General features: G+C 29.6%; 48 protein-coding genes and 2 riboswitches. Of the genes, 9 read left to right on the top strand and 39 right to left on the bottom strand.

Annotated elements, in window-relative coordinates; genetic code table 11:
* Positions 1 to 196: 196 nt before the first annotated feature.
* From K292_RS0106440 to K292_RS16225, 10 genes are all read right to left on the bottom strand, one after another.
* Entirely contained in the window at positions 197 to 1687 is a 1491-nt protein-coding gene (locus tag K292_RS0106440) for a sodium:solute symporter family transporter (RefSeq protein WP_027399151.1), read from the bottom strand.
* 538 nt (positions 1688 to 2225) lie between these two features.
* Positions 2226 to 3602, bottom strand: a complete 1377-nt coding sequence (locus K292_RS0106435; protein WP_027399150.1) for an APC family permease — start codon at positions 3600 to 3602, stop codon at positions 2226 to 2228.
* Between the two features lie 22 nt (positions 3603 to 3624).
* Entirely contained in the window at positions 3625 to 4515 is an 891-nt protein-coding gene (locus K292_RS0106430) for a carbon-nitrogen hydrolase family protein (protein WP_027399149.1), read from the bottom strand.
* A 407-nt stretch (positions 4516 to 4922) separates the two neighbouring features.
* Positions 4923 to 5186, bottom strand: a complete 264-nt coding sequence (locus K292_RS0106425) for a hypothetical protein (protein ID WP_027399148.1) — start codon at positions 5184 to 5186, stop codon at positions 4923 to 4925.
* Positions 5183 to 6436, bottom strand: coding sequence for a DNA polymerase Y family protein (locus K292_RS0106420; RefSeq protein ID WP_027399147.1), 1254 nt, complete (start codon positions 6434 to 6436; stop codon positions 5183 to 5185). The genes K292_RS0106425 and K292_RS0106420 overlap by 4 nt, the downstream gene beginning before the upstream one ends.
* Positions 6437 to 6577: 141 nt before the next feature.
* On the bottom strand, positions 6578 to 7843 hold the full coding sequence (locus K292_RS0106415) for a PDDEXK-like family protein (RefSeq protein WP_027399146.1): 1266 nt from the start codon (positions 7841 to 7843) through the stop codon (positions 6578 to 6580).
* Between the two features lie 236 nt (positions 7844 to 8079).
* Positions 8080 to 10644, bottom strand: coding sequence for an HD domain-containing phosphohydrolase (locus K292_RS0106410; RefSeq protein ID WP_051280438.1), 2565 nt, complete (start codon positions 10642 to 10644; stop codon positions 8080 to 8082).
* A gap of 464 nt (positions 10645 to 11108) precedes the next feature.
* The gene (locus K292_RS0106405; protein ID WP_027399144.1) at positions 11109 to 11789 is read right to left on the bottom strand and encodes a DUF4064 domain-containing protein; all 681 of its coding nucleotides are present in this window, start codon (positions 11787 to 11789) and stop codon (positions 11109 to 11111) included.
* Entirely contained in the window at positions 11782 to 12756 is a 975-nt protein-coding gene (locus K292_RS0106400; protein ID WP_027399143.1) for a hypothetical protein, read from the bottom strand. The genes K292_RS0106405 and K292_RS0106400 overlap by 8 nt, the downstream gene beginning before the upstream one ends.
* Positions 12753 to 13274: an RNA polymerase sigma factor gene (locus K292_RS16225; RefSeq protein WP_051280436.1), complete on the bottom strand. Its 522-nt coding sequence runs from the start codon at positions 13272 to 13274 to the stop codon at positions 12753 to 12755. Before K292_RS16225 ends, K292_RS0106400 begins: the two co-directional genes overlap by 4 nt.
* 248 nt (positions 13275 to 13522) lie before the next feature.
* Here K292_RS16225 and K292_RS0106390 point away from each other — a divergent pair, with 248 nt between their 5' ends.
* Positions 13523 to 14719, top strand: a complete 1197-nt coding sequence (locus K292_RS0106390; protein WP_037372697.1) for a transglutaminase-like domain-containing protein — start codon at positions 13523 to 13525, stop codon at positions 14717 to 14719.
* Positions 14720 to 14929: 210 nt separating this feature from the next.
* On the opposite strand, the gene K292_RS0106385 is transcribed toward K292_RS0106390, so the two are convergent.
* The 6 genes from K292_RS0106385 to K292_RS0106360 form a co-directional block, all read right to left on the bottom strand.
* Complete coding sequence (locus K292_RS0106385; RefSeq protein ID WP_169515437.1) at positions 14930 to 17032, bottom strand: M56 family metallopeptidase; 2103 nt, start codon at positions 17030 to 17032, stop codon at positions 14930 to 14932.
* Position 17033: 1 nt separating this feature from the next.
* Complete coding sequence (locus tag K292_RS0106380; RefSeq protein WP_027399140.1) at positions 17034 to 17411, bottom strand: BlaI/MecI/CopY family transcriptional regulator; 378 nt, start codon at positions 17409 to 17411, stop codon at positions 17034 to 17036.
* A 306-nt stretch (positions 17412 to 17717) separates the two neighbouring features.
* Positions 17718 to 18035, bottom strand: coding sequence for a TfoX/Sxy family protein (locus K292_RS0106375; protein ID WP_027399139.1), 318 nt, complete (start codon positions 18033 to 18035; stop codon positions 17718 to 17720).
* A 13-nt stretch (positions 18036 to 18048) separates the two neighbouring features.
* The gene (locus K292_RS0106370; protein WP_027399138.1) at positions 18049 to 18513 is read right to left on the bottom strand and encodes a VOC family protein; all 465 of its coding nucleotides are present in this window, start codon (positions 18511 to 18513) and stop codon (positions 18049 to 18051) included.
* An 85-nt stretch (positions 18514 to 18598) separates the two neighbouring features.
* Complete coding sequence (locus tag K292_RS0106365) at positions 18599 to 19039, bottom strand: GyrI-like domain-containing protein (protein WP_027399137.1); 441 nt, start codon at positions 19037 to 19039, stop codon at positions 18599 to 18601.
* A 53-nt stretch (positions 19040 to 19092) separates the two neighbouring features.
* Positions 19093 to 20001: a helix-turn-helix transcriptional regulator gene (locus K292_RS0106360; protein WP_027399136.1), complete on the bottom strand. Its 909-nt coding sequence runs from the start codon at positions 19999 to 20001 to the stop codon at positions 19093 to 19095.
* A 185-nt stretch (positions 20002 to 20186) separates the two neighbouring features.
* Here K292_RS0106360 and K292_RS0106355 point away from each other — a divergent pair, with 185 nt between their 5' ends.
* A complete protein-coding gene (locus K292_RS0106355) occupies positions 20187 to 21194 on the top strand; it encodes a C45 family autoproteolytic acyltransferase/hydolase (protein ID WP_027399135.1) in 1008 nt (335 codons plus the stop codon).
* Positions 21195 to 21268: 74 nt separating this feature from the next.
* Here the strand turns inward: K292_RS0106355 and K292_RS0106350 are convergent, their stop codons facing one another.
* From K292_RS0106350 to K292_RS0106285, 14 genes are all read right to left on the bottom strand, one after another.
* Entirely contained in the window at positions 21269 to 21967 is a 699-nt protein-coding gene (locus K292_RS0106350; RefSeq protein ID WP_027399134.1) for a DUF3307 domain-containing protein, read from the bottom strand.
* A gap of 40 nt (positions 21968 to 22007) precedes the next feature.
* The gene (locus K292_RS0106345; RefSeq protein ID WP_027399133.1) at positions 22008 to 23468 is read right to left on the bottom strand and encodes a stalk domain-containing protein; all 1461 of its coding nucleotides are present in this window, start codon (positions 23466 to 23468) and stop codon (positions 22008 to 22010) included.
* A gap of 17 nt (positions 23469 to 23485) precedes the next feature.
* Positions 23486 to 26416, bottom strand: a complete 2931-nt coding sequence (locus K292_RS0106340) for a FecR domain-containing protein (protein ID WP_027399132.1) — start codon at positions 26414 to 26416, stop codon at positions 23486 to 23488.
* 47 nt (positions 26417 to 26463) lie between these two features.
* Positions 26464 to 28224 carry an adenylate/guanylate cyclase domain-containing protein gene (locus K292_RS0106335; protein WP_027399131.1) on the bottom strand — a complete coding sequence of 587 codons (1761 nt, stop codon included), beginning with the start codon at positions 28222 to 28224 and terminating at the stop codon, positions 26464 to 26466.
* Between the two features lie 28 nt (positions 28225 to 28252).
* Positions 28253 to 29755, bottom strand: coding sequence for an HD family phosphohydrolase (locus K292_RS0106330; RefSeq protein WP_027399130.1), 1503 nt, complete (start codon positions 29753 to 29755; stop codon positions 28253 to 28255).
* A 351-nt stretch (positions 29756 to 30106) separates the two neighbouring features.
* Positions 30107 to 31750, bottom strand: coding sequence for a hydroxylamine reductase (gene hcp / locus K292_RS0106325; protein WP_027399129.1), 1644 nt, complete (start codon positions 31748 to 31750; stop codon positions 30107 to 30109).
* 168 nt (positions 31751 to 31918) lie between these two features.
* Positions 31919 to 32440, bottom strand: coding sequence for a metal-dependent hydrolase (locus K292_RS0106320; RefSeq protein ID WP_051280434.1), 522 nt, complete (start codon positions 32438 to 32440; stop codon positions 31919 to 31921).
* A 260-nt stretch (positions 32441 to 32700) separates the two neighbouring features.
* On the bottom strand, positions 32701 to 32958 hold the full coding sequence (locus K292_RS0106315; RefSeq protein ID WP_245570836.1) for a hypothetical protein: 258 nt from the start codon (positions 32956 to 32958) through the stop codon (positions 32701 to 32703).
* Between the two features lie 319 nt (positions 32959 to 33277).
* Entirely contained in the window at positions 33278 to 33919 is a 642-nt protein-coding gene (locus tag K292_RS16220; RefSeq protein ID WP_037372689.1) for a peroxiredoxin, read from the bottom strand.
* A 340-nt stretch (positions 33920 to 34259) separates the two neighbouring features.
* Positions 34260 to 35825 (bottom strand): xanthine/uracil/vitamin C permease, encoded by a 1566-nt coding sequence (locus K292_RS0106305; protein WP_027399126.1) that lies wholly within the window; start codon positions 35823 to 35825, stop codon positions 34260 to 34262.
* Positions 35826 to 35856: 31 nt separating this feature from the next.
* Positions 35857 to 37587: an adenine deaminase gene (gene ade, locus K292_RS0106300; protein WP_027399125.1), complete on the bottom strand. Its 1731-nt coding sequence runs from the start codon at positions 37585 to 37587 to the stop codon at positions 35857 to 35859.
* 18 nt (positions 37588 to 37605) lie between these two features.
* Positions 37606 to 39390 carry an adenine deaminase gene (locus K292_RS0106295; protein ID WP_027399124.1) on the bottom strand — a complete coding sequence of 595 codons (1785 nt, stop codon included), beginning with the start codon at positions 39388 to 39390 and terminating at the stop codon, positions 37606 to 37608.
* A 486-nt stretch (positions 39391 to 39876) separates the two neighbouring features.
* On the bottom strand, positions 39877 to 41571 hold the full coding sequence (locus K292_RS0106290) for a glycosyl hydrolase family 18 protein (protein WP_027399123.1): 1695 nt from the start codon (positions 41569 to 41571) through the stop codon (positions 39877 to 39879).
* A gap of 88 nt (positions 41572 to 41659) precedes the next feature.
* Complete coding sequence (locus K292_RS0106285; RefSeq protein WP_027399122.1) at positions 41660 to 41893, bottom strand: hypothetical protein; 234 nt, start codon at positions 41891 to 41893, stop codon at positions 41660 to 41662.
* Positions 41894 to 42597: 704 nt separating this feature from the next.
* On the opposite strand from K292_RS0106285, the gene K292_RS0106280 reads away from it, so the two are divergent.
* The 4 genes from K292_RS0106280 to K292_RS0106265 all read left to right on the top strand — a co-directional run bounded on the left by K292_RS0106280 (position 42598) and on the right by K292_RS0106265 (position 47758).
* Entirely contained in the window at positions 42598 to 44004 is a 1407-nt protein-coding gene (locus K292_RS0106280) for a peptidoglycan-binding domain-containing protein (protein ID WP_051280432.1), read from the top strand.
* 130 nt (positions 44005 to 44134) lie between these two features.
* On the top strand, positions 44135 to 45598 hold the full coding sequence (locus tag K292_RS16215) for a spore germination protein (RefSeq protein ID WP_051280430.1): 1464 nt from the start codon (positions 44135 to 44137) through the stop codon (positions 45596 to 45598).
* Between the two features lie 5 nt (positions 45599 to 45603).
* Positions 45604 to 46683, top strand: coding sequence for a GerAB/ArcD/ProY family transporter (locus K292_RS0106270; RefSeq protein ID WP_027399120.1), 1080 nt, complete (start codon positions 45604 to 45606; stop codon positions 46681 to 46683).
* Positions 46670 to 47758, top strand: coding sequence for a Ger(x)C family spore germination protein (locus tag K292_RS0106265; RefSeq protein ID WP_027399119.1), 1089 nt, complete (start codon positions 46670 to 46672; stop codon positions 47756 to 47758). Before K292_RS0106270 ends, K292_RS0106265 begins: the two co-directional genes overlap by 14 nt.
* A 30-nt stretch (positions 47759 to 47788) precedes the next feature.
* On the opposite strand, the gene K292_RS18540 is transcribed toward K292_RS0106265, so the two are convergent.
* Entirely contained in the window at positions 47789 to 47983 is a 195-nt protein-coding gene (locus K292_RS18540; RefSeq protein ID WP_156900488.1) for a hypothetical protein, read from the bottom strand.
* Positions 47984 to 48080: 97 nt separating this feature from the next.
* On the opposite strand from K292_RS18540, the gene K292_RS16210 reads away from it, so the two are divergent.
* On the top strand, positions 48081 to 48302 hold the full coding sequence (locus tag K292_RS16210) for a DUF6774 domain-containing protein (RefSeq protein ID WP_037372687.1): 222 nt from the start codon (positions 48081 to 48083) through the stop codon (positions 48300 to 48302).
* 59 nt (positions 48303 to 48361) lie between these two features.
* Here the strand turns inward: K292_RS16210 and K292_RS0106255 are convergent, their stop codons facing one another.
* The 6 genes from K292_RS0106255 to K292_RS0106230 form a co-directional block, all read right to left on the bottom strand.
* A complete protein-coding gene (locus tag K292_RS0106255; protein WP_037372685.1) occupies positions 48362 to 49402 on the bottom strand; it encodes an ABC transporter substrate-binding protein in 1041 nt (346 codons plus the stop codon).
* 17 nt (positions 49403 to 49419) lie between these two features.
* Complete coding sequence (locus tag K292_RS0106250; protein WP_037372683.1) at positions 49420 to 50262, bottom strand: Rossmann-like domain-containing protein; 843 nt, start codon at positions 50260 to 50262, stop codon at positions 49420 to 49422.
* On the bottom strand, positions 50262 to 51080 hold the full coding sequence (locus tag K292_RS0106245) for an ABC transporter ATP-binding protein (protein WP_027399116.1): 819 nt from the start codon (positions 51078 to 51080) through the stop codon (positions 50262 to 50264). Before K292_RS0106245 ends, K292_RS0106250 begins: the two co-directional genes overlap by 1 nt.
* Positions 51077 to 52108: a FecCD family ABC transporter permease gene (locus K292_RS0106240; RefSeq protein ID WP_084145916.1), complete on the bottom strand. Its 1032-nt coding sequence runs from the start codon at positions 52106 to 52108 to the stop codon at positions 51077 to 51079. The genes K292_RS0106245 and K292_RS0106240 overlap by 4 nt, the downstream gene beginning before the upstream one ends.
* Before the next feature lie 64 nt (positions 52109 to 52172).
* Positions 52173 to 53009 (bottom strand): DUF364 domain-containing protein, encoded by an 837-nt coding sequence (locus K292_RS0106235; protein WP_027399114.1) that lies wholly within the window; start codon positions 53007 to 53009, stop codon positions 52173 to 52175.
* Positions 53009 to 54217, bottom strand: coding sequence for a molybdopterin molybdotransferase MoeA (locus tag K292_RS0106230; protein ID WP_027399113.1), 1209 nt, complete (start codon positions 54215 to 54217; stop codon positions 53009 to 53011). The genes K292_RS0106235 and K292_RS0106230 overlap by 1 nt, the downstream gene beginning before the upstream one ends.
* Before the next feature lie 658 nt (positions 54218 to 54875).
* Between K292_RS0106230 and K292_RS18535 the strand changes: the two genes are divergently transcribed.
* Positions 54876 to 55127 (top strand): hypothetical protein, encoded by a 252-nt coding sequence (locus tag K292_RS18535; RefSeq protein WP_156900487.1) that lies wholly within the window; start codon positions 54876 to 54878, stop codon positions 55125 to 55127.
* A 55-nt stretch (positions 55128 to 55182) separates the two neighbouring features.
* On the opposite strand, the gene msrB is transcribed toward K292_RS18535, so the two are convergent.
* The gene (msrB, locus tag K292_RS0106220) at positions 55183 to 56139 is read right to left on the bottom strand and encodes a peptide-methionine (R)-S-oxide reductase MsrB (RefSeq protein ID WP_027399112.1); all 957 of its coding nucleotides are present in this window, start codon (positions 56137 to 56139) and stop codon (positions 55183 to 55185) included.
* Between the two features lie 137 nt (positions 56140 to 56276).
* A riboswitch (cyclic di-GMP riboswitch) is annotated at positions 56277 to 56364 on the top strand.
* A 138-nt stretch (positions 56365 to 56502) separates the two neighbouring features.
* A riboswitch (cyclic di-GMP riboswitch) is annotated at positions 56503 to 56590 on the top strand.
* Positions 56591 to 56707: 117 nt separating this feature from the next.
* Here msrB and K292_RS0106215 point away from each other — a divergent pair.
* Complete coding sequence (locus K292_RS0106215; RefSeq protein ID WP_027399111.1) at positions 56708 to 57298, top strand: prepilin peptidase; 591 nt, start codon at positions 56708 to 56710, stop codon at positions 57296 to 57298.
* A 38-nt stretch (positions 57299 to 57336) separates the two neighbouring features.
* On the opposite strand, the gene K292_RS0106210 is transcribed toward K292_RS0106215, so the two are convergent.
* Positions 57337 to 57671, bottom strand: a 335-nt coding sequence (locus tag K292_RS0106210; protein ID WP_027399110.1) for an IS66 family transposase, incomplete at its 5' end; no start/stop codon positions are given.

Genomic DNA, 57671 nt, shown 5'->3' with positions numbered 1-57671 from the left:
ATCTTTTTAAAAATTTATTAAACTATCATCTTTAAAAAAAGTCAACTTGAACTAATAACACAAATACAGGAATTTAACTTGTATGCATCCGAGTCAACTACTACTTATATTTGTTTCACTCTCATTTTTATACCCTATGAACTTTATCATTTTAATTCGTTTATATCTTATAAGGTTACTTTCTTTAATATAGAGATTATGGCTTCCAAAATCTTAACTTTACAAAATTAAAATTTGTTTTAACAAAAAGGGAGCAAAGTGCTAAAAATAAAATTGGTACTAAAAAAGAAGTCATAGTACCAAAAAACCATGCCCAATCATTCTCTTCAATTAAGAACACCCAGACATAAAATCCTGTAATTAGACCCAGAACAATTGAAATAATTGGATAATTTTTAAGATCTTTTTTACAAAGAATACCAGCAAATATAGCTCCACATGGAGACGCAAAAAATACACCACAAAACATATCTATAGTAAGTAAAGAAATATTTTCTAATGAAATTGCAATAAGTCCACAAAATATACCAACTAATATTATAACAACTTTGCCAAACAATAGTTTTTCCTTATCGTTTGCATCTTTTTTGATTTTATTTTTATAAAAGTCAATGGTAAAAATAGACTGGATTCCAATGAGATAATGTGTAATAGTAGTAAAACCTATACAAATAATAAGAAACGAAAATAGAAGTATCATTGAATTTCCACTATACATTGTAATTAATTTTGTTGGAATATCTGCACTTACATTTAGTGAATCAGAAAAATCTATTTTCACTGATATAGAAATAAATCCTAACATAATAGCACTTATCAATCCTATAGGGCTCCAAATTATGATACCTCCGATAAAGAAAGCCTTTTTCGCAGCACTAAGGCTTTTGGCTAAAGATGCTTTCAAATAATATGCTGGATCAAATAATATTTGCCCAAAAGCAATTACAACAGCCATTATGGTATATCTAATACCAGTTAGTGAAGCAATGTTTAATATGTTTGGATTATAATTCACGTTATTTGGGTTATTTTTCACATCTAATAAGCCTTGCTTTATTTCCATCATATTAAATCCTTGTAACAAAATATAGATAAATATGCTAAACCCAATTAAGATCATGAAAAAATTCAAAAATTCATTATATAATACCCCTTTCATACCAGCTAACACAACAAAAATAACGGCTATGAAAACAGAAAGAAAGGCGATTTTTTTATATGAGGTATCAAAAAAGCTATGGAATACAAAGCTGACACCTGCTGCTTGCTCAATTGCAACATAAACAGTCGTTAGGATAGCGAAAATATAATAAATATCCTTTACTTTTTTTGAATATCTCTCCCCAAGGAACTCTAAAAAATTGGTACATTCAGGCATATGTTTTTGCATAGAAAGAATAATGAATATAAAAATAAAAAAAGAAATTACTGCTCCTAACGTATATCCAATTGCCCCAGTTATACCATATAAAACACAAGCCTCCGCAGAACCAATAATCGTAGTCACCCATATCCACGCTGAAAAAACACTGGTAGTAAGTAAACAAGTGGAAATATTTTTTCCAGCTAAAATATAAGTTAAGATGCTCTGTTCTTTTTTAGCATTACTCTTTTTTATCAAAATATATATTGTAAGTAAAATTATAATATATACTACCATTAAAATATATCCAAAATAATAATCCATTTAATAACCTCTAATTTCTCCATTATAAACTTATATTTTGTAGATTTTAATAGTTCCTTCAAGCTGCCTTACTATGCCTCTTTATCCTACATAGTTTTTGTATTTCTATCTTTAATATTATACCCTATTTGGGGGTTAGAAGATATTAATTTCAACACTTTTTTGTAATTTCAATCTTTGCCTTTAAGGTAACTATTTTTGTACTCTTTAATTAGTTTTCCCAATTTTTCCTTACATAGTTTAGCCATCTTGTTCATTCGTATAATTTCTTACTTTAAGTGTAAAAACTTAAAAAAATTTAAACACAATTTACTATTAGAAATTATTATCACATATAGCTAAACCAAATATAAGACACCTTGTTTTTAAGCACTTACTTTAAAATTTTAATATCTTTTTTTATAAATACAAATCTTATTCATATTAGACCTCCATCTATAGTATACAAAAATAGCCCTGCGGATTAAGCACTTTTCTAGTGTCCGTTCCACAGAGGCCATTTTATATCTCACTGTACTTTTTTATTTAATATCTTTTTCTAATCTAATTTCATTTCTGCTGGAAGCTTTCTAAAGAAATTAGTTGTTATAGCTAAATAAATAAGTCCAATTAATATCCATCCAAAACCCAATGCCTTTGAGGTTAAATCAAGATTTAGCCAAATGATAAATGTAAATGCGGCTCCACAGATTGGTGCAATGAAATATCTTAGAATATCTAATCCTTTTCTTTTTTTACCTTTTATAAAATAATGAGCTACTACTGAAATATTAACCATAGTAAATCCAAAAAGTGCTCCAAAATTTAAAAGTGAGGCTGCTGTAGCAAGGGATACAAATAGTGCGGATAAACTTATGATTCCCATTATTAAAATACTATAGGTTGGAGTTTGATGTTTTATATGCAAATAACCGAAAATTTTATTGGGTAAAATTCTATCACGTCCCATACCATATAGAACCCTTGAAGCTGATGCAACTGAAGATACAGAAGATGCTATACACCCTACTGCATATGCAGCAGTAAAAATGTATGCCATAACAGAACCAGCTACTTTATTTATTAATTCATAAGAACCACCTTCAACATCAACCATTTCAAACCATGCTGATGGCCATGCAAGTTGCAGTACATAGGTGATAATTGTAAAAAGAATACCAGCGCCAATACATGCAATCAAAATTGCTCTACCAATATTCTTCTCTGGATTAATTGCCTCCTCGCTCAAAGTAGAAATTGCATCAAATCCTAAAAATGAAAGAGCAAGAATAGAAGCTCCACTTAGTAATACAGGTATACCCATTCCAGATTTCATTAACTCATTCATATTTATGAAAGAGGACGTATCCAATAATGTTGCTTTTCCGCCACCGCCAATAATAAACTTAATTACTATAATCATGAGAGCAATTAAAAAAATAAGCTGAATCCATACGATTGTACGGTTGAAAACATCTGTTAATTGAATTCCAAAATGATTTACAACAGTTACGATAACAATAAATGCTATAATCCAAACCCACGCGGGAATCTGTGGTATTGCTGCAGTAAGAAATATTGCTGAAACTAAATAATTAAGCATAGGTAAAAACATATAACCAATCAATATAACCCACCCAGATAGAAATCCTAAATACGGATTAATGGATTTTTCAACATAAGTATAAACTGATCCTGCCACAGGATATGCCTTAGTCATTCTAACATAACTAAATGCAGTAAATCCCATACATAACGTAGTAATGACATATGTTAGCGCAACCATACCATGTGTCATATTTGTAACTAGTCCGTATGTTGTAAAAATAGTAAGCGGTACCATAAAGGCTAATCCATAAAAAACAAGTGAAGTTAAAGGTAGAACTCTTTTTAATTCCTTTGCACTTTCATGCTGATTTACATTATTATTCTCCATGTGTTTATCTCCTTCTTTTTATTTATAAAAATTTCTTATATATCTCCGGTCTATAGTCGGGCTTTCCAGTATATTTACTGTTTTTAAACAGCGGACACATTGCAAGAGATAAATCAATTGTATTTAAATAGATTCCTTCTTGTACGTTGTCCTTGTCACCAGCATAATAAGTAACATCTGTTTCAAAGAAAGCATTAATTTTAGGACCAATAATAGCACTTCCTCCACCAAAATAGTTAACATCATCAAAGCCTGTAAGATTTGCACTTGCAATAAAAATAGTGTTACATAAAACTCCATATTCAAGAGTTGGAGCATAATAATTAATAAAAGCTTTTCTACTACATTCTTTTGGAATTTCCTCTACAACAGCAGTTGGATTTAAGTATAATCTTGAGCCTTTTGAAACATAATGTCTCATCAACTCTGGAAATTGATAAGTATCAAAACATATTCCAATAGAAATTGGACCCCACTCTGTATCAAACATAAATGGACTCTCACCTTTTTCACACCATATGCTTTCTGTTTCAAAAGGATGCATCTTCTGATATGATCCTATCACTCCTTCTGGACCAATAGCGAAGGCCGAATTATACAAGGTATTACTATCTTCTCTTTTTTCTGAAGCACCAAATACGATATAAATACCATACTGCTTTGCAATTTCGGCAAGCGCTAAGCAAGAAGGTCCATGAAGTGTCTCTGTAGATTTTATTTTCTCATTAATACTAATTTCCTCATTAATAAAGTAATCATATCCCATCAGACACATTTCTGGAAATAGAACTAAGTCAGCACCTCGCTTCGCTGCAGCAATAGAAAATCCTATCATTCTTGATAAATTCAGCTCTTTGTTGCCTGTTTCAACTTTAAAATTAATAACAGCAACCGTTAGAATGCCTTTTTTCATTTCCTTAATAACCTCCATTTTAATTTAATAATTTTGAAAGATATGCTCCCATAAAATTTATTATATATTTTTATGTTATTATAGTACATTATTGTAAATTAAAAGTCAATATAGTAAATTATTTAACATTTAACATCAAGTAACATCAAGCTTTTTGTTATTCATTTGTATTTCCATAACTTTATTCCATAATTTCAACTCGTAAAATATTTAAACTAATTTATTATTTACCTTAACAAAAATAAAAAAGAAAATTTAAAACATTAGTTAAAAATTTTCTTTATAGTTAATACCTCTTTATTCAATTTTTATTAATTTTAAAAATACCTATGTAGCTAACAGTAATCTACTCTGCTATACACACCACATAAAAATAAACAAAATATCCTTAATAAAGAATATCATATTTACATCTTATATAATTCCCATCTACATTCTCCTACAATATACTTTAGTTCATATCTCTTTTGTTCATTACTGATAAAACTTTGACAACTGTAAATAAACGCTTTTTCTCCTGCCAATTTACTTTCTTCAGTATATAAAATTTTATCAATTTTAATTTCTCGCCTTATTCCATTATAATCTGCATATTTAAATTTATAAGGGATAGGTCTTTCCCTGCCTTTAAACATTACAATGGTATCTATTGGCTCTGCCAGTATTTTCACGATTCATGCCCTCCCATCATTATATAATTTCCGTCATTTACTCCTCCTTGTATAGGCTTGACTTTACTGTTTGCAAAAGTACCCCTTATTAATGCTCCTTCTCCAAATTTATTTCTTATGTCGTCTATGACATACTCCAATTTACTATTACGTTCTGTTTCTTCCGATAAATCATCAAACATTGAAATCTGATGGTTTTCATTCTTACCAAATTTTGATACTGATACGCCAAGCTGCCTTAATTTTTCACCTTTCCAACATTTATCAAAAAGTAAGCATGAATAACGATATATATCTGAAGCTGAGTCTATAAATTCCTGCAATTGAATTTGATGACTGTATCTTATGAACGTATTTGTTTTTAATTGTATTCTCACAAGAGATGCTTTCTGATTTATCTTTCTTAATCTAGTAGCTGTACGTTCACACAATGAAAGAAGAACCATGTATGCTTCCTTACTTTCTGCAATATCATATGCTGTTGTAATACTGTTTCCAACGCCCTTTTGCATTACATCATCACTTTTTACTACAGGTGAATAATCTATGCCGTTTGCATAATCCCAAATCAATTCCCCATGTGATTTAAGTAAAGCCTTTATATGCAATCTGTCAGCATTAGCCAAGTCTCCTATAGTATTAATATTAATTTTTCTTAATTTTTTTGCTGTAGCTCTTCCTACCATAAAAAGCTCTTCTATAGGTAATTTCCACATTTTTTCATTTATCTCATCTTTAAATAAAGTATGAACCATATCGGGTTTTTTTAATTCAGAACCCATCTTTGCCAAAAGTTTATTGCAAGATACACCTATATTTACTGTAAAACCTAATTCCCCTTTTATTCTGTTTTTTATTGAATATGCTGTCTGAACAGGATCACCAAATTTTTCTTGGCTAGTTGTATAGTCCATAAAACATTCATCAATACTATATCTTTGTATAAGTGGGCTATATTCAAATAATATTTTAAACATAGCATTACTGCACATGAGATATAAATCGTAATCTGGAGGAAATACCAATAGCTCCGGGCACTTTTTCCTTGCTTCAAGTAAACTTTCACCTGTTTTTATTCCATATTTTTTGGCAGGTATAGATTTAGTCAATATTATTCCGTGCCTATTATCAGGATTCCCTGCAATAGCAGAAGGGATATTCCTTATATCTATAGGATATCCTTTTTCAAGAAGCGAAACTGCTGTCCAACTTAAATATGCACTGTTTGCATCAATATGCATAACTATCATAATTATAATTACACCTGCCTTTTAAACTTACATTCTTTATTTATTATACAGAACGTAGGTTCTTTTATCAATAAAAAAATAAAGGTAAATCATGGTTGATATATTAATAATAATTAAATAGTCATTTCTTTCTGCTAGAACTTATTTCAGCAAGGTTACAATCACTTCATGTAATTCCATATAAATATTTTCAATTTCATCATCTAGTAATTTATCATCTAATAAATACTCTACATTGTACTCAGATTCTTCTTCATAGAAATCATACCAATTTTGGCTTTTACTATACAAATATTGCCAACCCAAACAATACTTTTGCTTACTTTCTTTAAACACCTCATCTAAATCTGTTAAATATTCATCCATTATATTATTATACTTTTCCTTTGTGATTCGAGACTCCCAGTCTATGTTCCCATCTTTGTCAACCTTTGCTATCCATAATGAAAAATACAATTTCCACTCAAGTTCAATGCGTAAATATATATTAATATCATCGTATTTAGTCTCTCTTAGTAAATACGTTAAATGCGCATACCTATTTTTAGGAAGATCATAATATTTTTCAAAATTTTCATCTTCTACAAGTTTCTTAATAATAGTAAAACCTTCTAACCTATTTTTCAGCTTTGATATGAACTTATCAAGTATAAATTGTCTAGCCTCCTTTACCGCAAAAGAAATACTTAATGCAGCTTTATAATTATCAATGCTTTCTAATACAATATTCTTCACTTTTTCATTCATCTCCTTGTCAAAGCTATTTGTTATTTTCTTAATCAAGTCTGCATATTGAAAAATAGCACTATTTACCCTGTTTATTTGTTTGTGCTGAATGCAATTCACTAGCCATTTGTATATGTCATTTTTAAAAGAAATCATCTTAATCTGTTTTTTATCATTCTCAGCTAACTCTCCATACGATTTTTCACTAGGCTCTGAGCCATTAAGCGTTAAATAATATATCTTTTGATTTTGTATTTTTCTCTTAGTTTTTTCTAAATACTGATGATATCTTTCTATCTGACGATACTGGTCTCCAGCACCAATTTTTACTTCAATAACTATTTTGTAATTACTACTTGTTATAAGAATATCTATTCTGCCATATATCCCTGCAAATTTTTCTCTATATACTGATGCTGTTGAATAATCAAAGTCATTAATACCTAAAACTTTCTCAACAAATAACCTTAAATAAGCATCTTTTTGGCAATGCAAACCTTCTGGATTTATAAGTTCAAAAATAAATGCTGAATGTGTTGATACTTCATTTCTCTCTACATTCAATATAGACAATAGATTAAATTGACCACCTTCTATATATTGTTTTTTTTCATCCTCTCGAATTATTTGAATAGTCCTATTAACAAGCACCTGTACTAATTCTTCTATAACTATTTCCAAAGAATCCACCCTCATTTCTTTGCGCAAAATTATTCCAATCAATGTATGTATATTGTACAACAAGCTATTTTAAATTTCTATGCCAAATAAGGATCAGATCTCAACACTTTACCCAACAATACCTATTTCAAAAAAGTATTTCACATAGATAATTCATAGCCTGTTTTAATAGCATATTACAAAGATATAAAGATAAAAATTAATACTCATAAGACTATGGCATCCCTTGTATCTTTTTAATCTAAATTGTTATCCAATTTTCTTTGCAAAATTTTTACAAATATATCCACAATTTCTGGTGAAAATTGAGTGCCAGCATTACTTATAAGTTGTTCTATTGCTTCTTTTTCATCAAGAGCTTTTCTATATACTCTATCATTTGTCATTGCATCAAAAGCATCTGCAACTGCGATAATGCGGCAGCATAACGGAATTTCCTCACCTTTTAAACCTTTTGGATAGCCTTTTCCGTCCCATCGTTCATGATGAGATAAAATATATTCAGAGACAAAGGAAAGCTCAGGTGTATTCTGAGTTATACGATAACCAATTTCAGGATGTTTTTTCATCTCAACCCATTCTTCTTCAGTAAGAGTACCAGGTTTTTTTAAAATACTTTGATGAACTCCCACTTTCCCTATATCATGTAAAACTGATAAAAGTGATAATTCATTCATTTCTTTATCCGAAAGATTTAACTTCTTTCCAATGGCTTTGCAATATTTAGAAAGCCTTTTCACATGTTCTTCCGTTTCCATACTTTTTTCATAAAGGGTTGCAAGCAATGTATTAATAATTGTATTTCTGTAACTTTTTCCTTCTAAAAGTTTTTGATGATACATCCATTCTTCTGCTTGCCTGATAACATCATTCAAATTTTGACCTTCAATTCTTTCTGCGCACCCTAACGAAACACTCAACTTTAATGCCCCGGCTTTTTTCTTAGAAAATTTTTCTTTTAAATTTACAATAACCCTTTCTGCATATTCAATAGTCGAGTTTGGCAAAAGTAATAAGAACTCATCCCCACCCCATCTAGCAACAATGTCATCCTTTTCACAAATTTCTTTAAATACCTGCGCTACTTTATTTAATAGTTCATCTCCAACTTCATGTCCAAAAACATCATTTGTAATCTTTAACCCATTTACATCCCCCATAACAACAGAAATAGGAACATTCTTATCAATATCCAATCTTTGAATTTCTACTTCGATAAAACGTCTATTATAAAGACTTGTAAGAGCATCATGATAACTAAGATAAAGTATTTCATTTTGATGAGCTTTTTCTAATCTTACATCACGAAAAACCATAACAACTCCAAATGTCTGTCCATCTTCGTTTTTTATTGGAGCTGCGCTGTCTGCAATTGTAATTTTTTCACCATTTTTATTGATTAGCATGGTATGATTTGCAAGACCTATTATTTTACCAGTTCTAAGTACTTTTTTTATAGGATTTTCTACTGATTCTCCTGTTTCTTCATTTTTAAGAATAAAAACATCTTCAAAATTTTTACCAACAGATTCTTCATTTTTCCATCCTACAATCATTTCTGCCGCATTATTTAAAGATGTAATTTTACCATCTATATCAGTTGTAACAACTCCATCACCGATAGACTTTAAAGTAGTATTCAATAATTCTTTTTCACGATACAAATTTTTTCTGTATGTCTCTCGATCTGTAACATCAAAAATAATAGAAAAAAGCTGTAGATTTTCTTGACTTCCTATTGGACAGGAATATACCTCCACAAGCCTAATTTCTCCGCTATTTAACCGATGTGGAAAAATAAAATGTTCTTTTTTACGCTCTAATGCAAATTTTCTTTGTCTTGCTGTTTCCTCAACCGGCAGCATGTTTATCTCTTGTATGTTCATACGCAAGAGTTCAGATTTACTAAATCCATAAAAACTGCATGAAGATGGATTGGCATCCAAAATTTTTCCGGTTATAGGATCAATAATTAACATGTTTGCGACATGATCACTAAACATGGATTGCAATCTCTGCATAAGAATAAGATGATTTTCTTCCAGCTCCTTATATTTAGTAATATCTTTTCTGGAAACAATTATATACTGATGATATGATTCTTTTACTAATGATAAACTTGTTAGAAACTTATATATATTTCCTTGTATATCCAATATTTCTTCGGAAATAACATTTTTGTTTTCCTTAATTGGCTTCATATAAAATTCAGTAAGCTTTTTCCCTGTGCTCTCACCCCATACTTCAATAGGCGTTTTCCCTATAATATCACAATTTCTAAATTTCATAATTTTCTCGTGTGCTGTATTTAAGCATATATAGTAAAAATTATCATTTTTATATTCAGCCATAAACATGGCATCTTGAGTACTGTTAAATACAAAATCCAGATTATTTCTTACTTCTTCTATTTCCTTTTTTTGATTTATTAATTTATTTAAATTTGATTTTTCTTGAGTAACATCACAAAATATCACTGCAAATATATCTTCATCTAGCATAAAAGCATTGATATTAAACCAACTATTTTTACTGGCATAATAAACTTCCTTTAATTCTGCACTTTTTAATTCTATTAAATCTTTGTATAATTCCGTACGATTAAAATTAAAATATGTAAAAAATTCCTCCGCACTTTTATCTCGCAGTTTTTCACCCTCTATTTTAAATGTTGATTCAAAAATGGGATTTAATTCAAGAAAAATACTATCAACAGCTCTACCCTTCTGATCATAAACAAACTTGTTACAAGAAAACGAATAAGGAAATTGGCGGATAAATTGATTAAAAAACTTTCTCATCTATATTACCATCCTTTCTTTTGTTAATTTCTCAAAAGTAACACATGCTGTCAAGCTCTTAACTTAAGATAATTTTATGTATTTACATTAATACTTCTTAAACATTCCCTCCTATAAACTATAAAAATTAAAAATCTTTTCCCTTTTTTACATAGCATACTATCTTACAGTTATTTAATTAAATAAACAATCGTTTTGTATATACATATTATCATACCCTATAGTAATTTTTTGTCAATTATTATTATATAAACTCGAAAAAACATGTAATTTTGTATCAAACTTCAAACTTATTTGATTTATATTATTTCAGTATTGTAGTTGCGTAAAAAATATAAACACTATATTAATTATTAATAGGTTTATTAAAATTAAATAATATCTCTTTTAATTTCCACCATAAAGCTATCCTCCCATCTAAAAAGTGGTTTTCTCCACACAAAAAAATAACTGAGAATCCTCAGTTATTTCAATTTTTCTATGATTTCTATAAGCCCATTGTCTTTATACATGGGATCTTCATTAGTAGAATGACCTTTAGTAATACGTATTACATCATCATTTACATGCACCCATATATTATAAATCTGTCCATGACTTTTAGGATACCAGATATTAATAGATACTTCATCTTTTTCTTTTTTATCTTCAGCTGATACTGTTTTCTCTTCATCTTTTGGCAAAGGCTCTAATGCTAAAATCTTATCAACAATCTGCTCTTTTGTATTTTCATCTAATGTATAATTAACATGAGAAGAAGTCTTTTCATTGTAACTGGATATGTTTACCCATTCAGGCTCATATTGGTAAGGTATCTTTAAAATTGCATAACATTCATAATAATAGCTTGCTATAACTGCACCTGCTATAAGGATACCTCCAATCAATACCATAGCTATATATTTTTTATTTACCTTCTTGTATATCATTGTACAAATTGAAAGTATAAGCATTATAATTACTACAACTATATACACTCCATGACTTTCAGGCTGGCTAAAAAAACTTATTTTATCAGGAGTTAACATTAATAAATATTCATTAATATCAACTTGAAATTTTGATACTATTAAATAAACTATTAAAAATGAAAAAATAAAAGCAATGATCCAATCTCTTCTTGTTTTAATCTGAAATTTATTCATTTTCTTCTTCCTCCTGTTCTTCCTGATATTTAAGAACCAATTGACAGAATTCATCACTCATTTTATAAATATTGCCAACATCTGTTACAAGATATTTTTCTTTCAAATTAATAAAAGATGCCATATATCTTTGTCCATATGAGCCGAATATAAATTCTATCACTTCTTCATCATCCATATCTCTTTTTACATTTTCTTCCTTAGCTATTTTTCCATCTTTGTAAAAAGCCTTTTTAAGGGAATCAAAAAATTTACCGCCTTCACCAGTATCATCCTTATAAACTCCCGTTCCGCCAGATTCATAGTTTATGTAAAATCCACTTAAATCTTCAAAGGTCTGGTTTTTGTCAACAGCTATTTTATTTGCAATAAAAGTTCCTGCAAATGCCAACGATATAATACAGACCCATACAGCTGTAAACTTAAGATATCTTGTTAAAGTAAAAATCCTCTTATCCCCTGTAAAAAATCCAATACTTCCGTATATTGCTCCCCCTATCAAAGAAGCTATCCCAAATTCTGCAATAAAGGAAACAAAATAAGCCTGAGGAAAAAATTCATCCAAAACTTTAGTTATACTAGCTACGTTTGCATTAGCCATATAAATTGAATTATGATGATGCAATGTTTGATGAATCATTTCATTAATCTTGTATGGTATACCTATAATTATCTTTAATGGCAAAAGATCTGTCGTATAATATTTATAACTAAACCATCCCATAATAAGACCTACTATCGTAAAAACAATAATTCTTTTTGTCCCTTTATCATAGTGCTCCACCTGCTCTTTTAAATTTCCGTTTATACATTTTGCTTCCGGCAGCTTAATTTCAGCTTCTTTTGTCAGGTATCCCTCCATTAATGCCTGACACTGTTCACAATGTTCTAAGTGTTTTTCTATTTCCGAATCATTACTGCCGCCTTTTAAATATTCTAAAACACGTTCTCGCATTTCACACTTCATGCATCTATCTCCTTTATATTTTCTGATACAGCTTCATATAATTTTCGTAATTTATTTCTTGCACGATATATCCTAACCTTTACAACCGTTTCCGTAAGCTCCATAATCCCCCCAATATCTTCATAGGATAAACCTTCATAATCACGAAGTATTATAACCGTACGTTCACATTCTTTCAGCTTTAAAAGAAGTCTATGTATTTCTTTTTGTTTTTCTGACTGCAAAATTACATCTTCAGGAGATTTTCCTGATGCCGCCATATTTTCTTTAATTATTTCATCTCCAAGCAAATATGGTTTCTTTTTTCTTGCATAAGATAGAAATGTATTTCTCGCTATAGTCATACACCATGCTTTTAGATTTGAATCGTTTTTTATTTTATTCAGACCCAAATATATCTTTAAGAATGTTTCTTGTGATAAATCCTGCGCAGTTTGTTCATCATGTGTCATATAGAAAAAATACCCATATACAGCATGCTGATAGTTCTCATAAATATTATTGAATTTCGTCTTCATGTGGACGTATCCCTTTCTTTAACTTATTAAAGTTTCCAGATGATCATCTATATATATAACGCATATAAACATGGAAAGTTACAAATTTTTAACAAATTAATTATATTTAAATCAGTTTATTATACTAAATTATTGGTATTATCTGTAGGGTAGTTGTTATTTAACTTATTATGTTATAATTATTTAGTAAAAAAATAACTATAAACTTATATGCAAGAAACAAAAATAAAATAGAAAGCAGAATATCTATGGATTGGTTCACTAATATTAATATAATAACAATTTTAATTATTGGTATCTTTATAATGCCTTTATTAACAAGTCTTTTATACCCTATTACAAGTAATAGGGTACAAAATTCTTTGCTGTCAATATTAAACAGTATAAAATTAATTATTGGTATCATTTTGGCATTTAAATTTACCATAATTATTTTTTCTGATAAACAAAAAGATATATTAGAACCTTTCTTTAAAATATCTTTTATAGAAAATTTGATTCAGCGTTATAACAATGATGTTGTAGCATACGTAATAGTTTTATTTATTATATTTTTTATAATTGTTTGGATTTTGGAAATTATAACTATACCGTTATACAAATATGCTCTCGTCCCTTTAACAGGCAAGCTTTCATCCATATTTAACTCTATGAATGATAGTATTAGAAGAATACTTAGCGCCATTTGGCAAATTCCAAAATCTGCATGCATTGTATTAATATTTTCTTTACTATTGAATTTTTATACTAATTTTGTTAATAATCCTTCTGCAAATGATTATATAAATAATTCATCTGCATATCAAACAATTAATAATAATATTTTACATCCCGTATTAAGTTCAGATATGGCAAAAAACTTACCTGTTCTCATTAATGATTCGTTTAAAAAGGCTATGGAAGATTTTACACCAGCTAATAACGAAAATAACAGCGGCACTAATTATTGGAAACTATCAGTAATTAAATATTTTAATGGTGTTACCCTTGAAGAAGCTGTTCAATCTACTTCCGAGATAGACAACATGGCAAAAGAAATTGTGGGAAGTAAGAAAAACGATGAAGATAAAGCCTATCTGCTTTATGAATGGATTAGTAAAAATATTCAATATGATAAAGCTAAAGCTGAAATTATTGTTAAAGATTCGTCACATGTTAATTCAGGTTCTATAGTTACTTTTGCTGAAAAGCAAGGAATATGTTTTGATTATTCATGCTTATATGTTTCAATGTGCCGTGCTGTAGGGTTAAAAGTCAGGTTTGTTACAGGTCTAGCATACAATGGCACAGGCTGGGGCGATCATGCTTGGAATCAAGTATATATTTCTAATGGAGAAAGATGGGTAAATGTTGATACTACATTCGGAAATTCAGGATACAACTATTTTGATAACTCAAATTTTTCTTCTAATCATAAATATGATGTTGTTCAAGGGGAATGGTAAATTTCTTAAGCATTTAATAGTAATATAAATTATAAATGCCTTACACTTTTTATGTAAAGGCATTTATTATAATACTTTCTATTCTACAGGGGGGCAGTTCATCAATAAGTATGATAGCCCTCTTCTTTTTTAATATTTTAATACCCCTAAATTAAATGTCTTAATAATATTAATTGCTAAATATAAAAATTTATTACTTTTTTAAATAACCTATTTAAGAGGTGCATTTATAAATGTTTTTATTATATTTTCTCTGTCTTTTTCTTCGATTTCCTTGTCAATATCTGCTGAATAATAAAGATTATTTTGTTTCCAGATGTAATTATCCCCTATTTTATAAATATCGATACCGTTAATTTTCATAAACGCACTATTTTTTTCCTTTACTTGGTCATAATCAAATGAATACTTGCCTTGAATTAACATTATCATTAGAAATTCTAAATTTTTTTCCTTTTCTTTAGGTTCTTTTTTTAATGAATAACGTGTCACCAGTACATATTCACCATCTTCATATTGCTTTATTCTTGCAGAATCTGGAACAAGCCCTCCTGGCAGGCTAAGCGGGAATTTAGTTTTAAAACCATAAACACTTTCTACCTTTTTTAAATCTTCCTCGTCATAAATTTCAAAACCCTTGTCTTTTGACCAGCTATAGTCTGCATTTTTTATTTGCTCCGGGAATTTCATTGATTTAACTATTTGCTCTAGTTCTTCATTAGAAATAATATAATCTGAAGTAAATGATATATTATGATTTACTATGCTATACCAAACATTATTTTCACTCCATATGAAATATTTTGTCATCCAATTAACGTTTGCGTCATCTTTGCTAAAATCAGTCAGCATTGTACCTTTTACCCCAGAAATTTCAGCAGCTTTTTCCTGATAAGTATGGGTATACCCATCCTTAACATTTTTAATTGCCTGCAGTGGGTTTGTCTTACAAGTCCAAACTTCATAGTAACATTCCTTTACCTTATCTTTAAGATCCCCTTCTAAATCTACATTTTTATTAAAATATACTTTATTAATTTTGTCATCACCTTCTATCATCCAAAATCTAGCCCCATTTGGAATATAATCAGGTATCTTAAAATCAAAATCTGCATACTTCGTTGCTTGTTCTAAATTAACATTAAAATAAGTTTTTCCTTCTGTAAGAAGTCCTCCGGCAAGTCTAAATTTAGCATCCATACTATTATTACTGGCTGAGTCGGTATTAACTTTTGGAGCCGTAGCATTTGTTAAGGTAATTGCTCCAAGTGACAAGCACAGAATAAGTGCTGCTACAGTCACTTTATATGTACCTTTTTTGAAATTTTTTATCATAACAATTCTTCTTTTAACTTGATTTTCTGTTTCATAATAATTTAATAAATTTAATTGAATACCCCTTTTTGGTCTTTGCCTGCAATGATTAATCAATGTCATTCCATAAGGAATCACCTCGTCAAAGCCAAGCATTTCCAGAGCATATACATCACAGGATACTTCTACATCCTGTTTCAACTGATGCATAGCATACCATAAGATAGGATTAAACCAATGTACAACATTTACTGCTAAAATAAAAATATTGCTTAAATTATCCCATCTTTTATAATGAGCATATTCATGCATTAATATATGTTTTAGCTGTTGTCTATCAGATATAGCTAATACTTCCTGTGGTATATATATCTTAGGGTTAAATATCCCTGTTATACACGGGTTAGCTATATAATTTGAACTATAAACTTTAATATTTGCCCTTATTCCACTTTTTTTACAACTTATAAATTGGGGAAGTTGTGATGCTGGAATCCTTTCAGCATACTTTATTCTCTTTTTAAATGCAATACTTGAGCAAATTATAGTACTTGTTATCAGCAATAAACCAATCAGCCAAATCAACGCGGCAATAAAAAATATATCTATATCAATATGAAAAGTATCTTGTTCTCTGGTAATTAAATCTGTTTTGCCATTATCACTTTGTGCTATTGAGATTTGCTCTAATTCCGCTTTCTCTTTTGAAGTATCATAAGTCTTAGAATCATCTATAGAGAAGTTATTGTTTTGAACCACCTGGTTCTGTAACTTAAGGGTGTCATAACTTAACAGATTAAACATACTGATTTGACTTTCAGGAGCAATTGGAGCTATTATAAGTCTTAAAATTATCAAAGACCATAGTATACAATATACTCTGGACTTTATTTTGTTTTTAAAAATTGATTTAATTGCCATTACCAGCAATGCTATCATAGTTGCAGATATAGATGAATAAATCACCCAAAGAAATATTATCTTTAAACTCTCTGTCATTTTAATCTTTCCTTTTTCTTTCATGAAGAATTTTTTCAAGATTTTCTAATTCTTTATCGGATAATACCTCATGTTTCAAATAATGAGAAAATAATAGTTCAATTGCACCACCATATACCCTATTTAAGAAAGTTTCACTCTCAAAACTTATACATTCTTCTTCAGAAAATAACGGATAATACAGGTAATTCCTTCCTGACTTTTCAAAGCCTATGACCTCTTTTTTTAATAGTCTGTTTAAAAAAGACTTTACGGTTTTGGCTGTCCAGTCCTTTTTATTTGAAAGACTTTTTATAATTTCCTCAGAAGTAACCGGATGCTTTTCCCATACAATTTTCATGATTTCCCATTCAGACTCGGAAATCTTTGGCATCTTCATTGTTAAACCTCCTCTCAATATAGATTACAATTGCAATCGTTCTTTTATAGATTACAACTGCAATCTATATTTGTCAATAGTATTTTAATAAAAAATTTCCCATCTAAAAGTTATTAAATGTTAGAGGTTAAGGGTAAAAAAGAAAGTAAGCAACACAAATAGTATCGAGAGCACGACAAATAGACCACCGTTTGGTGGTCATAAAAATTCAATATTAAACAAGTTAAGGTTATATATCTGACTTAATTTTGTAACACTGAAACTGTGCTATAATGAGGGTTTTTCATAACGTTTTGTGCCTTTAATCTATTTTTTCCTTGGTTTTGGAAAAGGTAATTCAATACAAGTTGCAATAATGAATTTAGTTATGAAATCCTTATCATCAAAATCCTCTAATAAAATATATGGCTTTGCTCCTTTATAAGGTGATTCCTTTATGGCATCTGGAATTAAAGCTTGTCCCTTCTCAGTAGGCTTTATAAATACTTGATTATCACAAATCAAGCCTAAAACTTTACTGTCGCAATAGATTGTATAATCACCAAACATTTTTTTATATGTAATATTACCCGCATCACTCATCTGTTCGCAAATATATTTAACATAATCTAAATTTGAAGACATAATTTTTTCTCCTCTAATCTCGTTTGCAATACTTAATAAACTCAATAGGGTGTTGAATAATTTTTGCAGTTTCTTCTTCAGAATATCCATCTTGAAGATATCTTCTTGCTATAACCTCCATAGATTCTCCGATCTCAATAATATGGTAATCAGGATCATAAATCCGTACAACTCTCTGCTGCCACTCATGCTTCATTGGATTACAAACATATTGCACATTTTTATATTTTTGAAGCTTTTCAATAAAAGCTTCAAAATCATCCACTTCAAAATATAATTCCATATTATGCGATTTTTGTATAACAGAATCGGCAGGTAAATCAGTCAGCCATGAAAAATCTTCTTGAACTGCAAAACCTCCGCTGAAAGTAACATTTTTACCTAGATCAAGAATAACATCCTGATCAAATAACTCTCTATAAAACTTTTTAGAAATTTGTACATCTTTTACAGCTAATAAAGCTAGCTTAAATTCCATAACAGCACCCCTTATAAACCTTTAATCTCTAATATCTTCTCAAACTTATTCTCTAAATTTCAAAATGTTTAAACAGTCAATTAAGTTATTTTAATGCTATATAAATATCAATATCAGCATTTTCCCAATCACTGTTAAGGTATTCTTCAAAATCCCCCGTAAAGCTTCTATTCAAATTCATTTTCCAAATCTTTCCCCATGCCTCAGCAACTGCTTTTTGCATATCGCCATGTACTGAAAACTTTGCGTATTTTCCGGCAGGAATAATCTTAACCGTTAAATCCTCATTTTCAGCTTTCGAAACCTCATTGCCGGCAGTAACACAATATTTATCATTTTTATAATCGGAATAAAGACCAATGGCATAATCATTAACCTTATTTTTAATTGATGGATTCACTCCACCTTGATATAGCTTTTCCCAAAGACCACTTATAACTTCCCCCATTTTAGGATCAGTATTGCTTGTAATTGCACTTACTCCTACAATTATTTTCTTCTCTAAGTTTATTATTTCGTAATTCATTATTTAATAACCTCCTTATATTTAAGGCTATTATAATAATCATAATATGACAGCTATACGTCATATTCAAAATAATTTTTTAATATATTTTGCAATTCTTCTTTTATACTATTTCTTATATCATAAGGTTCTAAAACTTCACAATGTTTTCCAAATGTCAAAATATAAGAAATCAGCCATTTATCTTTTGGATACTTTATTTGTGCTATAAAGCTCCCATCTTTTTGCAACTCATAGTCATCAAATTCATCATACACCCTGTAAGCCATTTGTGCAGATAATTTTAATTTCAGCTTAACAAATTCCTCCTGAAAAATATCATCCTCAGAAAAAACTTGTTTTGGTGATTTTCTCTGGAAATTTTCTTCTAACAAAGAAAGATCACTTATACGCTTAAGCTTAAAGAAACGGAAATCACCTCTTACCTTACAATATGCATATAAATACCACGCTCCGCTTCTAAAACAAAGTTTTAAAGGCTCTACTTTACGTAATGTTTTTTCACTTTTTGCACTGGCATAAGAAAATAAAATTATTTTTTTACCTAATATGGCAATTTTAATTTTATTAAAAGTATCAACTTCATTTTGTGAATTATACCAAGATGAAAAGCTCACTTCAATCCAATCTGTATTTGTTTCACCAAATAAACTGCTGAGTTTTTCTATAGCATTGTCAGTTTTACTTAAATTAACAGCATTTACAGCTTTTAAAGATGATATAATATTTTCTTTTTCACTATCTGTTATAACAGCTTTATTCAACACAAAATTAGGTAATAGTGATATCCCCCCTCCTTTTCCCTTTTTCATATATATAGGAATACCTGCTGAAGACAAAATCTCAATATCACGATAAATAGTTCTTGTTGAAACCTCAAACTTCTCTGCAAGTTCTTTAGATGTTACTGTTTTTTTATCAAGTAATATATATACAATCTGAAATAATCGGTTAATTTGCATTTTATCACCCTGCTTTAGTATACAAACATAATATGACATCTGCAAGTCATATTACATTTGATTTTCTATTTTTATTAAAGTAAAAAACAAAATTAATATAGAGCTTGACATAAATTTTTTATTCAATTAGGCTTATATTGTGAGAAGGCGCCAGCTCCCAAATACTATATTAGGAGAGTAAAAATATGTATCACGGAAGATTTAAAGGAACACATTATGAAGTTGGTTTTAAGTGGGGAAAAATGTTATTAAACAACAAAAAGAAACTTGATTTTTGTCCTACTTTTGAATTAACAGAAGAAAAATATAAATTTGCAAATCAATGCTTAGAAAAATACAAAAAATATTTTCCTGAAATACTTGATGAAATTAAAGGAATTGCTGATGGTAACGAAATACCTATGAAAATATTACAAACTATTCTGTTTTGTATGTACTGCTTTGAATTTGACAACAAATGCACATGCTTTGCATTTAGTTCAAATAACGAAATTATATTTGGCAGAAACAGTGATTTTTTAGTAAGTCTTGAAAAATTATATATGAACTGTATATACAATCTAACAAATAGTTATTCTTTTAACTCAAATACTACAGCTTATGTACAAATGGAGGATGGTGTAAATGAACATGGATTAGCAACTGGACTTACCTTTGTATATCCTAAAATAAGAAAACCGGGACTTAACGCTGGTATGCTGATAAGATATATTCTTGAGAAATGCAAATCAACTAAGGAAGCAGTAGACGAAATATATCGTCTACCTATAGCATCTGCACAGACTATTACAATAGCTGATAAAAAAGGAGATATTGCCGTAATTGAGTGTAATCCTGAAAAGATTATAGTTATTAAACAAAAACAAAAAGAAAAATTTGTAGCTACAGCAAATAATTTTAATTCACTACAAATGAAATCATACCGTAATCCTCATATTGATGATTGGCGTTCTGATGACAGATATCAAACAGTATATAATGCATTAAAAAATAATGAAAAAAGCTATTCTATTGAATTTGCTCAATCACTTTTATCAGGAAAATATGGATTTATTTGTCAGTATGACAGAAGTAAAAATGCAGATACTGTTTGGTCAGTTGTATACGACTTAAAACATAAACAAATATGGAGGGCTGAAGGGAATCCTTCAAAAAAAAATTTCAAAGAAGATACTCGTATGAATTTTGATTAACTATAAATATATAATCTATAATAAGGTGACTCTTTTAGTGCTGCCTTATTTTTAATTACGTATCTGGGTTTAACCTATAACAAATTTGTATATATAAAGCTTCCAATACATCCAATAATTAGATAAAAGCTAAATTTAAAAACAATAATATTAAAAGTATAAGAATAAAGCTTTTTTTGAAGTATAAGATATATAATAAAAATGAGAATAAAACTTAATATAATATCCAATAGATTAAAATTAACTATACTTATAAAAATCAACAGAGAAAATGCCCCATCTATAATTCTTTCATTTCCTAAAAAGAATTGTGCTTTTCTTATATTAAAAAATAAATCTCTCAATAACATCTTACTCATTATTGTAGGTACATATGTAAAAGCTATAAAAAATATCAGATACTTTATGTATAAAACCATATGATCATTTAAAACCATATCAGGTTTTAAAATATAATCAAGAATTACCATTACTGCAATATGCAAAACTTGATCAAATGCAAAATATATAAAAGATAATCTTTTCACATGTTTTTCAACTGCTAATTTCCCATAATCTATGGCAAAATGTATTATTGAACTAATAAAACCTGCCACCATGCCTTTAATACCAAATATAGATAATAATGCAACCTGAAAAATTAAAACAATAATACTGTGGTAGAATATCCCTTTAATACTTTCAGCTTTCATTTGAGCTATTTTATTAGTCTGAAATACAAAATCACCAATAAAATGAGCAAGCAGAAAAGACAATAAAAATTGTGTATTCATAATCTCCCCTTATAAACTTTTCTCTGCCTTAAAATCTATGTTATTGTGTTACAATAACAGTATTATATTTTCCATTCCAGCTCACGAAAAAGCCTAAATCATTCGCAAGGGTTCTTATATGTATTAATGATCGATTATTTATTACTTTAAGATCTTCAGAATCCAAGTTATAATTGATTTCTTTTCCTTTATAAATGATATTAACAGATCTGTTATTACCATCATAATCAACAGATGCACCTAACTTTTCTGCAATTGTTCTTATGGGAAAATATGTGCTGCCATCTATGTTAATAGTAGTGATATCTTTAAAATCAATAAAGTCATTACCTATGGCTATATTAACAAAAGCTTGATCTCTTTTTGAAAAATCAATATCTTTTGATACAAAGTCAAGATCTAAATCAAATATCTTATTTCCATATTCCAATTTAATACGTTTTATACAATTATTCCACATGTCAGACACATATAAAAATCCATCGTGATAGGCTAGTGCACTTGGAGCATTAAAACTGCTTTCTTCTAAAGTTCCCACTCTATTATCTGCTTTTATACTTCCTGCTAAATTTTCAACAGTATTATCAGGCTTTATAACCCTAATTGAATGATTCCAAGTATCTGCTATGAATATTAATCCATTATCTAAAATACATATCCCTTTTGGAAAATTAAACATCGCACTATTTGAATTACCATTTACAAAACCGCTTCCTATATATCCAAAGCTGTTTTTTTCTCCAATACTTCCTGCCACGGGATATATTTTTCCGTCAACTACTTTTTTAACCATTTGATTGCCACTGTCAACTACATATAAATTATTATAAGAATCAAACATAATATCACTAGGTTCATTTAAAACACTATAATCATAAGAACTATCTGCTGATACAAACTTCATGGTGGAAACTTGTCCTCTTTCGTCAATGATTCTAATTTTATTATTCATAGTATCTGCAATGTATATTTGATCATCACTATTTACAGTAATTCCTGATGGAGCATTGAATAATGCAATATTACTTTTTCCATCTTTATAGCCGGCAGTACTTTTACCTGAAAAAGTCGTTACATTTCCATCACTAATTTTTCTGATTACATTATTATCAGTATCAGCTACAAATATATCTCCTGCAGAATTAATTGCTAAATCTCTTGGTCTATTAAAATATGCTTCTTTTGTTTTTCCGTCTTTTAGACCTCCCAGGGGGAAACCCATAATATCATTAACTTCAGAAGTTCCTGCTATGGTTGTGACTTCATTATTACTGATTTTTCGTATTCTATTATTGTAAGTATCTGCAACAAAAATGTCTCCATTACTATCAATAGCCATACCATATGGTTGATTAAATAGCGCTTCAGAAAGTATACCATCTTTATATGAGGGCTCACCACTACCTGCATAATAAGAAACTTCATCATAAGCAAAAACATTACAAGTAAATATTGATAACAAAAGTATAACGTACATACATATTTTTTTATAATTTCTCATATTTTAAATCCTTTTTCTTAATAATCAAGTTCCCATAACATATCACTATTTAATACTATTGTATAAATATAATTTAACGGATTACCGTTTATATCAGTTATATTTTTAGTGAATTGTATTTTATCATCTTTTTTTGTAGCAGCTGCTGTTAACTGAATTTCAAATATAGTATTTTCATAGTCAACAGCTTTAATTGATTTTATTTTTGAATTACCGATATATTTAATATTATCACTAATTAAAGTATCTAGCTCCATTGGTTGACTAAAAGTTATTCTGATAATATTAGGGTTATTTAATGTTTCAATATACATAATAGATGGTTTTTGTAAAGAAATATAAGGATTTAATTCTCCATCTATGCTTGTAAAAATTCCATCTTGAATTTCAATACTTTGAATTAAAGAGCTATCAACAGATGAACCTAAAATTAATATTACATTATTACCCGAAGACGTTATATAAGTAACTTGTGGTACATCATCTCCGCAAATATAAATTTTTCCGTCATTTATTATGTCATCTAAATTAAAGGTTTGGGAAATTTCTTCATTAAAAGTAAGTCTAACAGATGATACATCACCATTTAAAATTGCATTGCCATCAGAATCTAAAGTATCCCAGGATACTAAACCAAAAGGTTCAATTTTTATCCAGTCACTTCCATTATATTCATAAGTTTCTTCTTTCATAATATTTCCATTTAAATCCAATATATTGCTGATAGTAATTGTGTCACCATTTGTTAAATTGTTTAATTTAAATTGAATAGCTTTATTTCCACTTAATAAACCACAATAGTTTTCAAATTCCACATTACCTGTTTTAGAATAAACTAAATCATCTGCATTTATAAATTCATTAAAGTTCACAATTACATTATCCAAATCGGAATTAACTATCTCTATAATTGAAGGTTTAGTATAATCAGCTATATAATCAGAACATTTTAATAAACTGTTTTTTAAAAATAATATGCCATTATTATTCCATGTATCTGAAAAAGAATCGTTCTCTATTTGAATGTAATATTCACCATCTAATGGGGATAAACCTATTATACTATTTGGAACATCTGGTGAGGATAATACAATGTCCGCTGTAAAAGAGCCATCATCTTCAGTCCTTGAAGATACAACAGCATTATTAATTGATATCGGGCTTTTAAAACTTTCATCAGTAATTAATATTTTATTTGTAAAAATACTACTACATGTAATCAGCTCTTCTGAAAACATTAATCTGATATCTTTATCATTACCGCTAAAATCCATACTCCATCCCAGCAATACAGGACTTGCACCATCTGCAAAGGTAAAGCTTGTCTCATCTATATAGTTTTCATTTACAGAACGTATGGCTGCGTAAGATATGTTTATCTTACCTGTTAAGCCTGTATTATAATTAAGTTTTAACCCTTGAGATTCTTCTTCAACGTAAATATCTAGGACTTTATCCGAATCAGAATCTACCATTACTTTTTTGATAGCTCCTATGCTTAAACCGTTATCAGGAATAATAGAAATATCATTAATGCTAATGCTATCTTTATCTATACTCTCAGAGAAAGTTAATTCAATTTTATCTATTATTCCATTACCATAGGTATCCACCGTTTTAGCTGATTTCAACGCAAAATCGGAAGGATTATTATTTTTAACTAAAACATAACAACTAGTATATACATCTTCTAAAATCGTTTTAACAGTTATAGTTGCATAACCTTGCCCAACTGCCGTTATGTATCCATTACTCACTGTAAGTACATCAGGATTACTTGTTTGCCACACTAAAGATTTATCGGCAGCATCAATTGGAAAAACAGTAGGGGTTAATTGCATGGAATCTCCAAGATTCATAACAAATTCTTGTTGAACTTCAGGTAAACTTATACTTGTAGGAGAAATAATATTCGGTTGTGCATATGAAGAAGACGAATTCCCTTTAGATCCGTTTCCTGCCTTATCCCCACTATATATAATCTTCGTTTCATTATTTTCTCTGTTTATTAAATTTTCTTGCTTTTCTTCTTCCTTATTTTCATCAAATTTTATATTTTCTAATATTTTTTTGAGATAATCTATTTGTCGTTTATTTTCTTCTGTCTGTCCACTTTTATTAAGTTCCTCTATAATAGTTTCAATGGAGAATGAATCTAATTCTTCAAATTTTAATTCTTTAACCTTCATTGCTTCCATTTCTTTATTTGAAATTTTACTTTCAATTACCTTTTTTATATCATTAAAATTTAATTCTATATTTTCATCCATTGATTGAACTTCATCAGCAATACTTTGCATTTCCTCTTGAATTTTATCTTTTATTAGTTCAATGTCTTCACCTTTTTCCACACTGACTGCAATCGTAAGTTGTTTATCTACCATATTAAAATTTTCATCTTTAACTTTAACTGTTACTGTAGAAACTGCCTGTACAACACCTTCTATTACAGTTAATTTTGATTTATTTTCTTTAATACCTGTATCAGAAACCACTTCTCCATAAGAAACTAAGAATTTTGTTCCCCTGGCACCCATTATTGCATTAGGAGTTTTAACCTGAAAAGTATCACCACTATTCAATTTTTTTTCAATATTTGTCCAGACTTTTCCTTTAAATAATTTCACATTGGTCTTTTCACTACCACTTTCATATGTAAGTTCTTCCAAAGATATATACGTTTTAGCTCCTACTTTTAGTTCCTTATCTCCGTCTACATCTAACTTTATCCAAGAACTTTTTCCCGTTATAATTCTGTCTCCATGGGTTAGCTTCATTCCTTTTTTAGCATGAAAAACTTTTTCTCCACCCGATTTAATAATATTAACATCACCTGCCAAACCAGTTACAGTAGCGTTTCGTACACTTGATGCACCATAAGAATAATTCGGAATTAAAAAGCAAGCAATCATAAGTATAGAAATTACTATTCTAATTAATCTTTTCATTAAGTTATCTCCCTTTTATAAACACACACATAATACACTATTCTAATTTATATTTTAATTCCATCTATTTGATATACTTCTATTTCTTCTGTCTTACCCTTAACCATTATTCCACCAAGAGGAGTAACCAAAACTTTGTCTTTTACAAGTTCATAGGTTTCTTTACTGATTAAAATTTGACCTGCTTTTGCATTACTTTCCAATCTTGCAGAAGTATTGACCGTATCTCCAATCGCAGTATAATCCATTCTTTCTTTGGAGCCTATATTCCCTATAACTGCATACCCAGTATTGATACCTATCCCAAATTGAACTGTTCTATCATATTTTTTCTGAATTTTTTCTTTAAGAAATTCTGCACCTTGTTTCATTTCCCAAGCAGTTTTAATAGCACAAAATGCATGATCATTAAGCTCAAAAGGAGCATTAAATATGGCCATTGCAGCATCACCTATAAATTTATCCAGAGTTCCTCCATTATTAAAAATGGATTTTGAACATAAATCCAAATATTCATTTAAAATTTCTACCACCTCTTCTGGCTCAGCTTTTTCAGACAGCGTAGTAAAATCTCTAATATCAACAAATAAAACGGATATATATTTTCTTATGCCGCCAAGTTTAAGACTCTCTTCACCATCCTCCAATACTTTGTTTACTATTTGTGGAGCAACATATTTACCAAATATACCTGTAATTCTTTTTCTCTCTAACATTTGTTCTATATAATTATAAATAAGGGTAATTATATAAATAATCAAAACAGTAACTATTGGATATATTACTTGAAAAATAAAACCCTTTGAATATAAATACTTGCCGAATATTATATAAGCTATAATTATAAATATATTTAGTAAAAATGCTATAGATGGTTTTGTTTTTCTGAGAATTATAAAAGAAATAAATCCTGTTAAAACAATTAATATTAAATCTATAGATCCATTTAAGTCTTTCTTAAAGCTGTCATTAATAAGATCTTGAATTATATTAGCATGAACTTCTATTCCAAACATTTTCTCATCTTTATCGATAGTAGTAGGATATTCATCCTGCATTCCAAGACTATAAGGTCCGAATAGAACAATTTTATCTTCAAAGAAACCTTCAGGAATCATATTATTATAAACAAGATATGCGGATATATTTTTAAACTCCATTGGTTTAGCAGCATAATTTATGTATAAAGATTTATTGATTTTATTATCAAATTTATTAAAATTTGCATTTATATTATTATGAAGCACATATTTTCTATATATTTCGTATGAAAAGCTATTATAAATATCTTTATTAAAAGTTTTTGATAAAACAGTTTTTCTTATAACTCCGTTATCCTTTGAATCAATTTGAGGATTTACAAATCCTGTAGTAATAATATTATCAAGCTCACCAAAAGGAGTAATATACGTATTTTCTGATGTATAACCCCATTTTTCCATTCCTGAGACAAGAATACTTCCACTTACAACAGGATTTCCTTTTAGAGTATTAATTAATTTTAAATCATCTGAATCATTTGTTTTTGAATCATATATTATATCAATACCTAATACAGCCGGTTTATCTTTTAGTATTTTCTCAAAAATTTCACTTTGAACATCTCTAGAATATGGCCATCTGCCAAGTTTCTCATAGCTCATATTATCAATACCTACAATAATAATATCATCTGAAATCTCTTCTTTAGATTCGTAAATATTATCATAGATCATATTTTGAAAAACTATAAAATAATCCATAAAAAAAGAAAATATAATGAAAGTTATAACTGCCATTACAACATAAATTGATTTTTTGCTTTTCATCAGTATGCTCCTTTTCATATTCCTCAAATCATTCCCAAATACCACTTTCTATAAATAGTTTAACAAGTTCTTTATCAAGTTTACCTTCATAAACCATAGTGTTGAGTATTTCAAAAGCTTTTTCTTTATTCATACTTGATTTATAAGGTCTGTCTTTAGCAGTAAGTGCATCATATATATCTAAAATAGTTAACATCCTGACCTCAATAGATAGATCTTTCTCTTCATATCCATTACAATAACCACTTCCATCTAAAAACTCATGATGCTTAACTGCCCAATCAGGAACATTTTTTAAATAATCGGGAAAATTCATTTTAGATAAAATTCTTTCTGTGGCACGAACATGGTTTTTTATTAGATTTCGTTCTTTCTCTGTTAAAGTTCCTTTGGATATACTAAGGTTTTCTAATTCTTTTTCAGTTATAATTTCTTCTTTAATTCCTTTGAATTTTTTATTTTTAAGTTCATTTAATTTATTAAGCTTATGCTTATCAACAAAAGTTGATGGACCATTTATTTCTAATATAAAATCTTTTGCCTCAATTAAATATCTTCTGTCATAATCTAATTTATTTTTCAGCTCATTTTTAAAATAATTATTTAATGTTAAGCTATTTAAGCTTTCAAGATAATTTAATTTAAGCTTTGTTTCGATTAATTCCAATCTAAGCATAAGATTATGAATTTCATCACCTAATCTTGTGGGCTTGTCTAAAACTTTAATGGGTACGGCAATCTTTCCTATATCATGCAACCATGCAGCCGCAACCATTTCATTTATTTTATTTTCATCAAAATAGGTTTCTTTATATATACCTTCATCTACAAAATTTATGTGCTTTGCAAATTGTTCTATCAAATACGCTATATGTTTCGAATGATTGACATTATAAGGAGACCTTTCATCAATTGCCGCTGCCATTACTTCAACAAATGATTCAAAGAATTGTTTTATCTCTTCAATATACCGCATATTTTCAATTGCTATTCCAGCTTGAGAAGCTAATGATTTAACAATATTTTCAATATTATTGTCAAAAGGAATGGGCCTACTATTTTTATCTAATGAATTGATTAATTGCAAAACTCCAATAACTTTATCATCTCTATTTATTAAAGGAACAACTAGGATAGATTTCGTAACATAACCCATAGCTTTATCAAATTTTTTAGGTCCTGAAAAATCAAATAGTTCTGAATTATAAACATCCGGTATATTAATACACTGTTTTGTTATAACACAATATGAAGATATATTACTAAGGACCATTTCTACAGGAGGAAAATCGATTTTTTCTCCGTCTCCCCCTTTATGTATATTCATTGATTTAGTCTGCATTATTTTATAATATAATTTATTATTATCTAATATATATAAAGTACCACCATCTGCATTTGTAATATTCCTTGCTTCTGTTAATATTTTTTCTAGTAATCTGTTATAATCTTTTTCTGCAGTCAAAGCAATACCTATATCTAAAATCCTTTTAATATTTTCATTTTCATTTATAAATACATTTTTATCCACAATATTGCCTCTTATTTATTTTGTTATTTTTCGATAATTTTCGACAAATTTAGACATTAATTTTATCATATAATAGTAAATTTTACTATTATTTTTTTCAATTTATAATATATGTAATTATAAATTTTTATTATTATAAACACTCTTTAAAAAATTAAAATATCCTAATGTAAAATTATATTAGGATATTTTAATTTTTTAAGTTTTTTTGTTAATTTTATTTTTTTTAAATTAATAAGATGCTCAATTTATCCGTAGTGTTTGCTCCTGCATTATCATAAAGGTTTTAAAGAACCTTAGGTTACTTTAGAATTATTAATTGTTGTCTTACACTTCCACTTTTATTTACTGTTAACCTAAAATATCCTTTAAATCTTGCTCTGGTGTAGAAATAGGTTTTAAATCAAATTTATCTACTAAAACTTGTAAGATGTTTGGAGTAATAAATGCCGGTAATGTTGGACCTAAACGAATGTCTTTGATTCCTAAAGACAATAAGCTGAGGAGTATTCCAACAGCCTTTTGTTCATACCAAGAAAGCACCAATGAAAGAGGTAAATCATTTACACCGCAATTAAATGCTTCTGATAGCGCAATAGCTACCTTAACAGCGGAATAAGAATCACTACATTGACCACAATCAAGCACTCTTGGAAAGCCTGCTATTGTACCTAAGTCTAATTTATTAAAACGGAATTTACCGCATGCTAGAGTTAGTATAATAGTATCTTTTGGAGTTTTTTCTGCAAATTCTGTATAATAATTTCTTCCCGGTCTTGCTCCGTCACAACCTCCAATTAAAAAGAAATGCTTAATTTTGCCTTCCTTAACTGCCTCAACGATTTCATTTGCATGGCTTAAAATTGCATTATGTGCAAATCCAATGGTAATTCTCTTTTCCTGTTCATCTTCAGGCCATCCGCCTAATTCTAAAGCTTTTTCAATAATAGGTGTAAAATCTTTTTTCCCATTAACTTCTTCAATATGTGGACATTCAGGCATACCTACTATGCTTGTTGTAAATAACCTATCTTTATAGCTGTCTCTTGGTTTTTGAATACAGTTAGTAGTCATCAATATGCAACCCGGAATTCCATCAAATTCTTCCTGTTGTTTCTGCCATGCACCTCCGTAATTTCCAACTAAATGCTTATATTTTTTAAGTTTTGGGTATGCATTTGCAGGAAGCATTTCACAATGAGTATAAATATTTATACCCTTATCTTTTGTTTGTTCTAACAATTCATTTAAATCTTTTAAATCATGTCCCGATATTATAATAAATGGACCTTTTTTATTTGTGATCAATACTTCTGTTGGCTCAGGATTACCAAAAGTACTGGTAACAGCAGAATCTAACACTTCCATACATTTAAGATTTGTCTTTCCAAGTTCCATATTAATATTAAATAAATCTTCAATCGTCAAGCTGTCATCAATTGTAGCAGATAAACCTTTATAAAAGAAATTGTTTACCTCATCATCAAACTTACCTAATATATAAGCATGGTGAGCATAAGCCGACATTCCTTTAAATGCATATATCAAAAGTTCTCTTAAAGATCGTATATCCATATCTAAATTTTCATCAGACATTATACCTATATTTTTAGCATCTTCAACCATTTCTTCCATAGTTTCTGGTGCTCTATAGTTTGCTGTATTAGGTATATTTTCAATTTCTCTAACAGCATTTTTTAATTCTTCTTTTATTATTTCAGCTTTTTTTATATACTGTACAAACCTTTCAGGATCAAAATTAACATTAGTCAATGTTGAAAACATGCTATCTACAACGAATTTATTTATTTCACTTCTGATTTTTAATCCTTTTTCTAAGTTTTTTTGACCAAAATATCCAATTCCTTTTAATTCATGAATTAATATATCCTGTAAATTGGCAACCGTTGAATTTTTACCGCATACACCTGTTTTAACACAGCCCTTTGCACCTAATGTTTGTTCACACTGATAACAGAACATGGAATTCTCCATTAATATATCCTCCTTATTTTGTTTATTTTACTTAGTTTTTCTAATTGCATAACAATTTATTCAATTATGCTGTTATCAAAATAAGAATTTATTCTGTTATTTAGTGACTCATAATGATTTCTATGATTAAAACAACGTTATTTCAATGACGTAATCATTACCAGAAGATTAGAACTTATATAGAAAACAGATTGCAACAATTAATCCGATTGTAAATAATTTTTCCACAAAACTGTCAGTTTTAATAGATAATATTCTAAATCTCTTATTTGAGATTGGCCACAACCATAAAATACCTCTCTTATTAAATGTATCTAAAATTATATGAGATAAAATTCCTGTAATCACTCCTTTAATAAACAATAAAGCAAAATGTTGACTGCCTCCTTTAAATAATAATGAAATAGCAGAGGGTATGATTAACCATAAAAATATAATAAAAATAGGTGTATGTAAAAACCCTCTATGTTTAAATGCAGTTGAAATTATATTAGAAATAATAGGCACTTTTCTTCCTATAAAACTTTTTTTATGATCAATATCAGGAAAAATTGAACCTATTACTGCTCCTGCCATGATTGCGACTTTGCCGAAGTCATCCACATTACCAATAAAATTTATTGTTAAAAGACCAGCACCTATTCCTCCAATACAATGAGTTATATAATTCATTTTATTTGTCACATCCATTCTTAAATCTTCTATTAAAATTATTTCTATAATCGTTATATTACTCTACTATAACTGTAATTATTTTTCAACAATCTCTTATTCCCAAATTATTAAGATTTACAGACTTATCCACATTGTTTTTAAATTATACATTGATCAGATCTTTCTATAGATATAAGTACAAAAAAATCGGAACTGAAATTAAATAAGTAACATTAAAAAAAGGAGTTATAAAAATTTAATTTATAACTCCTAAAAAATTATTAATAATTTTTTAACTATTCTACATAACTAGAAAGTGTCTGATTTGTAGAATCTAATGCACTATTTACCTGATTTAAAGTATTTTGGATATTTTGCCTATTCTGCTGTTTTTCAACAGAACTCATTGCCTGATTCAAACAATTTTGAGCACTCTGAAGCTGACTTTGCACATTTTGTACATGCTGTTTTGCATTCATACCCTGACTTGAATTCATATTTGAACTCATGTTTGAATTCATATTACTCATAGCATTCATCATATTTGTGTTCATTTTTTATTCCTCCTAAAATATTTTAAATTAAAGTACAAAATTATTATTAGTTTTAAAATAATTAATATACTCAAATACCTAATTAACTTATTTTTTATAAAATGTTAAAATTTTTTGTAATTTTAAAAATAAAAAGTATTAATTTATTTTATATGTAATAGCGTATTACTTTTTAAATAAACATAATTTGGTAATATTTTTAATTTTAGTCTTACATATTTCCCTGATCTATTTAACATTCATAACAAAAAAATTTACCTGCCTTTATTATTGACAGGTAAATTCCTCTTATTTATATTTATACAATATTTCATATTTTTTATTCATCTAAATTTTTATAAACAAACCAATCTGACAAGCTATATATTCCTCTCTCGTCATCTAATGCCGGATCATCTTCTTTTTCCCTATGAAATAAAACTTTATCCCCTATAATTTCATTGCAAGGCCAATTTGCCGGAGCAAAAACTTTTTTAATTGATGCCTGTTTTAAAGCTTTTACTGTTCTTAGGATTTCATTCATATTTCTGCCTATTTCTTTAGGATACTCAAGAATTGTTCTAACTTTTCCGTTATGATCGACTATCAATACTGCTCTTACTGTAGCTGTATCATCTTCATTTGGATGAATCAATCCCAGAGTTTCAGAAACTTTTCTGTTTTCATCGTCTATTACAGGGAAGTCTACTTCAACATGTATTTTTTCTTTAATCCATTCGATCCATCTATAATGAGATTCTAAACTATCAACACTTAAACCAATTAGTTCTACACCTAATTCATTGAACTGTTTCTTTTTCTTTTGAAATGAAACAAATTCAGTCGTGCATACTGGAGTAAAATCTGCCGGATGACTGAATAAAACAAACCATTTTCCCTTATAATCATCTGGTAAATTTATAGTACCTTTCGTTGTTTCCACTTGTAAATTAGGAAATTTATCTCTTAGTGATATTTTCATAAAACCCCTCCTACATATTTTTTATTATATTTAATAACTATAAACTATAATTACAAAAATAAAAACCCTTTTTTAAAAAAACATAGTATAAATAGTTCTCAAAAGTTAACCGTATCTAGCATTTTATAAACTAAATCAATTGAAATAATAATATTTTTTTAAAATTGTAAAGTAAGTTAAAATCTCTTTATGAAATAAAACTGAGAGTAAGATTTTCCTTTCCTTACTCTCAGTTTATACTTTAATTTAGCTGGTTTTAATTATTTATCCGATAAATAATATATCTTTTATATTAAAATGATTTTATATATTTATTATTTATTATTATCAATAAGATAGTTTATACATAATCAAAATCATCTTGTGCATCAAACCATTTATTACGACCTGTATGAAGAATAAAGCAAAGAACTGCCATAATTAGATATCCTATCATAAACGGAGATTTAGGGAATACACCTAATGCCGCACTATGTATAAAACCAAACAATGAAAGAACTGCTCCTGCCAATGCAGTAATTCCTGCCTTGTCCAAACGTCTGTCAATAATAAATACTGTCAAAGTTCCAAGAATTATACCAATAATAATAGCTCCTGATTTTACTGCAGGAACACCATTCCACATTACCCCAGAATCAAGAAGACTCTGTGTTACTTCTCCACCATAGCCAACTAGACCTGAAGGAAGTGTCTCTGTCCAAATATTTGAAAGACCCACTGCACCAGTTACTTGAGTAAATAAAAAGTCTGCAATAGGCGGCACCATGGCAATTCCTATTCCTGCATAATGCTTTTTATCACAAGCACGGAATGCCTGAGATAACATAATAATAGAACACCATAAATACGTAATCGCTGCAATCGCAGGCGGAACCAATGCACTAAAGAAAGTAAATAGTCCAAAAACACCTGCAAGCGCAAGTAGTATACCTCCTAACCATGAAAATCCCATACTTGCACCTGATTTTTTAAGGCCTGCATGACCAAGCCAAACAGTATTTGGTACTACGCCCCCAAAACAAGCTGATATCATGGTAGATATTCCATCTGCAAACTGTGCCTCTCTTACACTATAATTATCCCCTGCTGCATTTGCTGCTTCCACATTATCCATTGTCTCAATAAAATTATAAATTTCAATGGGAATTATAATTGTCAAATACGGAACTACTACAGCAAAACCGTTAATTAGAGCTTCAATTGAATTTACAGGATTTGGCGTATAGAACCCTATTCCTGAAAAATCAACATGAGTACGTCCAATAGCTAAAGCATAAATAATTCCACCTACTATAGCAACTGCAAAAGGTGGAATTTTCTTAGGAAACAAATATCCTCCAAAAACTCCCACCATTCCAACTAATAAAACAGGTAAACCTACAATGGGATCTCCAAATAAATCAAAGACACCTTGTGTAGCCATCCATATAAAACCAATACCTGCTACCGTTCCAAGAAGTGCAGCACGTGGAATTCTCCTTTTAAGCCACGGTCCAATGAATCCTCCGCAAAACTCAATCATTCCTCCTATAAAACAAGCTGCCACAGCTGCTGACCATGCAAGTTCAGGATCATTGAGTGAATAATGCAAAGGCATTATAACTCCGTATAAAATAACGAACATAGCCGGAGTAGATACTCCTGAAGGCAATGCAGTCACATCTGTTCTTCCTTCTTTTTTTGATAATCTGTACGCCATAGATGCATAATATAAACCGCCTGCTAAAAGTCCTATTGACATTCCCGGTATTACTCTGCCGTAAACAAGCTCATCGGGCCACCCAAGTACACCTGATAGTGTAGCTATAACAATAATATAATTAACTATATTATTTGTAAGAATATAAGTTAATCCACCAATATCTCCCCTATTGAAAAAAGTTAGTCTATTTTGATTTTTTGACATAAATGTATCTCCTATAATATTTAAAAAGTTATTATGCTTCTATATTTATAAATTCAAATTTTGTAACATCGAACAATCCCATATCTGTAAGTTTTATCTCAGGAATAACTGCTAAAGACATGAAACAAAGAGTCATAACAGGCTCAACATCTTCATTAATTTTAAGAATATCATGTGCTGCCTCATGTATATGAGTTAACTTTTCATCAACCCATTCTCCACTTTGGTCACTCATAAGACCTGCAATTGGTAAAGGCATACTTGCAATAATTTTTCTATCTTTTACAAGAACAATTCCTCCATCTTGTTTTATAAGCTCCTCAACGCCAAAAGCCATATCTTCATCATTTACTCCAACTACTATTATATTATGAGAATCATGAGCAATAGAAAGTGCAACCGCACCTTCTTTAATACCATATCCTTTTAATAAAGCTACAGCCACATTTCCTGTATTTTGGTGACGCTCCACCACTGCAACTTTAACTATATCTGCACTCGGAGTATATACGAAATCCCCATTTTCATCACGAGAAATTTCTTCCGTTTCTTTACTTGTAACAACACCGCCTGGTAAGATATTAATTACGTTTGCCTTATCCGATTTAATATTTAATTTTAGCTTTTCTTTGGAAAAGTCTTTCACATGAAAGCTGCCTTTTGTTTTTGAAATATCATGACGTTTAACAGGTATTTTATAACATCCTTGTGATGCTGCTTCCTTACCTTCAATGAATACTCTCTGAACATTAAAATCCTTAAGATTGTCAAAAAGAGCTATATCTGCCCTTAATCCGGGCGCAATAGCACCTCTATCATCTAATCCAAAACATTCAGCCGCATTAAGGCTTGCCATTTGAATTGCAGTAATAGGATTAATGCCTTCTTCAACACATATACGCAAATGATTATCAATATGACCCATACTTAAAATTGTCTTTGGCTGACAATCATCTGCACAAAATAGGCAGCGTCTACTGTTAAAAGGCGTAATTCCTTTAATCAGCACCTTAAGATTATGACAAGCTGAACCTTGACGAAGTAATACATACATTCCCCTTGCGATCCTGTCATTCATTTCATCTACAGTAGAACATTCATGATCTGTATGAATTCTCGCTGATGCATAAGCATTGAGAGCATTTCCGGATATTCCAGGGCTATGCCCATCAATAGGCTTACCTTGTCTTTTTGATACAAGAATCTTATCTAAAACACCTTCATCTGCACCTATTACACCTGGAAAATTCATAAACTCTCCTAAGCCCAAAATGTTATCATTTTTAATTGGCTCTTCCATATCTTCTGCATTAATAATTGCTCCTGCATGCTCAAAAGGTGTTGCAGGTACACAAGAAGGTAGCATCCATTTTATATCCAAAGCAATTTTCTTTGATGCTTCTATCATATAATTTAGTCCGCCAAGTCCACATACATTTGTAATTTCATGAGGATCTGCAATGATTGTAGTAGTTCCATGGGGAACAATTAATCTGCCAAGTTCTTCCGGGCTGACATATGAAGATTCAACATGAATATGACTATCAATAAAACCGGGTGCGGCATATTGCCCTTCTGCATCAGTTTCTTTTAAGCCTTCATACTTTCCAACACCTGCAATAAGACCTTCACACATTGCAATATCACCTTCAATAATGTTTCCACTATATACATCTACTACTTTGCAGTTTTTTATCACCATATCTGCAGGAATTCTTCCTGCTGCTATATCTATTAACTTTTTAAGTTGTTTCTTCTCCATTTTCTAAAGCTCCTTACTCTATTTATCTTTTATTAACTCAAGAATTGGATTAAATGTGGTTAATTCTATACAATCAACCGGTCCCACATCTGTTATGGCATAGTCGGGAATAGCTGTAATAGGCAAGAAAAACATATACATAAGAGGCTCAGGCAAATTACAGCCTAGCTTATTTGCTGCTTTTGTAAGTAATGTCTCACGATAAGCTATTTCTTCCGGTTCTAAATCACTGGCTATACCCCCAACAGGTAATGGTAGAAATTCCATAATTTCACCATGGGAAACAACAACCTGACCTCCTCCGTTTTCTATAAGGTGATTTACTGCTACAGACATATCCTCAGCATCTGCACCCATAACTATAATATTGTTGTCATCAGGTGCTGCTGATGAAGCCATTGCACCTTTTTTTAAATTCCAGCCTGAACAAAATGCCAAAGATTTATTTCCATTACGTCCGAAACGTTCAAGAACAGAAACCATAAGAACATCTTGCTCTGTATCTGGCTTTACAATATAATCCTTTACATTAACAATAACATCTCTTCTTTTACGAACAAAAGGTCCCTTAACATTCATGGAAAGTACCTTAGCTTGTCCATTTTCTATATTTACTCTATATTCAAAATCTTCTTTTGTGGTTTTTGAGCACTTTAATGCACTACTAAGTATACTGCTTCTTTTCGGCGCTCTAAGATCATAATTTAATTTACTATTTTCAGCTACTAATTTTCCGTTTGTAATAACACCTTCTACATAGAAATTTTCAGGGCTGTCAACCAATATAATATCAGCTATTCTTCCCGGTGAAATAGATCCCACCAAATGATCGATTCTATAAGCTTCAGCACTGTTGATAGTGGCCATTTGAATTGCTGTCATTGGTTTTACCCCTGCTGCTATGGCAAGGCGTACAAGATTATCAACGTGACCTTTTTCCAATACATCCGTTGCTGTAACGTCATCTGTACAAAAACTTATGCGACGTGCAAAAGCAGGGTTTACCTCTGTAACAGCCCTAATATTCTCTTTTAGGAAATGAGTAACAGATGACTCTCTTATTACCATATGCATACCATTACGCATTTTTTCTACAACCTCTTCATGATCATAGCTTTCGTGATCCAGCCTAACACCTGCACAAAGATAACCATTAAGATCTTTGCCTCGTGCCATAGGAGCACATCCAAAAACAGGAAGACGATTTTTAAATGCTTCTTCTATTGCACCTAATGTATCTTCGTCTTCCTCCTGTACGTATTCTCGTACCGTTTCCCAAACTCCAAAACATTCTGTCCACTTTTGAACATCTTTGTGAACATCGTGTGTGAAATTAAAAGCAACAGTAGATTCCGGAAAAGTATAAGGTGTTTTATAAGGTGCCCCCCAAAATACTTTTAATGGGCTTGCTTTCACCTCTTGAAAAACTTCCCTTAATCCTTCCAACCCGGAAACAGAAATATACTCATCCAAACCTGAGATGATACTAGTTGTTCCGCAAGGCACCACTGCTTTGGCAAAGCTTGTTATACTAAGCTTACTGCACTCACTATGAATATGACCATCAATAAGTCCAGGTACCAAATACTTTCCCGACGCATCGATGGTCTCAGTGTCAGGGCCTATGTAATCACTCACATCTCCAATTGCTACAATCGTATCTTCATAAATTGCTACATCTGCTTTATAAATCTCACTTGACATAACATTTACTAAATTGCCATGAAGTACGACAGTGTGTGCTGGAGTAATCCCTCTGCCGGCTCTGATAAGTTTAATTAAGTTGTTTTTGTTTTTTTGCATAAAAAAACCTCCAATAAATAATTTTTTAGATACCCCGGCCATTACTGGCGAACCAGGTTTCCCGTCCTGCAGTTTGTATCTTGACGAATTTTATATTGGATTAAAATATTGTAATATTATGATTCCATCAATTAATGCAGAATTACATAGATATTGGAATCATTTGAATCATGTCCATTTTTAAATAACATGACATAAATATTTTATGATGATATACTAACATATTTTCTAAAAAAAATATACAAATTTATATAGAAAACAAGAACGATTTTTTTTATTTTATTTAAATCGTTCGCCTAAAAGAGATATATGAATTTTAAGTGCATAAATCTAATATCAATTAATATAAAGTATGTTACATAATAAAATAGTAAGGAAAAAGAAATTGTATTTGACATATTGAGAGAGTAGTATTATGAATACTACTAATTATTAATGTACTTTCTCTATAAAAAAATTGAGAGTAAAATTTACTCTCAAATTTTTTTAATAAATACTTTCAAATACATTATAATATAATCCGCCATCAGAGTAATTTGGAATATTTCCTATTCTCCAAAGTGATACTCCATTAATACCAAATAACTTTGCAAGCTGTAATTTATCCCCTACACTGCGTTCGTCCTCATACCACAAGAATATCTCTTTACCTTCTTCTGTTGTATAATCTATATACGGATTACGATAAACATCAGAATATCCCATCTTTGCACCACCCTTGAGTCTTGTATAAATAGTAGATGGTATTGGGTTTACCGACTGGGTACTTATAAGCTTTGAATTTTCAATATTCCAGCCAACACTGTCAAAACTTATAGCAAGACTGATTTTACTTTTATCTTCAACACCTGTATTTTCATCTGTAATTGCTTTAAGAGCATAATAAACACTGGCAAAAGGAGTAACAGGTGTATTTTTATAATACTCAGAACCCAAAAGATTTTCAGGCATGGTAGTTTCATTATAATCATGTGCCATTAAGATAACTTTATCTGCAATGTTTCCTATTGTATGATAATCGTATGCATCATAATAAATTCCATCTGAAGTAGCAGGGGGAACTGTAACGTATATAGTTTTGCCCAATGGCTTTAATGCTGATGATAGTTCCGTTAAAAATGCATTAAATCCCTCCTTAAGCTCACTTCCCTTCATACCTTCAAAGTCAATGGTAACACCGCTGTAAGGATTATAACCTATTGTACTGTAATTTGTCGTCAGTTCATTTACAATGGAATTCACAGCTTGTGTTCTTTTTGCACTGTCAAGTAAAATAGTTTTACACAAATCAGCTTTACTTCCATCTGATAAAGAAACATTTGAAGTATCCATATATATACTCAAATTTGTTTTAGTGGAATTTCCTTTAAAATATGAAATTATATCCTCATAAGATAAAGGAATTTTCCATTCATTATTATTTTCTGAAGTTGTATTTAAATAGACTTCTTTATCATTATTTAAACTCATTCGGCTCCAACCCACAGATACACCATCCATATTTTTTGTAAGCTCCCTTTGAGAGTAAGAAGATAATGCATAAAAACCATGTACCCAATCTATTTTGCTTATGTATTTTTCATATACTCGTACTAACATAGCAGCAGCTTCTTCCCGTTTTGCTGTCTGCTTTGGAGAAAATGTGGTTGCACTTGTTCCTTTAGTCATACCTATATCACTGGCAATAGTTATATAGCCCACATTATCAACCACATCATTAAAGGAATTGCCTATTGAAGATGTGGATTGTGCTAAAGTGCTATACCCTAGCCCTCTTACAAGCATAACTGCCATTTCTTCACGGGTAATCTGATCATTAGGATCAAAGTTTTGAGTTTTTTCAATTACATTATTTTTTAAGGCGGTCTCTATATATGTATAGTACCACTGGTCATTTGTAACATCTAAAAAAGAAGCAGTTTCAGGAGTAATAAGTTCCCATCCAAACATTCTGTCTAATACAGTTATAAATTCTGCTTTTGTAATTGTATTTCCAAATCCAAAGACTCCATCACTGACTCCCTGCATCAAATCGTAATCTCTGGCTTTATTAATAACACTTACCGACCAGTTTCCCTGCGGAATATCATTGTAGCTGCTGCTTTGGGCCATTGCTGTATTAGGTATCAATACAGCAAACAAACTTATAGATAAAAGTATACTGATAATTTTTCTTTTCATTGGTAATCCCTCCATATGATAAATATTAATGTTGTACAATTTTTCAAATCGCATTAACAGATTTATAGCCTTTTCTGCAATATAATTTCTAATTTATTAATCTTAATGCTTCATCATAATCTTTTTTCTTTACATAAAAAGTATATTCATAAGAATACTCCATATTTATGCCAAAATTTCCTCTATGCCCTTTTCCGCTAATGGAATTAAAAACTTTAAGATAATATTGTAATTTATTTACTTTTAGGATATCTCTTATTTCCCCTTGCTTTCTCATAGAAAAAGTCTTAACTAATTCTTTCCTGTTAAATATCGTAACCAATTTTTACCCCCTAAAGCACTTACGGCATTGCAGACATGAATCCAATGTCTCCTCTTTAACCTTTCTCAGCAACGCTGTTTTCAATCATTGGATTCATTATAACATGACACAAACTGCCAAGCATGTTTCAATGATTCCTTCCTCTCAGCAACGCTGTTTTCAATCATTGGAATCATTATAACACAGTATCTTTTCCTTTTAATCTTTTTTAAAATAATTTTCAACAAGCTTCAATTCCCATGATTTTAATATTCCGGACATTTTTCCACATATTTTTTATAATTGTATACAATATTATCCAAGCTTGCCTGTGGACAAGTTATATTGGCCGAAACCTTTATTTATCAATGGTTCTAAATGAATAAAATAAAATTTTTTTATTTTTATCAACAGATATATTTAATTTATACATGCTCATTTAATACACACATCTTTAAGATTTTAATATAATAATATAAGTTATTGTATAGTAAATAAATTATAATTAGATTAATTTTATGGTACTTGTACATCCTAGTTAAAACGGTTATACCATTTAATTAATAATTACATATATAAAGGAGTTAATTTAATGTTTTATTCTAAAAAAAGAATTTCTAAAAAATCGTTTATTTCAAATAGTAATAATAATTATAGATCCCATTCATACAATTCTTATATAAATTCTTTACAGACTGAATATTAAAAGTGAGGTGAAGAATAATATGTTTGTAACTCATAAAATTATTTCAAAATCTGATGTTATAGGCAATTACAATGAGCCTTTTATTCCTGAAATGGTAACAGTTCACCTTGGCCCTCCTGATGAACCAGCAGAAAATATTACTTTGCCTTTCCCTGATTACATTAAAAATGTAGCATCAAGTGAAATTTTCCCTACATGGCCTGAAAGCGCAATCAGAGCAAATATTTATGCACAAGTATCATTTACATTAAATAGAATGTTCACTGAATGGTACCGTAGTCGTGGATATGATTTTGATATTACAAATTCAACACGATATGATCAATCTTTTGTTCCAAACAGAGATATCTTTGCCAATATATCTAATGCTGCAGATGAAATTTTTAATACTTATATTGTAAAGCAAGGCAATATAGAGCCTGCATTTACCCCATATTGCAACGGAACCACTACAAAATGTGAAGGCTTATCCCAATGGGGAACAGTATCACTTGCAGAAAAAGGATATACCCCATATAAAATTTTACAAACATATTATGGTGATGATATTAACATTATTACTAACGTACCTGTCAAAGCCAATTTTGAATCTTACCCACTTTACCCACTAACCGTAGGCAGTTTTGGACAAAATGTAAGCACTATACAAAATGAATTAGCCAGAATTAGTCAAAATTATCCCTCTATACCGAAAATAACAGATGAAAAGGGTATATTCGGAGGTAGTACAGAAGCAGCAGTTAAAGAATTCCAAAAAGTATTTAACTTAACTGTTGATGGAATTGTAGGAAATGCAACATGGTATAAAATAAAATATATTTATAATGGTGTGAAAGGATTAGGGGAACTTATTTCAGAAGGTATAAGACCTGAAGAATTAGAAAGTCCTTTTGAAATTGCTTGGAAAGAAGGAGATTCTGGAATTTGGATTAAATTGTTACAATATTATGTACGTGCACTTGGATGTTATTATTCAGATATCCCTCTAGTAGAAATAGATGGCTACTTTGGGCCAGATACAACTAAGGCAATATTAGCAATTAAAAAGAAATTCGGTCTTCCTGAAGATGGAATAGTAGGTGTGGAAACATGGGGATTACTTGATAAAACATATAAAGCAATCTACAATAAAATACCTGAAGGATGTTTAGAAAGCGCTTCTCCTTATCCTGGTTATATGCTGTCGCGAGATATGGCAGATCAAAATGTACGAACTTTACAAACTTATCTTAAAAAAATTTCAGAATATTATCCGAATATACCTAGTTTAGAAATTACAGGGGTATTTGATGAACAAACAGAAAATGCTGTAAAGGCCTTTGAAAAGAATTTTGAAGGAGCAGAAGGAACTGGATTAGTTGGACCTATTACTTGGAGCAATATAGCTAAAACTTATGAAAATTTACCAATTGAAAGTAAACAATAATCAAAGAAAAAAATAATGTATACACTAGAAATTATTATATAAAAGTGTATAAATTATAACTTAAAAGTAAAACTAACTGTATTAGAAATATAAAGTTTAAATTTACTCAATATATTCGAAAGAGGATAATATGGATACATTAGTTTTAACTAAAAATTTAAATAAAAATATAAATTTAATTTCTGCAAATACACCCTCTAATTTCAATTTTAAAATTAGAGATTTAATTTTAAAGGATAATATAAAATGCAATGTACTTTATATAAATGGGATTACTAATAAGGAAGATATTGAAGACCGTATAATATATCCTCTTTTATTTAAAATTGATTATGATATTAATACCTTATCTTCTAAAATGGATTATATTTCTCAAAAATATATATCTATCGATGATATTGAAATTTCATCTGATATAAAAAACATATCCAAAAATTTAAAGTGTGGCAAATCAGTTGTATTAATAGAAAATGAAGATAAAGCAATAATTTGTAATACTTCTAAAAGTAATTTTAAAAGCGTTTCAGAAGCTAAAATAGAAGAATCCATAAGAGGAGAAAAAAGTACATTTGTTGATTTCATTGAAATTAATATTGGTCTAATACAGGAAAAACTTAAAAATGATAATCTTAAAATAGAAAATTATATACTTGGCAATAAGAACAACTCACAAGCCGCTCTTATTTATATGGAAGATCTTATAGATCTAAAAGTTTTAAATAAGATAAGGAGTAAATTAAACAATATAAAAACTTCATATCTGCCGGGCACCGGTTATTTATCACAATTTATAGATAAAAGCAATTTCAGCGTATTTCCGCAAACTAAAACAACAGAAAAGCCAGATACGGTGGTTTCTGATTTACTTCAAGGTAAAGCCGCAATATTAATAAACGGATGCGCTTATGCTATCATACTTCCTGTAGTTTTTCTGGAATTTTTTCAAGCATACGAAGATTATTCCAATAGACTCTTATTAGCTAACTTTGATAGATTTATAAGAATTTTATCTTTAATTTTAATTTTGACAATATCCCCTATATATTTAGTCCTTTTGCAATATAATGCCGAACTGGTACCTATTAATTTAATTAAAATCATAATTATATCTAGAAAAGATATTCCTCTTCCGCCTTTTTTGGAAATATTATTAATGGAAATTATTATAGAGTTTTTGAGAGAAGGAGGATTACGTCTTCCTTCAATTATAGGTCAAACATTAGGTATCGTAGGTGGTATTATACTTGGACAAGCCGCCATTCAGGCTGGTATGGTAAGTCCCACAACTTTGATAGTTGTAACTATAACTGTAATTGCAACTTTTGTAATTCCAAATTATGAAATGAGTCTGTCAATTAGATTCTTAAGATTTTATATTTTAATCATGGCTCAATTCCTTGGTTTCTTTGGTATCATCGTAGCACTATTTTCAATAGTCGTTCATCTAATGAATTTAGAAAGCTTAGGTGTACCTTATCTTTCTCCTTTTGCACCAATGCGCCAGAAAGACTTAAAAGACAGCATAATTAGATATCCATTGAAATATCTTGCCAGAGTTCCTGCAACGTTTAGAAAAAAGAAAGGTAATAAGTAAAAAATATGGAGTCAAATAAAATAACTCAAAATCAATATTTTTTTATAATATGTGCAAGTTTGATAGGTGTAGGAATTTTATCATTGCCAGCTGACCTTTGCAATGCAGCTCAACAAAATGGTTGGATAAGTGTAATTATCAGTACTTCCTATCCTATATTTATAGTTATTACAGCTTCTATAATAGATAATAAAACAAATCATGCCAGTTATTTAGTTATTAGTAATAAAATTTATGGTAAGGTATTAACTTATATTTTTACATTAATATTCTTTTCTTATTTTTTAACTATATTGTCTGGTGTAACTTCAGGATATGCTAATGTTTTAATGGAAACAATTACTTTATTTTTACATCCCATATATATAATAATACCAACTTTAATATTGATTATTTATGCATCTTTACATGGACTTAAAACAGTGGGCAGAATTTGTGAATTTTATTTTTATATTACCCTCCCTCTTTTAATATTATCTTTCGTTTTAATAGGTAGAGGAACATTTATAAACGTCAGTCCTTTAAAATTTTCATTCGATATAATCAAAGCTACTCCAGATACTTTTTATGCATTTTCAGGTTGTGAAATATGTTATTTTATTATTAGCAAGATCACTAATAAAAGTAATACAAAAAAAGCAGGAATTATTGCTGTCTTATTAATAAGCTTAATATATTTAATTAATGTATTTATGGTAATCTATAATTTAGGCTGGGAATTAACATCAAAACTTGAAGTTCCATTATTATATTTGATACAAACTATAGAAGTTCCTATAATATCCAACTTTTTATCCATTGTAATGTTTTTATGGAGTTTTATAGTTTTTAAATGTATATTAACATACCAATATACATGTAGTGATATAATATCTAATTTATTTAAAATTGATTATAAAAAAGCTAATTTTGTCTTATTTGCTATAGCTTTAATATATATTTATTTTATGATACCAGAATATAAAAGAAGGGAGCTAATAGGTTTTCTTATGCCTTGTTTTGTTGTATTTTCCTTTTTATGGGCTTTAATTACAACAATATTAGTCTCAATAAAATTTAGAGGTGTAAAAAATGAAGTTTCTTAAAAGTTTTATAGTCATAGTATTCTTCTCTGTATTCTTATGTGGGTGTCATGATATGGAGCCTATAGAAAATGCATCTATAGTTACTGGCTTCGGTTATGATTTAGAAGGTGAGAAAACAGTTACTGTTGTAGAATATGCAGATATCTCAAAAAAAGATGAATCAGGTTCTGATTTTTTAGTTGGTAAGGGAACGACCATATATAACAGCATTGAGAATTATAATGCAAAACATAGTGAACCTTTTAGATATGGTTCTGAACTTATTAATCTCATAAGTGTAAAAAAAGCCAAATCAGGTATTGATGATGTAATTTATGATTTATTAAATTATCAAGTAAGTAATATAAATTCATATATTGCAATATGTAAAGATAAATGTGAAGATTACTTTTCATTAAAATCAAGTTCAGATTCCAATTCAGAAGAAATGTCAAGTATGATTAAATTTCTGAATGAAAAATACTTTTTCTCAAATTACTATACGAGTAATGATTTTTTATGTATGTATTATCAAAAAGGAAGAAATCTATACTTGCCATATATCGAAATAGTTAATGATACTTTTGAAATAAAAGGAGTTGCGGTATTTAAAAAAAGTAAATTAGTAAAAATAATACCAATAAAAGAAGCTAAATTAATTAATCTTTTAAGAAATTCCAAAGGAACAGGTATATTAACTGTTTATTCAAAGGATAAAATGGAAGATTATCTTGAACTCGAAGGAGAAAATAAGCTTGCTGTCCAAGTTTCAAGAAAAAACAATAAATTAAATTATGATATTTTTGTTGATGTATCTGGTGATTTGGTAATTAATACACTTGAAAAAAAAGAACTCACAAAAAAACAAATAAAAAAAATTGAAAAAAAATTTAAAAAGAAATTGGAAAAAGATTTAAATAAAGAAGTAAAAAAAGTACAAAACGAATACGGTATAGACTGTTTTGATTTAACTAAATATGCACTTGCAAGATATGGAAGAGATAGTAAATATGATAGTGATAAATATTTTTCAGAAGCAAATATAAATATTAAAGTAACAGTTACTATTAAATCTACTCAAAATATAACACTTTAATATAAAAAATTGTTATATGTTATAATAATTCTAATGATTGAACCAGCGTTGCTGTAAGGAAAGAATCATTGAAACATGCTTGATAATTTGTGTCATGTTATAATGATTCCAAAGATTGAACCAGCGTTGCTGAGATGAAGGAATCATTGAAACATGCTTGATAATTTGTGTCATGTTATAATGATTCCAAAGATTGAGCCAGCGTTGCTGTAAGGAAAGAATCATTGAAACATGCTTGATAATTTGTGTCATGTTATAAAAAAAAAAATTATTTATTTAATATTTTTTTATTCACCTCATAAATTAATATGAGGTGATTTTCATGAAGAACCCGGATGAGCTATCTGCAGCCGTGTCTGCTATTGCTTTAATGATTTCAAAGAATATACCAGATGATGATGATTTTGCTATAATAGCATTGTCAATTACTCAACTTGGTGATACCTTAGAAACAATGGCCGAACAGCGTGCATTATTTAAAAACAAAAAAAATAATGATAGCAATAGTAATATTATAGATATTATAAATATTAAAGATAAATAATACATAAAGCTTGTCTTATTAGGACAAGCTTTTTTAATAAACTTTTTTATAAAATCCTTTTATTGAAAAAAGAAAGATTCATATTCATCATCAGGTAAATCATATTCATAAAATTCTTTATAAAAATCCTTAGTTTCCTTCTTTAAATCAATGTCTTTAGTATATTCAGGGTAAAGTGTTTTTGCAAGCCATAAAAATCCTAACGTAGACTCAGGAGACGGACGATCCCACCAAAAACCTCCTATTGGACATTCATATACTTCTTTATTCTTGATAGCATTTATATTCTGTATTCTGCTATCTCCTAATAAGTCTGCTGTTCCATTTCCTCCTTGCGTTATTATAACATCAGGATTCCATTCCATAACCTGTTCAACACTTATATCACCATTTACATCCTTAGGAACTGCAAAAATACCACCTGATCCTTCAATCCAAGAACGACCCCAATCACCAGTATTTGCTTTAGTTATTACTTTTCCTGTATAATAAACTTTTTTACGTTCATTTTGAGGAATCTCTGATAAAGTATTATCTAATTCAGCTAATGTATCATCCCAATGTTTTACTAGTGACTTTGCTTTTTTTTCATTATTAAGCATTTTGCCGATATTTAAAAATTCTTGTTTTAATGGTTCTATTGTAGCCCATCCAATAAGCATTGTATATGTAGGCAAACCGACATTCTCAATAAGAGCATTTCCTTTTTTAGAACTAATTCCTACCAAAGCAATATCAGGCTCTGTTTCCATAAGCTGTTCAATATTAACATCATCAAAAGACCCAGCATTAATAACATCTTTAAACTGTGGATACATTTTAAGAAGCTGTGGAAATTTTTCCATTGAAGGTTGAGCAACAATCATATCTGCTCCACCAAATATTGCCACCTCATGTGTAGTTCCTCCATTACAAGTAATTGCAATTTTATTGATATTTTCAGGAAAAGTTACCTCTCTGCCTTCTGCATCAATAATAGACTCTTTTTCAACAGGTGTAGTTTCAGATTTTTTTTCTGAAGAATTACATCCACTAAGCACAAATGTTAAATTTAAAATTAACATAACCGATAAAATAATAGAAATAATTTTTTTGAACATGATATTCTCCTTAATTTTTAAATTTTGATTGTATAATTTTTCATACATTGTTCAGGTATTTTGCCAGCAAATTCATTTAAAATATATTCCTGCATCATATTTGAATCAATTATATTAGAAGTTATAATATAATTAACTCCTAACTTGCTAAGGAAATCAGGTAAAAGCATTGCACTAGGTCCAAATAACCCAATAATTCGAGCATTTTTTATCATAGGTAAAAGATCAAAAATAGTATGATTAACTAAAGTGCATCCTGTCATAAATACAACATCTGACTGTTTAAGCAATTGTTCACTCTCACTCGCACTATGAAAGATCACCCCTTTGGGTCCTTTTTGAATTTCCTCTCCAATTAAAAGATTTTCTAAAATATTCTTTGAACGCATATCACAAACATGAACCTTTTTACATCGTTGTTTTAGTTGACTTAATACACCTCCTGCTCCAATTACAGTTACAAAATCATCTTCTTTTACAAAATCTAATTTATTAGATGAAAGAAAAGTAAAACCCTTTTCTCTTAATCTATCTTCATTATTTAAAGGATTTGACAATGCATTTAATACTGCAAGATATAAGGATCTATGTAAAATATCATTTTTTTCACATAAATGTTCTGCAATGCAAGTCAAATTTTTTCCAACAAAATTATATAAATCTATAAGTGGAGACGGATCAATCTCTCCATAAACACTATGCTCTCCTGTGAAATTAAAAGCCATACCACTTTGACCATTGCTGCCTAATGCTATTGTCCATTTACCACAAAATCCAATATTTTCAAGGTGTCCTGGAGTCAAACCTTCTTTTTGATATAATTGAATTATATATTCATATGCATCTTTAAGTTTATTCACTAAACAATTTCCTTCCTTGATAAATTAATTTTGTGCATTATAGGTACACAAGTTCTAACCATATCTGAATTTTCTTCAGAAGTATCAACATAAGCAATTTTAACTCTTATTCCATAAGCTTTATGTAATACATCTTCTGTAACAATATCCTGTACAGAACCCACTTTAAAAGATGTATCCTTACACATTACTGCTGCCTTATTACAACATAAAAAAGCATGATCTGGAAAATGAGAAGTCATTATAATACCCATTCCCTGCTCAGCTAACATTTGAACTTGTTGCAGTACCCTCATTTGATTTCCAAAATCTAAATTTGAAGTTGGCTCATCCATCATTAAAAATTTAGGTTCCTGCATTAAAGCTCTTGCTATAAGAACCATCTGTCTTTCCCCACCGCTAATTTCTGTGTATACTTTATTTGAAAGATAAGAAACACCTAACATTTCTAGAATCTCTTCTGCTTTGCTGTATTCTCCATGAGATGGCCCGGAAAAATAATTCATACGAACAATACTTCCCATAACGACAACATCCAGTACTTGAAAAGGAAAAGGCGGCTCATGTACTTGAGGAACATATCCAATTAATGCTGCCTGCCTTTTGTAGTCTGAAAAACATAAAGGTTTACCATCAAGTGAAATATTTCCTCCATGAAGAGGTAAAAAACCCAATAAAGATTTAAATAATGTTGTTTTGCCTACGCCGTTTGGTCCTAATAAACAAAGCACTTCTCCGCTCCTTAAGGTAAAAGATACATCTCGTACGATATCTACATCAGCATAACCAGCACAAACATCCTTTGCTTCAAAGTTCATACCCATCCCCTCTTTCTCTTTATTAAAAGATATACAAAAAACGGAGCTCCTATTATTGACGTGAGAATACCTAAAGGAATTTCCATTGTAAATAATGTGCGTGCCAGATTATCAACTATCAAAAGAAAGCTGCCCCCTATAAGAAAAGAAGCCGGCATTAAATATTTATAGTTTGGTCCAACAAGCATTCTGCTTAAATGGGGAATAACCAATCCGATCCATCCAATCATACCGCTCACTGCCACGGATGATGCTGTAAGCAAAGTAGCCGATACAATGAATATAGCACGTAATTTTCCAGTATTCAGTCCCATAGCCTTTGCCTCTTCATCTCCAAATGCCATAGCATTAATCTGCCAACGTAATAAAAATAATGGTATAATTCCACACATAAACGGAATTATCAATAAAAGAACATCGCTTCCAGATACTGCAGATAAACCTCCCATAAGCCAATACGTTATCTCTGGTAATTTACTGTAGGGATCAGCTATATATTTTGATAAAGTAATAAGAGAGGAAAACAAAGTAGACACTATCATCCCTGCTAAAATTAAAATCAATAACGCATCTTTTCCCCTGCTTACAATTTTGCATATCAAATACGCAATACCAACACCTAAAATTCCAAAAATGAATGCAAATATCTGTATAAAAATAAAAGGTAATGATATTAATATAGCTATAGCTGCACCAAATCCTGCTCCTGCTGATGCACCAAGTATATCAGGAGATACCATAGGATTTTTAAACAATCCTTGATATGTAGCTCCTGCTGAAGATAAAGCTCCGCCAATTAGAATAGCCGCAAATATTCGAGGTATACGAACTTTTAAAATAACTGATTGTACCATATTAGATACAAGACATTCAGTATTAAAAAGTTTTGAATAAAATACGTTATATATATCATTTACCGTAATAGTATATCGTCCAATAAAAAGAGAAATAAAAAACAATAATAATAATATAATAAATGAAAAAAATATTACTTTAATGGCACCTCTTTTTTCATGTACCAGCAGCATTATGCACCTCCTTAATTTTTTGCAGTGATCGTTTCCTAATAAATTAAAACTAATTATTTTGCCATTAAATCTTTCTAATTATTGTTCTTTCAGCATACTTCTCAAAAAAGTGATACCCTGATCCACCCTCACTTATAATATCTAAAAGCTCATCTGACTTAGTTACAATAATACCTCCGACAATTGTTACTCCCCTTTTAAAAAGCGCATCTGGAATCATACTGGCAGTTGGCCCTGTAACTATTATCTCTGCACCTTTTTTTGCTATTTTTAATAAATCATTCAAAGTATTATTTAATAACGTCACTCCCGTTATTACTAGCAGATCCGCATCAGGAACATAAATAGATGCATCTGTGGCAGGTGCATAATGTTCTAGCTCGTCCCCTTTTAATGTCCTTGAATCCATTTCTAAAACTTTATAATCAGAATTTTCCTTAGTAAGCTTTTTTAGCATTGGAACCAAAGCTCCGATAACTACTGTCTTTTTAAACTTTGTAACATCTACCTTTTCAAAAGCATCTTCCCTTATAACAACTTTATAATCAAGTTCTTTTTCCCTTTCCCAATAAAATGTACTTAAAGCATTTAAAGCTGCAATTCCCAAAGTTCTTTTTAGTGGATTATCAGAGTGAATTTCTTCAATGTATTTCAAAACTGAAATTCCCTTTAATTTGCCTGATAGAGGCATAGCTTTTGCTGAGCTAGGACAGCAAACTGCTTCCGGCATTTCCTTTACTGGAGTAAAACAAAGACCTCCATGACCTGTGGAAAGTTTCACACCAGAAAAGAACAAACCAAAAACTGCTCTTTCCACAGTTATCTCATTTAATTCTTCACCTATTTTATCCTTAATTAAATCTATTGTTTCTTCTAATATTATATTTTTTGTCTGTTCCATTAATAGTCCTCCTTAATATATTCTTTCGCACAGCGAATTTCTGCCGCAATAATCTCTCCTGTTTTATATTCAGCTTTCTTTTTTATATAAAAACGAGCATTATGAGAATGATACAATTCAGCCCTTGTTTTTCCTTGCATAATAACAGGCTTTGCATAATACTTTCCCTCTTTTAAAGTTACATTCATATATCCAATAAAATCAAAATCATATCCATGTATATCTTCTGTAAGTACTGCCTCTATAACATTCGGTAATTGTATAGGCTGCATTTGCATTAACCTTAATGCATTTTTTACATATAATTCAGATACTAGAGCTGCTCCATTAGGCGGACCAGGCAGTCCCATTACAGGAATTCCTTCTGAATATGTAAAACTGCAATGTTTTCCAGGTCCATGCCCTAATTCATAGACTATTACCTTGCCAATACTTTCTAAAATCGGTATAGTAAAATCCTTGCTTCCTTTTGAAGAACCTGCACAAATTAAAACTAAATCAGCAATTTGGATTGCAGACAATACAGCTTCTTTCAATTTATCAAATTTATCTTTAATAATAGGATAAATAATTGCTTGTCCACCGTTATCTTCAATATAATTTTTTAACATTATACTGTTAGACTCAACATTTTCCCCTAAAGGTATCTCATAACCAGCCGGAACTAACTCATCCCCAGTTGGGATAAACGCAACTTTAGGTTTTGATAATACCTTAATATTTACAATACCGCTTGAAAGCAAAAGACCAATTAACAAAGGAGTAAGCTTTTCTCCTTTATGTACAAGAAGTTCCCCTTCTTTCATTTGACTCCCCACAGAACCTATATTTTCGCCTTTTCTTGAAGGACAAGAAAAAAAAGTAATTTTTCCTTCATTATTAAACTCAACATCTTCAATTGCTATTAATGTATCAAATTCTTCGTTAACAGCCACTCCTGTATTCCCAAAGCAATATTCTTTTCCTTCTTTCCATGAGGATGTGTCAGGAATTCCTTTTTCAAAATCTTCAAAGCGTACGGCTATGCCGTCAAAAGCACTTACAACTTTATTTGGAAGATTATTTATGGAATAAATATCTTCTGCACAAATTCTTCCACATGCTTCTGCCGCAGAAATAACTTCATTTTTTGAAATCGGCTTAATATTATTTTCAAGAATTTCATACATTTCATTTCTTGTAGGTTCAAAATCCGGTTTTTTATACATCAAATTTCTCCTTATATAGTAAATTTAATAACAATTATTTATTAGTATATTTATCTTAATATTTATTTTTCATCCCAAAAATTTTGCTATTATTCATAACTGTTTGATTTTAATTATTTTATTTTATTTTTATTTATTCTAGTTAGTTTTACTTAGTTCTATTTGCGGTAATTATAGCACTCTCATTTATTCGTGTCAACTTTCATTTAGACAAATAAATACAAATTTCGCTAAAATCGTTAAAATAAAAAAAATACCTATAAAAAGTCATATTTGCTAATTATAGATATTTATAATTTATATTCTAATTATTTCAATTTAAAATTTTTAACTACTATTTCTCTAAAAAATATTAACACCTTAAATCTCTGTATTTTTTAACATGCATGGTATTTTTCCACAGCTAGATAAAAATCGTATACAATTTTATCCAATAATTACTGTGGAAAACTATTATTCTTTAAAACCCTTATCTTTCAACATATTGTAAAATTACTTTGGAAATAAAAATAATTTTATCCACAATATGTTTTTGTTTGTTTATAACATTATTATAAGACTGCCCAATAGGTTTATATTCTAACTTTCACTAATTTTATGTAACACAATTTATTAAGTGTTAATATTATATTAATGACCAAAGGAGGTCTTTAATAATATGTGTTGTAATAATAATGTTGGATCTGTAAGATCAAACTGTTGTAATAATAGCGTAGCTTCTGCTAGCTCTAATTGTAACAACAATAATAGCGTAGCTTCTGCCAGTTCTAATTGTAACAACAATAATAGTGTAGCTTCTGCCAATACTAACAATTGTAATAGTGTTCTTTCCGCTAGTAATGGTTCCAGATGCTGCTGCTGCCGTTGTTGTATTAGATGTTGCTGCAGATGCTATAGATGCTGTTTCTAATAAATTAGTTACTTTATGCGTCCACCAAAAGTGGACGCTTTTTTATTTATCATCATTATAACAAAACAAGGTAATCTCTATATCCCTCTTTTTCCATATCTTCCTTAGGTATAAATTTCAATGCTGCGCTATTAATACAATATCGTAAACCTCCTGTTTCTTTTGGGCCATCATTAAAAACATGTCCAAGATGTGCATTTCCATTTCGTGAACGTACTTCAGTTCTTACCATTCCATGGGAGAAATCTGTTGTTTCTTTTAATAATGATTCGGTTATAGGTTTTGAAAAGCTAGGCCATCCACATCCTGAATCAAATTTATCAGTTGATATAAACAAAGGCTCACCTGTGGTAACATCTACATAAATCCCTACTCTGAAACAATCCCAATATTCATTTGTGAAAGGAGCTTCTGTTTTACTTTGCTGGGTTACTGCATACTGCTCTTCTGTAAGTATATTACATAATGTATTATCGTCCGGCTTTATATATTCAACTTTGACCGGTTTTGCATTTCGCGCAAGATCAAACAGTTTATGATCTATATGACAATATCCATAGGGGTTATTTACAAGATAATTTTGATGATAATCTTCTGCTTTATAGAAATTCTTAAGTAACTCAACTTCAACTACAATAGAACTATTATATTTTTCTTCTAATTTTTTAATTTCTTTATCAATAATTACTTTATCATCATTATTTAAATAATATATTCCCGTCCTGTATTGATTTCCAATGTCATTACCTTGTCTGTCTTTACTTGTAGGGTCGATAGTCATAAAATATAACTTCAATAAAAAAGATAATGATACTTCATTTTTATCATAAACAACTTTTACTGTTTCAGCATACCCTGTATTTCCTAAGCAAACTTGCGAATAAGTTGGATTATCTGTAAAACCGTTGGCATAGCCAGTTTCAGTATAATGCACCCCACTAATTTGTTTAATAAAATATTCTGTTCCCCAAAAACATCCGCCTGCCAAATAAATCTCTTGATAATTATACATAAACTCTCTCCTCTACTACACTGTATAAATAATATACCTTGATATTTTAATATTAATCAATATTTATAAATTTTTCTAAAAAATTACCAATAATTGGAGCATTGACAATATTCACTTATTTTATATAATAAAGTATAAATTAATTTAGGCATAATCGCCGAAAGGCGATGACGCAAAGCTATAGGGGCTAAGGTAAAAGTATTACTATGCCAGCCAGTTGCAAACATTTTTAAAACACATACCTATTTATAGGTTTATTTGTTATGCATAGTTTGCTACACGCCCCTTTCAAATATCAAGTGATATAAAGGAGGCGTGTTTTTTTAATTAATTAACTATATAAAATGATGAATTAAATTTTATTGTTTTAAAAGGCATAATCGTCGAAAGGCGATGACGCAAAGCTATAGGGGCTAAGGTAAAAGTATTACTATGCCAGCCAGTTGCAAACATTTTTAAAGAACACATATACCTCTATGGGTTTATTTATGATGCATAGTTTGCTACACGCCCCTTTTTTATAAAAAGGAGGCGTATTTTTTTACAGATTTATGTTTAGGAGGTATTAATGAATATATATATAACAATGATTTTAGGCGCTTTAGGTATATTGATAGGTTTATTTTTACCTTTCATATGTGATCAAATAATTCTTTATAAAAATAAAAAAATAAGTCTTCATTTTAAAACTTACGTTTTTAATAAAAAAATTTATATACTATTTTTAATACTAAATGGACTTTTATGGATATACTCTTCAGCTAAATTTGAATATACCTTTATTGCTCTTTTAGTATCACTAATTTTTACAACAGCTATTATTATTACAATTATTGACCTTAGAATACGTATAATCCCTAATGAACTAGTGATATTAATGTTTTTCTTAAGCTTACCATTTCAAATATTTTATTTTGGCTGGATGTCACTGCTATATGCTTTCATATGTATGATTATAGTAGGATTTATATTTACTTTAGTTGGTAAATTTGTTGGATTAAATCAAGTTGGAGCTGGTGATATTAAACTAGCTTCCGTAATGGGATTTTTACTAGGATATCCATATATTATGATTGCATTAATTGGTATAAGTGTATCACTAGTCTTATTTTGCCTTATAGGACTAGCATTTAAAAAACGTAAGCGTCAAATAAAATAGTGTATAGAAAAAGCCGGAGAGTTGATTTACAATAATAATCACTCTTCGGCTTTCTTGCAAAAGGCTTGTACTTCCGAATTCCAAGGCAGGAAATCTTCCAGATATTCCGGCTCTTCCTCAAAACAGACTCCCGGAAGATATTTAAATATATATCTTAAATATTCATAAGGGTTCAGTCCATTGGCTTTTGCAGTCTCTACGATACTGTAGACCGCAGCACTTGCAGCTGCCCCCTGCGGACTACCTGAAAACAGCCAGTTCCGTCTTCCTACTGTAAAAGGTCTGATACTATTTTCTGCGAGGTTATTACTAATGGCAATATTCCCATCGGTAAGAAAAGTCATCAATCCTTCTTTTTGGTTCAGTGCATAAG

The sequence above is a fragment of the Anaerovorax odorimutans DSM 5092 genome, from assembly GCF_000426305.1.
Lineage (GTDB): Bacteria > Bacillota > Clostridia > Peptostreptococcales > Anaerovoracaceae > Anaerovorax > Anaerovorax odorimutans.
This window is presented reverse-complemented; position numbering and strand designations above follow the sequence as displayed.

What these genes read in the sequence shown, in the direction of transcription:
- K292_RS0106440 (WP_027399151.1), bottom strand. Translation starts at nt 1,687, where the DNA reads ATGGATTATTATTTTGGATATATTTTAATGGTAGTATATATTATAATT.
- K292_RS0106435 (WP_027399150.1), bottom strand. Translation starts at nt 3,602, where the DNA reads ATGGAGAATAATAATGTAAATCAGCATGAAAGTGCAAAGGAATTAAAA.
- K292_RS0106430 (WP_027399149.1), bottom strand. Translation starts at nt 4,515, where the DNA reads ATGAAAAAAGGCATTCTAACGGTTGCTGTTATTAATTTTAAAGTTGAA.
- K292_RS0106420 (WP_027399147.1), bottom strand. Translation starts at nt 6,436, where the DNA reads ATGATAGTTATGCATATTGATGCAAACAGTGCATATTTAAGTTGGACA.
- K292_RS0106410 (WP_051280438.1), bottom strand. Translation starts at nt 10,644, where the DNA reads ATGAGAAAGTTTTTTAATCAATTTATCCGCCAATTTCCTTATTCGTTT.
- K292_RS0106405 (WP_027399144.1), bottom strand. Translation starts at nt 11,789, where the DNA reads ATGAATAAATTTCAGATTAAAACAAGAAGAGATTGGATCATTGCTTTT.
- K292_RS0106400 (WP_027399143.1), bottom strand. Translation starts at nt 12,756, where the DNA reads ATGAAGTGTGAAATGCGAGAACGTGTTTTAGAATATTTAAAAGGCGGC.
- K292_RS16225 (WP_051280436.1), bottom strand. Translation starts at nt 13,274, where the DNA reads ATGAAGACGAAATTCAATAATATTTATGAGAACTATCAGCATGCTGTA.
- K292_RS0106390 (WP_037372697.1), top strand. Translation starts at nt 13,523, where the DNA reads ATGGATTGGTTCACTAATATTAATATAATAACAATTTTAATTATTGGT.
- K292_RS0106385 (WP_169515437.1), bottom strand. Translation starts at nt 17,032, where the DNA reads ATGACAGAGAGTTTAAAGATAATATTTCTTTGGGTGATTTATTCATCT.
- K292_RS0106380 (WP_027399140.1), bottom strand. Translation starts at nt 17,411, where the DNA reads ATGAAGATGCCAAAGATTTCCGAGTCTGAATGGGAAATCATGAAAATT.
- K292_RS0106375 (WP_027399139.1), bottom strand. Translation starts at nt 18,035, where the DNA reads ATGTCTTCAAATTTAGATTATGTTAAATATATTTGCGAACAGATGAGT.
- K292_RS0106370 (WP_027399138.1), bottom strand. Translation starts at nt 18,513, where the DNA reads ATGGAATTTAAGCTAGCTTTATTAGCTGTAAAAGATGTACAAATTTCT.
- K292_RS0106365 (WP_027399137.1), bottom strand. Translation starts at nt 19,039, where the DNA reads ATGAATTACGAAATAATAAACTTAGAGAAGAAAATAATTGTAGGAGTA.
- K292_RS0106360 (WP_027399136.1), bottom strand. Translation starts at nt 20,001, where the DNA reads ATGCAAATTAACCGATTATTTCAGATTGTATATATATTACTTGATAAA.
- K292_RS0106355 (WP_027399135.1), top strand. Translation starts at nt 20,187, where the DNA reads ATGTATCACGGAAGATTTAAAGGAACACATTATGAAGTTGGTTTTAAG.
- K292_RS0106350 (WP_027399134.1), bottom strand. Translation starts at nt 21,967, where the DNA reads ATGAATACACAATTTTTATTGTCTTTTCTGCTTGCTCATTTTATTGGT.
- K292_RS0106345 (WP_027399133.1), bottom strand. Translation starts at nt 23,468, where the DNA reads ATGAGAAATTATAAAAAAATATGTATGTACGTTATACTTTTGTTATCA.
- K292_RS0106340 (WP_027399132.1), bottom strand. Translation starts at nt 26,416, where the DNA reads ATGAAAAGATTAATTAGAATAGTAATTTCTATACTTATGATTGCTTGC.
- K292_RS0106335 (WP_027399131.1), bottom strand. Translation starts at nt 28,224, where the DNA reads ATGAAAAGCAAAAAATCAATTTATGTTGTAATGGCAGTTATAACTTTC.
- hcp (WP_027399129.1), bottom strand. Translation starts at nt 31,750, where the DNA reads ATGGAGAATTCCATGTTCTGTTATCAGTGTGAACAAACATTAGGTGCA.
- K292_RS0106320 (WP_051280434.1), bottom strand. Translation starts at nt 32,440, where the DNA reads ATGGATGTGACAAATAAAATGAATTATATAACTCATTGTATTGGAGGA.
- K292_RS0106315 (WP_245570836.1), bottom strand. Translation starts at nt 32,958, where the DNA reads ATGAACACAAATATGATGAATGCTATGAGTAATATGAATTCAAACATG.
- K292_RS16220 (WP_037372689.1), bottom strand. Translation starts at nt 33,919, where the DNA reads ATGAAAATATCACTAAGAGATAAATTTCCTAATTTACAAGTGGAAACA.
- K292_RS0106305 (WP_027399126.1), bottom strand. Translation starts at nt 35,825, where the DNA reads ATGTCAAAAAATCAAAATAGACTAACTTTTTTCAATAGGGGAGATATT.
- ade (WP_027399125.1), bottom strand. Translation starts at nt 37,587, where the DNA reads ATGGAGAAGAAACAACTTAAAAAGTTAATAGATATAGCAGCAGGAAGA.
- K292_RS0106295 (WP_027399124.1), bottom strand. Translation starts at nt 39,390, where the DNA reads ATGCAAAAAAACAAAAACAACTTAATTAAACTTATCAGAGCCGGCAGA.
- K292_RS0106290 (WP_027399123.1), bottom strand. Translation starts at nt 41,571, where the DNA reads ATGAAAAGAAAAATTATCAGTATACTTTTATCTATAAGTTTGTTTGCT.
- K292_RS0106280 (WP_051280432.1), top strand. Translation starts at nt 42,598, where the DNA reads ATGTTTGTAACTCATAAAATTATTTCAAAATCTGATGTTATAGGCAAT.
- K292_RS16215 (WP_051280430.1), top strand. Translation starts at nt 44,135, where the DNA reads ATGGATACATTAGTTTTAACTAAAAATTTAAATAAAAATATAAATTTA.
- K292_RS0106270 (WP_027399120.1), top strand. Translation starts at nt 45,604, where the DNA reads ATGGAGTCAAATAAAATAACTCAAAATCAATATTTTTTTATAATATGT.
- K292_RS0106265 (WP_027399119.1), top strand. Translation starts at nt 46,670, where the DNA reads ATGAAGTTTCTTAAAAGTTTTATAGTCATAGTATTCTTCTCTGTATTC.
- K292_RS18540 (WP_156900488.1), bottom strand. Translation starts at nt 47,983, where the DNA reads ATGATTCTTTCCTTACAGCAACGCTGGCTCAATCTTTGGAATCATTAT.
- K292_RS16210 (WP_037372687.1), top strand. Translation starts at nt 48,081, where the DNA reads ATGAAGAACCCGGATGAGCTATCTGCAGCCGTGTCTGCTATTGCTTTA.
- K292_RS0106255 (WP_037372685.1), bottom strand. Translation starts at nt 49,402, where the DNA reads ATGTTCAAAAAAATTATTTCTATTATTTTATCGGTTATGTTAATTTTA.
- K292_RS0106245 (WP_027399116.1), bottom strand. Translation starts at nt 51,080, where the DNA reads ATGAACTTTGAAGCAAAGGATGTTTGTGCTGGTTATGCTGATGTAGAT.
- K292_RS0106240 (WP_084145916.1), bottom strand. Translation starts at nt 52,108, where the DNA reads ATGCTGCTGGTACATGAAAAAAGAGGTGCCATTAAAGTAATATTTTTT.
- K292_RS0106235 (WP_027399114.1), bottom strand. Translation starts at nt 53,009, where the DNA reads ATGGAACAGACAAAAAATATAATATTAGAAGAAACAATAGATTTAATT.
- K292_RS0106230 (WP_027399113.1), bottom strand. Translation starts at nt 54,217, where the DNA reads ATGTATAAAAAACCGGATTTTGAACCTACAAGAAATGAAATGTATGAA.
- K292_RS18535 (WP_156900487.1), top strand. Translation starts at nt 54,876, where the DNA reads ATGTGTTGTAATAATAATGTTGGATCTGTAAGATCAAACTGTTGTAAT.
- msrB (WP_027399112.1), bottom strand. Translation starts at nt 56,139, where the DNA reads ATGTATAATTATCAAGAGATTTATTTGGCAGGCGGATGTTTTTGGGGA.
- K292_RS0106215 (WP_027399111.1), top strand. Translation starts at nt 56,708, where the DNA reads ATGAATATATATATAACAATGATTTTAGGCGCTTTAGGTATATTGATA.